The sequence below is a fragment of the Nitrospiria bacterium genome, assembly GCA_035517655.1.
Taxonomy (GTDB): Bacteria; Nitrospirota; Nitrospiria; order JACQBZ01; family JACQBZ01; genus JACQBZ01.
The window spans coordinates 1-56,239 of record DATIYJ010000045.1 but is presented as its reverse complement, the minus strand read 5'-3'; the positions used below and the strand labels follow the sequence as shown (position 1 = coordinate 56,239).

At 58.8% G+C, this 56,239-nt stretch carries 58 protein-coding genes and 1 other RNA gene (1 of these 59 cut by a window edge); 42 read left to right on the top strand and 17 right to left on the bottom strand.

Annotation, left to right across the window (positions count from 1 at the left end; all coding sequences use genetic code 11):
* The 5 genes from VLY20_09100 to VLY20_09080 all read right to left on the bottom strand — a co-directional run.
* Window positions 1-3,980, bottom strand: the 5' portion of a protein-coding gene (locus VLY20_09100; protein HUK56798.1) for an FG-GAP-like repeat-containing protein. It extends 2,641 nt beyond the left edge of the window; only the first 3,980 of its 6,621 coding nucleotides appear in the window; it begins with the start codon at window positions 3,978-3,980; its stop codon lies beyond the left edge, outside the window.
* 412 nt (window positions 3,981-4,392) lie between these two features.
* On the bottom strand, window positions 4,393-4,923 hold the full coding sequence (locus VLY20_09095) for a PilZ domain-containing protein (protein HUK56797.1): 531 nt from the start codon (window positions 4,921-4,923) through the stop codon (window positions 4,393-4,395).
* 314 nt (window positions 4,924-5,237) lie between these two features.
* On the bottom strand, window positions 5,238-7,370 hold the full coding sequence (locus VLY20_09090) for a DUF3488 and transglutaminase-like domain-containing protein (protein ID HUK56796.1): 2,133 nt from the start codon (window positions 7,368-7,370) through the stop codon (window positions 5,238-5,240).
* Window positions 7,367-8,641: a DUF58 domain-containing protein gene (locus VLY20_09085; protein ID HUK56795.1), complete on the bottom strand. Its 1,275-nt coding sequence runs from the start codon at window positions 8,639-8,641 to the stop codon at window positions 7,367-7,369. Before VLY20_09085 ends, VLY20_09090 begins: the two co-directional genes overlap by 4 nt.
* Before the next feature lie 18 nt (window positions 8,642-8,659).
* Window positions 8,660-9,604, bottom strand: a complete 945-nt coding sequence (locus VLY20_09080; protein ID HUK56794.1) for a MoxR family ATPase — start codon at window positions 9,602-9,604, stop codon at window positions 8,660-8,662.
* A 157-nt stretch (window positions 9,605-9,761) separates the two neighbouring features.
* Here VLY20_09080 and coaE point away from each other — a divergent pair, with 157 nt between their 5' ends.
* The 13 genes from coaE to VLY20_09015 all read left to right on the top strand — a co-directional run bounded on the left by coaE (window position 9,762) and on the right by VLY20_09015 (window position 20,167).
* Window positions 9,762-10,364, top strand: a complete 603-nt coding sequence (gene coaE / locus VLY20_09075; GenBank protein HUK56793.1) for a dephospho-CoA kinase — start codon at window positions 9,762-9,764, stop codon at window positions 10,362-10,364.
* Between the two features lie 79 nt (window positions 10,365-10,443).
* Window positions 10,444-11,322 (top strand): UTP--glucose-1-phosphate uridylyltransferase GalU, encoded by an 879-nt coding sequence (galU, locus tag VLY20_09070; GenBank protein HUK56792.1) that lies wholly within the window; start codon window positions 10,444-10,446, stop codon window positions 11,320-11,322.
* Between the two features lie 17 nt (window positions 11,323-11,339).
* On the top strand, window positions 11,340-11,780 hold the full coding sequence (locus VLY20_09065) for an Hsp20/alpha crystallin family protein (protein HUK56791.1): 441 nt from the start codon (window positions 11,340-11,342) through the stop codon (window positions 11,778-11,780).
* Window positions 11,781-11,822: 42 nt separating this feature from the next.
* Entirely contained in the window at window positions 11,823-14,306 is a 2,484-nt protein-coding gene (lon, locus tag VLY20_09060; GenBank protein ID HUK56790.1) for an endopeptidase La, read from the top strand.
* A complete protein-coding gene (thiL, locus tag VLY20_09055; GenBank protein ID HUK56789.1) occupies window positions 14,303-15,316 on the top strand; it encodes a thiamine-phosphate kinase in 1,014 nt (337 codons plus the stop codon). Before lon ends, thiL begins: the two co-directional genes overlap by 4 nt.
* Window positions 15,313-15,786 carry a DUF2062 domain-containing protein gene (locus VLY20_09050; protein ID HUK56788.1) on the top strand — a complete coding sequence of 158 codons (474 nt, stop codon included), beginning with the start codon at window positions 15,313-15,315 and terminating at the stop codon, window positions 15,784-15,786. Before thiL ends, VLY20_09050 begins: the two co-directional genes overlap by 4 nt.
* Window positions 15,779-17,185, top strand: a complete 1,407-nt coding sequence (locus tag VLY20_09045; GenBank protein HUK56787.1) for an HD domain-containing protein — start codon at window positions 15,779-15,781, stop codon at window positions 17,183-17,185. The genes VLY20_09050 and VLY20_09045 overlap by 8 nt, the downstream gene beginning before the upstream one ends.
* 19 nt (window positions 17,186-17,204) lie before the next feature.
* The gene (locus VLY20_09040; protein ID HUK56786.1) at window positions 17,205-17,816 is read left to right on the top strand and encodes a hypothetical protein; all 612 of its coding nucleotides are present in this window, start codon (window positions 17,205-17,207) and stop codon (window positions 17,814-17,816) included.
* 23 nt (window positions 17,817-17,839) lie between these two features.
* On the top strand, window positions 17,840-18,010 hold the full coding sequence (locus tag VLY20_09035) for a hypothetical protein (GenBank protein ID HUK56785.1): 171 nt from the start codon (window positions 17,840-17,842) through the stop codon (window positions 18,008-18,010).
* Window positions 18,011-18,064: 54 nt separating this feature from the next.
* Window positions 18,065-18,507, top strand: an RNA gene (gene rnpB, locus VLY20_09030) — RNase P RNA component class A.
* A gap of 37 nt (window positions 18,508-18,544) precedes the next feature.
* The gene (locus VLY20_09025) at window positions 18,545-19,141 is read left to right on the top strand and encodes a DUF4202 domain-containing protein (GenBank protein ID HUK56784.1); all 597 of its coding nucleotides are present in this window, start codon (window positions 18,545-18,547) and stop codon (window positions 19,139-19,141) included.
* A gap of 20 nt (window positions 19,142-19,161) precedes the next feature.
* On the top strand, window positions 19,162-19,788 hold the full coding sequence (locus VLY20_09020; protein ID HUK56783.1) for an O-methyltransferase: 627 nt from the start codon (window positions 19,162-19,164) through the stop codon (window positions 19,786-19,788).
* Window positions 19,789-19,855: 67 nt separating this feature from the next.
* Complete coding sequence (locus tag VLY20_09015) at window positions 19,856-20,167, top strand: hypothetical protein (GenBank protein HUK56782.1); 312 nt, start codon at window positions 19,856-19,858, stop codon at window positions 20,165-20,167.
* A gap of 69 nt (window positions 20,168-20,236) precedes the next feature.
* Here VLY20_09015 and VLY20_09010 read toward each other — a convergent pair whose 3' ends face one another.
* Entirely contained in the window at window positions 20,237-20,596 is a 360-nt protein-coding gene (locus VLY20_09010; GenBank protein ID HUK56781.1) for a hypothetical protein, read from the bottom strand.
* A 164-nt stretch (window positions 20,597-20,760) separates the two neighbouring features.
* Here VLY20_09010 and VLY20_09005 point away from each other — a divergent pair, with 164 nt between their 5' ends.
* Window positions 20,761-21,780 carry a hypothetical protein gene (locus VLY20_09005; protein ID HUK56780.1) on the top strand — a complete coding sequence of 340 codons (1,020 nt, stop codon included), beginning with the start codon at window positions 20,761-20,763 and terminating at the stop codon, window positions 21,778-21,780.
* Between the two features lie 11 nt (window positions 21,781-21,791).
* Here the strand turns inward: VLY20_09005 and VLY20_09000 are convergent, their stop codons facing one another.
* From VLY20_09000 to VLY20_08970, 7 genes are all read right to left on the bottom strand, one after another.
* Entirely contained in the window at window positions 21,792-22,973 is a 1,182-nt protein-coding gene (locus VLY20_09000) for a class I SAM-dependent rRNA methyltransferase (protein ID HUK56779.1), read from the bottom strand.
* A 5-nt stretch (window positions 22,974-22,978) separates the two neighbouring features.
* A complete protein-coding gene (locus VLY20_08995) occupies window positions 22,979-23,749 on the bottom strand; it encodes a hypothetical protein (protein ID HUK56778.1) in 771 nt (256 codons plus the stop codon).
* 12 nt (window positions 23,750-23,761) lie between these two features.
* A complete protein-coding gene (locus VLY20_08990) occupies window positions 23,762-24,205 on the bottom strand; it encodes a cupredoxin domain-containing protein (GenBank protein ID HUK56777.1) in 444 nt (147 codons plus the stop codon).
* Window positions 24,202-25,023 carry an FTR1 family protein gene (locus VLY20_08985; GenBank protein ID HUK56776.1) on the bottom strand — a complete coding sequence of 274 codons (822 nt, stop codon included), beginning with the start codon at window positions 25,021-25,023 and terminating at the stop codon, window positions 24,202-24,204. Before VLY20_08985 ends, VLY20_08990 begins: the two co-directional genes overlap by 4 nt.
* Before the next feature lie 18 nt (window positions 25,024-25,041).
* Window positions 25,042-25,380 carry a cupredoxin domain-containing protein gene (locus VLY20_08980; GenBank protein HUK56775.1) on the bottom strand — a complete coding sequence of 113 codons (339 nt, stop codon included), beginning with the start codon at window positions 25,378-25,380 and terminating at the stop codon, window positions 25,042-25,044.
* Between the two features lie 64 nt (window positions 25,381-25,444).
* Window positions 25,445-25,921: a Fur family transcriptional regulator gene (locus VLY20_08975; protein ID HUK56774.1), complete on the bottom strand. Its 477-nt coding sequence runs from the start codon at window positions 25,919-25,921 to the stop codon at window positions 25,445-25,447.
* 104 nt (window positions 25,922-26,025) lie between these two features.
* Complete coding sequence (locus VLY20_08970; GenBank protein HUK56773.1) at window positions 26,026-27,069, bottom strand: hypothetical protein; 1,044 nt, start codon at window positions 27,067-27,069, stop codon at window positions 26,026-26,028.
* Between the two features lie 102 nt (window positions 27,070-27,171).
* Between VLY20_08970 and VLY20_08965 the strand changes: the two genes are divergently transcribed.
* The 8 genes from VLY20_08965 to VLY20_08930 all read left to right on the top strand — a co-directional run bounded on the left by VLY20_08965 (window position 27,172) and on the right by VLY20_08930 (window position 33,371).
* A complete protein-coding gene (locus VLY20_08965) occupies window positions 27,172-28,176 on the top strand; it encodes a polyprenyl synthetase family protein (protein HUK56772.1) in 1,005 nt (334 codons plus the stop codon).
* Between the two features lie 17 nt (window positions 28,177-28,193).
* A complete protein-coding gene (gene amrA, locus VLY20_08960) occupies window positions 28,194-28,712 on the top strand; it encodes an AmmeMemoRadiSam system protein A (GenBank protein HUK56771.1) in 519 nt (172 codons plus the stop codon).
* Window positions 28,713-28,848: 136 nt separating this feature from the next.
* Window positions 28,849-30,162: a DUF1015 domain-containing protein gene (locus tag VLY20_08955; protein HUK56770.1), complete on the top strand. Its 1,314-nt coding sequence runs from the start codon at window positions 28,849-28,851 to the stop codon at window positions 30,160-30,162.
* Between the two features lie 249 nt (window positions 30,163-30,411).
* Window positions 30,412-30,561, top strand: coding sequence for a YHS domain-containing protein (locus VLY20_08950; GenBank protein ID HUK56769.1), 150 nt, complete (start codon window positions 30,412-30,414; stop codon window positions 30,559-30,561).
* Window positions 30,562-30,582: 21 nt separating this feature from the next.
* Window positions 30,583-31,266, top strand: coding sequence for a TIGR04283 family arsenosugar biosynthesis glycosyltransferase (locus VLY20_08945; protein HUK56768.1), 684 nt, complete (start codon window positions 30,583-30,585; stop codon window positions 31,264-31,266).
* Window positions 31,253-31,846 (top strand): gamma carbonic anhydrase family protein, encoded by a 594-nt coding sequence (locus VLY20_08940; GenBank protein HUK56767.1) that lies wholly within the window; start codon window positions 31,253-31,255, stop codon window positions 31,844-31,846. The genes VLY20_08945 and VLY20_08940 overlap by 14 nt, the downstream gene beginning before the upstream one ends.
* A complete protein-coding gene (locus VLY20_08935) occupies window positions 31,843-32,241 on the top strand; it encodes a DUF302 domain-containing protein (protein ID HUK56766.1) in 399 nt (132 codons plus the stop codon). The genes VLY20_08940 and VLY20_08935 overlap by 4 nt, the downstream gene beginning before the upstream one ends.
* A gap of 167 nt (window positions 32,242-32,408) precedes the next feature.
* Window positions 32,409-33,371, top strand: a complete 963-nt coding sequence (locus VLY20_08930) for a diguanylate cyclase (GenBank protein HUK56765.1) — start codon at window positions 32,409-32,411, stop codon at window positions 33,369-33,371.
* Here the strand turns inward: VLY20_08930 and VLY20_08925 are convergent.
* The gene (locus VLY20_08925) at window positions 33,368-34,105 is read right to left on the bottom strand and encodes an NDP-sugar synthase (GenBank protein HUK56764.1); all 738 of its coding nucleotides are present in this window, start codon (window positions 34,103-34,105) and stop codon (window positions 33,368-33,370) included. The two genes, VLY20_08930 and VLY20_08925, sit on opposite strands and share 4 nt — an antisense overlap.
* Entirely contained in the window at window positions 34,106-35,182 is a 1,077-nt protein-coding gene (locus VLY20_08920) for a phosphotransferase (protein HUK56763.1), read from the bottom strand.
* 75 nt (window positions 35,183-35,257) lie between these two features.
* Between VLY20_08920 and VLY20_08915 the strand changes: the two genes are divergently transcribed.
* The 5 genes from VLY20_08915 (at window position 35,258) to VLY20_08895 (ending at window position 38,463) form a co-directional block, all read left to right on the top strand.
* Window positions 35,258-35,479 carry a MoaD/ThiS family protein gene (locus VLY20_08915; GenBank protein ID HUK56762.1) on the top strand — a complete coding sequence of 74 codons (222 nt, stop codon included), beginning with the start codon at window positions 35,258-35,260 and terminating at the stop codon, window positions 35,477-35,479.
* Window positions 35,457-36,359 carry a TIGR00269 family protein gene (locus tag VLY20_08910; GenBank protein ID HUK56761.1) on the top strand — a complete coding sequence of 301 codons (903 nt, stop codon included), beginning with the start codon at window positions 35,457-35,459 and terminating at the stop codon, window positions 36,357-36,359. Before VLY20_08915 ends, VLY20_08910 begins: the two co-directional genes overlap by 23 nt.
* Window positions 36,356-37,144 carry a tRNA (adenine-N1)-methyltransferase gene (locus VLY20_08905; protein ID HUK56760.1) on the top strand — a complete coding sequence of 263 codons (789 nt, stop codon included), beginning with the start codon at window positions 36,356-36,358 and terminating at the stop codon, window positions 37,142-37,144. Before VLY20_08910 ends, VLY20_08905 begins: the two co-directional genes overlap by 4 nt.
* A 92-nt stretch (window positions 37,145-37,236) precedes the next feature.
* Complete coding sequence (gene mscL, locus VLY20_08900; protein ID HUK56759.1) at window positions 37,237-37,689, top strand: large conductance mechanosensitive channel protein MscL; 453 nt, start codon at window positions 37,237-37,239, stop codon at window positions 37,687-37,689.
* Window positions 37,690-37,731: 42 nt separating this feature from the next.
* Window positions 37,732-38,463 (top strand): DUF481 domain-containing protein, encoded by a 732-nt coding sequence (locus VLY20_08895; GenBank protein HUK56758.1) that lies wholly within the window; start codon window positions 37,732-37,734, stop codon window positions 38,461-38,463.
* On the opposite strand, the gene VLY20_08890 is transcribed toward VLY20_08895, so the two are convergent.
* Window positions 38,460-40,001, bottom strand: coding sequence for an MFS transporter (locus VLY20_08890; GenBank protein HUK56757.1), 1,542 nt, complete (start codon window positions 39,999-40,001; stop codon window positions 38,460-38,462). The genes VLY20_08895 and VLY20_08890 overlap by 4 nt on opposite strands.
* A 220-nt stretch (window positions 40,002-40,221) precedes the next feature.
* Between VLY20_08890 and VLY20_08885 the strand changes: the two genes are divergently transcribed.
* Window positions 40,222-40,896: a methyltransferase domain-containing protein gene (locus tag VLY20_08885; protein ID HUK56756.1), complete on the top strand. Its 675-nt coding sequence runs from the start codon at window positions 40,222-40,224 to the stop codon at window positions 40,894-40,896.
* A 12-nt stretch (window positions 40,897-40,908) separates the two neighbouring features.
* Complete coding sequence (locus tag VLY20_08880) at window positions 40,909-41,256, top strand: hypothetical protein (protein HUK56755.1); 348 nt, start codon at window positions 40,909-40,911, stop codon at window positions 41,254-41,256.
* Window positions 41,257-41,351: 95 nt separating this feature from the next.
* Here the strand turns inward: VLY20_08880 and VLY20_08875 are convergent, their stop codons facing one another.
* The gene (locus VLY20_08875; GenBank protein ID HUK56754.1) at window positions 41,352-41,663 is read right to left on the bottom strand and encodes an ATP-dependent Clp protease adaptor ClpS; all 312 of its coding nucleotides are present in this window, start codon (window positions 41,661-41,663) and stop codon (window positions 41,352-41,354) included.
* A 180-nt stretch (window positions 41,664-41,843) separates the two neighbouring features.
* Here VLY20_08875 and VLY20_08870 point away from each other — a divergent pair, with 180 nt between their 5' ends.
* The 13 genes from VLY20_08870 to VLY20_08810 all read left to right on the top strand — a co-directional run.
* Window positions 41,844-42,431, top strand: coding sequence for a peptidylprolyl isomerase (locus VLY20_08870; GenBank protein ID HUK56753.1), 588 nt, complete (start codon window positions 41,844-41,846; stop codon window positions 42,429-42,431).
* Between the two features lie 151 nt (window positions 42,432-42,582).
* Window positions 42,583-42,960 (top strand): NADH-quinone oxidoreductase subunit A, encoded by a 378-nt coding sequence (gene ndhC / locus VLY20_08865; GenBank protein ID HUK56752.1) that lies wholly within the window; start codon window positions 42,583-42,585, stop codon window positions 42,958-42,960.
* Window positions 42,951-43,457, top strand: coding sequence for an NADH-quinone oxidoreductase subunit B family protein (locus VLY20_08860; protein ID HUK56751.1), 507 nt, complete (start codon window positions 42,951-42,953; stop codon window positions 43,455-43,457). The genes ndhC and VLY20_08860 overlap by 10 nt, the downstream gene beginning before the upstream one ends.
* A 5-nt stretch (window positions 43,458-43,462) precedes the next feature.
* Complete coding sequence (locus VLY20_08855; protein ID HUK56750.1) at window positions 43,463-43,972, top strand: NADH-quinone oxidoreductase subunit C; 510 nt, start codon at window positions 43,463-43,465, stop codon at window positions 43,970-43,972.
* A 116-nt stretch (window positions 43,973-44,088) separates the two neighbouring features.
* A complete protein-coding gene (gene nuoD / locus VLY20_08850; GenBank protein ID HUK56749.1) occupies window positions 44,089-45,240 on the top strand; it encodes an NADH dehydrogenase (quinone) subunit D in 1,152 nt (383 codons plus the stop codon).
* 3 nt (window positions 45,241-45,243) lie between these two features.
* Window positions 45,244-48,000 (top strand): molybdopterin-dependent oxidoreductase, encoded by a 2,757-nt coding sequence (locus VLY20_08845; protein ID HUK56748.1) that lies wholly within the window; start codon window positions 45,244-45,246, stop codon window positions 47,998-48,000.
* The gene (gene nuoI / locus VLY20_08840; protein HUK56747.1) at window positions 47,997-48,557 is read left to right on the top strand and encodes an NADH-quinone oxidoreductase subunit NuoI; all 561 of its coding nucleotides are present in this window, start codon (window positions 47,997-47,999) and stop codon (window positions 48,555-48,557) included. The genes VLY20_08845 and nuoI overlap by 4 nt, the downstream gene beginning before the upstream one ends.
* 10 nt (window positions 48,558-48,567) lie before the next feature.
* Window positions 48,568-49,101: an NADH-quinone oxidoreductase subunit J gene (locus VLY20_08835; GenBank protein HUK56746.1), complete on the top strand. Its 534-nt coding sequence runs from the start codon at window positions 48,568-48,570 to the stop codon at window positions 49,099-49,101.
* Window positions 49,098-49,400, top strand: coding sequence for an NADH-quinone oxidoreductase subunit NuoK (gene nuoK / locus VLY20_08830; GenBank protein ID HUK56745.1), 303 nt, complete (start codon window positions 49,098-49,100; stop codon window positions 49,398-49,400). The genes VLY20_08835 and nuoK overlap by 4 nt, the downstream gene beginning before the upstream one ends.
* A gap of 165 nt (window positions 49,401-49,565) precedes the next feature.
* Window positions 49,566-51,572, top strand: a complete 2,007-nt coding sequence (gene nuoL, locus VLY20_08825; GenBank protein ID HUK56744.1) for an NADH-quinone oxidoreductase subunit L — start codon at window positions 49,566-49,568, stop codon at window positions 51,570-51,572.
* A 5-nt stretch (window positions 51,573-51,577) separates the two neighbouring features.
* Window positions 51,578-53,230 (top strand): NADH-quinone oxidoreductase subunit M, encoded by a 1,653-nt coding sequence (locus VLY20_08820; GenBank protein HUK56743.1) that lies wholly within the window; start codon window positions 51,578-51,580, stop codon window positions 53,228-53,230.
* On the top strand, window positions 53,227-54,804 hold the full coding sequence (locus VLY20_08815; GenBank protein HUK56742.1) for an NADH-quinone oxidoreductase subunit M: 1,578 nt from the start codon (window positions 53,227-53,229) through the stop codon (window positions 54,802-54,804). Before VLY20_08820 ends, VLY20_08815 begins: the two co-directional genes overlap by 4 nt.
* A gap of 2 nt (window positions 54,805-54,806) precedes the next feature.
* On the top strand, window positions 54,807-56,239 hold a 1,433-nt coding region (locus tag VLY20_08810; GenBank protein HUK56741.1), incomplete at its 3' end, for an NADH-quinone oxidoreductase subunit N.

Sequence of the window (56,239 nt, the reverse complement as noted above, 5' to 3'; positions counted from 1 at the left end):
GGATCCAACAGGATGGTCCCGTTAGGCTGAAATGTTCCATCCCCGTTTCCGGTATGAATCGAGAGGCTCGATGAAAACTCTCCGGGATGGCCGCTGATCGGTGTCGAATCCAGACTGACAATATCGAGACGGTTATCCTGATTGATGTCGGCAACCCGTATGCCGACCGACCTTGTACTGATGGTATAAGAGATGGGTGCTCTGAACGTCTCATCCCCGTTGTTGATATAGACCATCACGCCCGGGTCCTGAGCCAGCACGATATCGACAAGGCCGTCCTGATTTATATCGGCTGCGACAATGCCCCGATTGGGCAGAGTTGAGGTCTGCAGTGTCGGACCCCGTCTGAATGTATTATCTCCCGTCCCCCAGTAGAGCTCGATCCTCGGATAGCCGTGTGTGCCGCCCGTCGGATTGTAGAAAGCGTCACTCAGAACGATATCCTGATTGCGGTCGCCGTTAAAGTCCGCCGAGGCCATGCCTGAAATCTCAGAAACGCCCGCCTCCTGATTGATGATAGCCTGTCCGGCGAAGGTTCCATTCCCCTTTCCGGGAATTAACGACAGGTTGTTATGATCCACGAGTGCGATGTCCGGGACACCGTCCCCGTTCAAATCCGCCATTTCCACCGACGCCACATCTTCCCATCCACCGATGGATGAGCTTCTTGCAAAAGTCCCGTCCCCCTGCCCCAGCCAGACCTGCAGAGAACTCCCGCCTCCCACAAGCAAATCAAGATGGCCGTCATGGTTTAAATCATCGAGGGTTGCCGAGAGACCTCCGTATAATAAGAGGCCCTCCAAGCCCCCGACGGGTATCATCTCATCCAACTGGCCGTATCCGTCATTTAAGAACACCCACGCGGAGGAAGCCGCGTAATCAAAAACAATGAAATCCTGTTTGCCATCCCCGTTCAGGTCCTCGCTTAAAATGGCATCGAAGACAAAGACATTGCTTGATTGATAGGCGATTTTTTCGTCGAACGAGCCGTCTCCTTTTCCAAGTAAAAGGGTGACCATGCTGGCTTGAAACCCGTACGATGAATAATATAAGTAATTGACCACGGCGAAATCCGCAAGGCCGTCTCTGTTGAAGTCGCCCGTTTGAATCGCGATAGGGAAGCGGCCGATGGTGTTCCATGGATAGTAAGGCTGAAATGTCCCATCGCCGTTGCCCAAAAGAATCGAAACGTAATTGACGGATGGATCGTAATCCGTCGCCACGATATCCGGATGACCATCGCCGTTGACATCCGCAATCGCCAGGCTCTTGGGATTCGGTCCGGCGGTAAAAATCTTCTGGGCTTGAAAGCTGCCGTCCCCGTTGCCCAGGAGGATGGAGACATCATTTGAACCGCTATTGACCGTGACGATATCCGGGTTGCCGTCCCCGTTGAGATCCTCCAGGGCGATAAAGGCGGGGGCCGACCCGACCGGATATGAAACGGGCGCGTTGAGGTCGCCATTCCCGCTGTTTAACAAGACGGAGACGTCATTCGATAAGTCATTCGCAACCACAAGATCCGGATGTCCGTCTTTGTTCAAGTCCCCCCTCTTTACGGCCACGGGATCGATTCCCGTGCGATAGGTGCGATCCACTTGAAAAGGAGGGCTGATGTCATTTCCGATCCAGGTATTTCCTCTGTTCAGCACCGTAGAAAATAAAGAGACAAAACCGTTTCCCGAGAGAACAAGATCCGGGGTATGATCTCCGTCAAGATCCGCCGACACAATGCCAAAGATCGCTTCAGTCGTTGGAATTTCTACTCGATCAATAAAACCCCCGTCGCCACGACCAAAGAGCATAAAAATATCGAAACTTCCTACTGTAATGATGTCCTGGGCTCCATCCTGATCAAAATCCCCGATATTCATCGAACCGCCGTCGGTGCTAAATTCCGAAGGGGGCTGAAAGGTCCCGTCGCCGTTTCCTAAAAATGTGAATGCCGTGCCAAGATATGCGATCAGAAGGTCCAACTTCCGATCGCCATTCAAATCGGTGAACTCGACCGTTCGACCGCCCAGGAGTGAATAGTTGTTTGAAGGGATCACCAGCCCGGGGCTATCAACTCGAGGCTCTTGAAAATTCCCGCTTCCGTCATTTATGAAGACGATCAAATCCGGCCGGAGGGAATAAGGGTTGTCTTTCATCATGAAAATATCGGGGAAACCATCTCCATTGAGATCTCCGACGGTTAGGTTTGATAGGTAGACGCTGTCGTCCCACGGAAGGACGGTGGAAGACTGGAATGCGCCGTTGTCTTTATTCAGCAACACCAAAAGTTCGTGACCGCCCGAACCGTCTCCTAAAATCAACCCGATATCGGCCAGACCGTCGTGATTGAAATCGGAAGCGACCGCCTCCGTAAGCCCCGAGCCCGCGTCGGCGCTCCAGACCATCACGGGGTTGCTAAAAGAGCCGTCACCCATCCCGTAGAAGAGACGGACGGCGCCGTTTTGATCCGCAATGGCGGTATCGACATACGAATCGGCATCGAACATTCCCGTTAAAATCCTTCCCGGGGCGTTGAGGGTATAACTCGGTCCCGTTGTAAACGTCCCGTCGCCGTTACCGGTGAACAGGAGAAGTTCATGCCGGTTATTTGAGAGAGAAACCGTCAAGGCCAGGTCCGGGATTGCGTCGCTGTTAAAGTCCTCTGCCACGATATCGTCATATCCGGTGTCGGGGGCTCCGCTCAGCTCGCCGAAGGAGACGGGGTTTTGAAAACCGCCGTCTCCCTTGCCCAAGATCACGGAGATCTTGCTGCTGTGACCAAATCCGGAACCACCGTTGTTGACCAAGACCACGTCCGGGATGCCGTCCTTGTTAATGTCTGAAACCTTCATAGGTCCGTTATAAGCACTGTTGCTATCTTTATAACTTCCGGCATCAAATCCCGGTTCGGGGAATATAAAAGGTCTTGTCCTTGTCTTTGTGGTAAATGTGGCCGACGAGCTTCCCGTATTATTTGCTTTGTCCGTAGCGGACACAAGGACTGAATGGGAGCCGTCCGCAAGGGTTGTTTTAGGGGTGTAAGTCAGGCCGGATGCCGTGATCAACGCGTCGGAAGTGACATCCAAACCGTCAAGAGAAAGATGAACCGTCGACGCATCCATATCGGAGATTTCATCTGAAAATAGAACCGAGATCCCGGGTTTGGAGACGTTGAGGACCGCCTCATTCTGAGGGGATGTGATAGTGATAAGCGGCTGGGTCTTATCAATATTGACAGCCATATGGGCGGTGGCCGTATTTCCTGCAAGGTCGCTCGCCGTACCGCTTGCGAGCTGATTCGTTCCTTGAGTAACGACAGTGATGGACGCCGGGCAGTTCGCCACGCCGCTGCCGGAATCAGAGCAGGTGAAACTCACCGTCACATCGGCGTTATTCCAGCCATTCGCGTTCGGCGTAGGCGCGGCGGTCGGAGTAATCGTCGGCGGGGTTGTATCGGCGGTCACGGTCACTGTAACCGTCGCCGTACCGGTGGCTCCGCCAGCGTCACGCGCCGTATAGCTGAACGTGTCCGTCCCGCTGAAGGTGGAGACCGGATAATAGGCGACGGTGTTGTCTGCGTTGATGACTGTGGAACCGTGGCCAGGGGTACCGACCGCGGCCACGGTCAGCGCGGTTCCCTCCGGATCGGAGTCGTTTGCCAGTACCTGGACCGTGACCGATACACCTTGAACCGTGCCGGCGGTATCATTCGCGGCATGAGGCGCTTGATTGGCGCAGCGGGTCGATTTTGAAGAAGCCGTGGCGGTGCGGCGGTCGTCATCCGGTCCTTCCAACGTCCAAACCAGATTGGAACCGTTGAACGAAACCCGAAACGCCCCGACGATCCGGCCCGGTTTGAAGGCTGTCGTCTGCCCGCGATTGACGGGCGACGGCGAAAACTTGTTGTTCGATCCAACTGGAATCTTAACGGTGAAGGCGTTCTCATTCTTAAACCCGAACAACGCCGAATAGCTTCCGTCGGCCATGGGGGTCACGCATTCAAGGATCGGACGGACGGCCCCGTCGTGATCTTCGTCGTGGGCCCTGGAAAGGCCGGGGCTGATCAAAACAGCTAGGAGGATAAAGCCGAACGCAGGGATGGGGAGGACACGGTTCCGCCGATGCGATCGATGAGGAAGCGTTTGGGTGGGGCGGGATAAAATTGACAGCGGTGCGTTTGGAAGCCGGGGCACGATCACTCCTTCGACCGTTCGGATCGGGCAGTGGCATGCCCGCCTAAGTCGACGCGGTGCGCAGCGTTACGGTGGATTTATAGATGCAGATCTTACTTCTTCTGACGGCGCGATGCTATCAAAGGGATCGGCCCGTGTCAAGGGGTTTTTGGCGTACGCCCGAGAGCGGCGACAATGGCGCGTCGCCCGTTTACGACGAAGGTTTTCAAAACGGCATGCCCTCCGGTTGGGGCTCATGAAGCCCCCTTTGCCGGTTGAACTTGTGAATGAACTGGAGGATCTCCGCGCGGTTTTTATCGGAAATCGAGGTGAACTGAAGTCCCATGCCGGGATAGAAGAACTTTTCCAGAATATTTTTGCGGACCCAGACCACTTTGCCCTCGGCCGGAATGACCTTGCTCGAGGCCGGCAGGTGAATCTCAAGCCGCATCTGCGTCCCCGCGGGCTGCGGGCTGAACTGTTCGATGAAAAGGCCGCCGCCGCCGAGGGTGCTGGCGATCGCTTCGCAGAGGCGGCCGTCCGCGTCGTGATAATTGACGTGGGTCCCAAGATCAAGGCGGGGATACTGCCGCTTGAAGTCGTGCGTCACGCCCCCCAGCCGTTCCAGAAAATCCTCCAGGACCAGGCTGGCCACCGGCTTTCCTTCCGGATTTTCGACCGTGAGCGACTCCTTCTCCGCGTCGATGCCGACCTGAAATCCCCGGTAGCGGCCGGCTTTTTTTAATCGGATCTTCATCGAACTCTCCTTGGAATGGTTGACGGCCTTTTAATTATAGCAGGGGTTTTTTCCGATTCCATGCGCAAAGGGAACGGGGCGACGGGGAGGACGGGTTGCGAATAAACGAGACGGGCTTCAAACCGGGGCACGGAAACTCCCTCGACCGTCCGGACCGGGCAGCGGCATGCCCGTCCAGGTCAATGCGGTGCGCAGCAATGGAAAACAATGAACGTCGGTTCCATTCATCCGACGGCGTGATGCTAGCAAACGGAGGGGAGGGAGTCAAGGGGTATTTGCATGTCCACGAAGCGACTTTCTTGAAACAAGTATCATTAAGTCACCGCGGGCGTCGGGGCTTTCATGGCTTCAAGCAGTTCGCTCACGCGCCGCCGCTCGTGATCGGAGAGCGCGTCGCCGGCGAAGCGGACGCGGTAATAGAGGTCGGTCAGCTCGTCCGCGGCCGGGCGGAGCGGCAGGGGCGCCGCCGGGATTTTTCGGACGAATTCCCTGGGCGTGAGGGCGGGCGGCTTGGGGAAGCCCTTGGCGCGGAGCAGGTCGAGCATCTGGTAGTAGAAGGCGTGCGCCTGGGTCTTTCGCTGCCGTTTTCGCCAGGAAGCGACGGCCCGGCCGCTCGATCGCTTGAGCCGGCGCATGCCCTTGTACAGGGCGATGCCGGCCGCGATCAAGATCAGCGCCGCCGTGACCGGATGGAGGAGCAACGAGGAGAAGGCGGTCCAGACGGTGTCGAACATGTTCTTTAGAATGGCCGGAAGCAGGACGGGGATCTTCATCGTGTTGTCCTTCACCTCGGCGGCTATGCGGATCTGGTCGTGGAGGCTGAAGTAGACCACGTAGCGGTTCCACCACCACTGGAGCGTGTCCGTCGAGCGGCGGAGGAACCCGAAGAGACCGCCGGCGTCCTCCGAGGTGTCCGGCGGAGTCGGATCGAACGGGATCCATCCGGAGTGCTCGAACCAAACCTCGACCCAGGCGTGCGCGTTGCTCTGGCGGACGGTGTAGTACCGGCCGAAATCGTTCCATTCGCCGGGCAGGAAGCCGGTAACATACCTTGCAGGGATCCCCAGGCTTCTCAGGAGAAGCGTCATGGCCGTGGCATAGTGCTCGCAGAAGCCGGCCTTCGTGCTGAAAAGAAAATCTTCGATCGGCATGCCGGATGTCGTCGGTTTGACGTCCAGGGTGTAGCGGTAGTTGGTCCGGAGGTAGGTTTCGATCGTCGAGACCTTTTGAAAGACGGTGTCGGCCGCCGGTCTCGCCCGGAGGATGTCCTGGGCCAGCCGTCCGATCCGGTCGGATCCCTCCGGCATCTGGAGATAGGGCCGGAGCGGGGGGCCGGGGGCCGGAATCGTCCGGGTTTCGGCGTCCGACCGCGTCAGGGCCGGCAGGACGGAGGTGAGAATGTATTCGATCCGCGTCGCCGGAACCGCCGGAAGGGAGATGGAATTCGTCGCGTTCGCCCGGATGGTGGAGAACTGACCGCCCACCTGAACCACGTCCGGCGCGCCGAAGAGAACGGCGGTGTCCAGGGGCTCCAGGATGGTCTCCTGGGTGATCGCCCGTTCGGGGTGTTGTCGATAGGCCAGATTGAAGACGCCGTTGCCGTCGGAGGACACGAAGCGGCCGCTGCCGAAACTGTTGCGCCAGGCCCGGCCGTTGTAAAAATCGTATGCCATACCGCGCCAGTAAATTCCCTCGACGTCCGGAAGCGGACGGGAGGGATGGACCCGCATGATCACGGTCGGGTCCTTTTTAACCGAACCGATCTCGCCCAGGTCCTCTTCCTCGGAAAAACCCGACGTCCGGATCAGGCTGGATTGCGTTCGGTGGAAAAAGCCCAGGCCGACCCGCGGGATGAACATGAACAGAAGAAGGGCGCATCCCAGCGCGGCGACCGCGATGCCGTTCGTGCTCATGAAAAAAGCCCAGGTCAATCCGGACGCCCAGCCGGACGGCTGGCCGGCCGGTCCCCGGCCGGTGAGTCTCGCTTTTTCCATCGTCAGGTGATGAAGCAGCAGGGCCCAGGTGGCGGTCAGGAGATACAGCACGAAGGAAACCAGGAAAGTGACGTCGATCGTATAGGTGGAGGCGGCCAGGAGCTGCAGGAAGCTGATCAGGTAAAGCTGGAAATGATCCTGGGGCGTCCGGAGGTTGAACAGTTTATTGATCATCAGAAAAACGATGAAATGGGTGCTGGCGGTCAAAAGGGATTGGGAAAAGACCGAGAGGTCGATGATGAAAAAAGCCAGCACGGCCAAGTTGACCGAGGTCCAGATCTGGCGGTTCAGATTAAAGGTCATCCCGCGCAGGACGAGGATAAAACTGGCCGCCACCGCCGCGACGGCCGTGAACGCGAATAACAAGGAGAATTCGTTCGTCAAGATCAGGGACAGCAAACCGATCAAGGCCAGGAGGCGCGAGGTGATCTGAAACGTGAGGTCCAGCGTCATGGGCGTTTTCCTCCCGTCCGGGACCAGGCCTCGAACCGGGGTTCGCCGGCGCCCAGGACGTTCGAGTAGCGTCCCCGCAGAGTGTCCCACATCGGGTCGGGCGATGGAAGAATCAGGATCCGGCGCCCTCCGAACGCGGCGGACCGGGCGAGGGCCGCGATTCTCCGGTTGATCCGATCCCGCTCGCTTTGTTCCGTGGAATCATAGACCGGTTGGATCAGCGCCAGCGTTTTGAGAACGTCGTCGAGATCCATGGGCGTTTCCGGCCCGTCGGCGTTTTCAGAAAGCGTCTGCAGGTCGACCGCATAGCCGTGACGGTTGAACTCATAGGCCAGCGAGGCCGTCAACTCGACGGCCCGTTCGAAATTCTGAAGCGCCGCTTCCGGCGCATCGGAGCGGCCCCCCGATCCAGAAAATAAGCGAGGATCGGGCTTGGCCCGTCCGAGCGCGGGGGTGCGGGGGGCATGTGAGGACCCTTGTTCCTCTCCGCCGGAGCGGTCCCCCGATACAAAAGGCAGGTGATTGCTGAACACCAGATGGACGTGGTCGTCCTCCTCGCGCTCGTATTCTTTCAGGAGGAGCTTGGACTCGCGGGCGGAGGCTTTCCAGTGAATTCCGCGGGCGTCGTCCCGCGGCGTGTAATCCCGCAGGTTGTGGAGAGTCGCGCCGCTTCCCCGCACCGGGTATTCGTGGTCCCGGCCGAGCCGCGAAGTCATCCGGTCGATGCCCGGAGGTCGGGGAAGGACCCGGGGATAGACCAGCACCGTGCGGGTCTGGGGACGGATCAGGGTCTTTTGAAAAAAACCGAACGGGAAGGCCGTGTGGAACCGCAACGGCGGCAACGCCTGGAATCCTCGTTTTTCAAACCGGGTCGTCTTCCGGAAAACGGTGGTCTGCCCGGCGGACAGTTGAAAGGTGTAGACGGACTGGGACGCGTCCTCTCCCTCGTCCACGCGGAACGAATAGGAAGGAAGAAACCGTTTGCCGTTGGTGATCCGGATCTCGACCGGAACGGGCTCCTGCGCGAAGATTCGGACGGGGAAGCGCCATTCGAAGGAAATTTTGCGGAGGGACTGTTCGGACAGAATCCCGGAGACGATGATCAGGCTCAGCATCATCCCGAGGATGAGATAGAGGAGGTTGTTCCCGGTGTTCACCGCCGCCACGCCGACGGCCAAGGTGAGAAGCACGAAACGGGTGCCGGTCGGCGTGAAGGTGATCGAGCGGTTCCGGTAGATCAGCCGCTGAAGTCTGGTGAGGAAGGAGGACATAAAAAGATGGATTCCCGCTCAAAGCGGAACGGCGACCTGGTTCACCAATTCTTGAACGATGCGCTCGGCGTCCTCGCTGCGGCGGCCGTCGGTTTCGAACTGGGTGTTGAGAATCACGCGGTGGGCGAAGACCAGCGGGGCCAGCCGTTTGATATCGTCGGGGACGCAGTAATTCCGTCCGTCGACCAGGGCGTAAGCCTGCGCGGTCTTGTGCAACGCCATGGCGCCGCGCGGACTGACCCCCAACGCAAACCGTTCGTTGCTCCGCGTCGCCAGGGTCAGGGACAGAAGATAGTCCACCAGATTTTCATCCACGCGGACGCGGTCGACGGCGTTTTGAAGCTCCAGGACCTCGTGCGTGCTCAGGACCGGTTTGAGGTCGCCGGCCGGTTGAAAAAGTCGCTGGGTGGTCAGGATGACCTTCTCGTTTTCGGGGTCGGGATAGCCGATTCCGATCCGCATCAGGAAGCGGTCCAGCTGCGACTCGGGCAAGGGATAGGTTCCGTGGTGTTCGAGAGGATTCTGCGTGGCCATGACCATGAACGGGCTGGGAAGCGGGTAGGTGTGGCTGTCCACGGAGACCTGGGCATCGTTCATGGCTTCCAGAAGACTGGACTGGGTCTTGGGCGTGGTCCGGTTGATCTCGTCCGCCAAAATAATGTTCGCGAAGATCGGCCCGAGTTTGAATTCAAAGGTCTGGGTCTGCTGATTATAAATGGTGACCCCCAGGATGTCGGAGGGAAGCAGGTCGCTGGTGAACTGAATGCGTCGGAAGCTGCAGTCCAGGGACCGGGCCAGACTGTGGGCCAGGGTGGTTTTGCCGATGCCGGGAACATCCTCGATCAAGAGGTGCCCGCGGGCCAACAACGCCGTGATCGTCAGCCGGACCACCTCCGGTTTTCCCTTGATCACCTGTTCGATGTTGTCCTGAAGGGCCCGGATTTTCTTCGCGGCATCGTTCATAGGGAAAGTTTAGCAGAGGGTATGCGTCTAGTCAACGCGACTGGAGACGGCGCCCCGATTTATGGTAGAATCATTGCCTTTAAATTCGGCCGTGAAGATTCGGGGCGCGAACGAGAATGCGCCGGCAACAAACACGAATGAGAAAGGACGGAGGGCGATGCTCCTTGTCGGGCTGACGGGCGGGATCGGAAGCGGGAAGTCGCTGGTGGCGCAGATGTTCAAACAGTTGGGCGCTTATCTGATCGATGCGGATGAGCTGGCCCACAAAGCGGTCGAGCCCGGCCGGGGGGCTTTAAGCCGGATCGTGGAGTCCTTCGGACCGGAAATCCTAAATCCGGACCGGACGCTCAACCGGGCCGAACTGGGCCGCATCGTGTTCGACCATCCCGAAAAAAGGGAACGGCTGAACTCGATCGTTCATCCCTACGTGTTTATGGAGGAAGAGCGCCTGCGGAAGGAAATCGAGAAAAAGGATCCCAAAGCGGTCGTTTTGTTCGACGCCGCCTTGCTCATCGAGACCGGATCGTATCAGCTGATGGACAAGGTGATCCTTGTGACGATCGACCGCCGGAAACAGATCGGCCGTATTATGAGACGGGACGGACTCAGCCGGGAGGAAGCGGTCAAGCGGATCGAGGCGCAGATGCCCCAGACCCGGAAGAAAAGCAAGGCCGACTACATCATCGACGGGGGACAGGCTCTGGAAACGATCGAAGGCCAGGTACGAAAGATTTATGAAGAGCTGCAATCCCTGGCCTGAACTATTTGCAGGGGCTCACGTCGCCCCCTCCGCCGGGTGAAGTTGACTTTTCGTCGATCCTCTCAGTAGAATGGAGCTCATGACCTCGTCCAACGTGATCAAGGCCATCATCCCGGCGGCGGGGTTGGGAACCCGGTTTCTACCGGCCACGAAAGCCTCTCCAAAGGAGATGCTTCCGCTGGTGGACAAGCCGTTGATTCAGTACGTCGTGGAAGAGGCGGTCGCGGCCGGCATTCAGGAGATCATCATCATCACCGGCCGGGGAAAGCGGGCCATCGAAGATCACTTCGACGTTTCGTTTGAACTGGAGGAAAACCTTCGCGAGAACGGGAAAAAAGGCCTCTTAAAGGAAATCCAGGAAATCGCGGACCTGGCCGATTTTTGTTACGTGCGCCAGAGGCATGCGCGCGGTCTGGGTCATGCCATACTGTGCGCCCGGCATTTGATCGGGAATGAACCTTTCGCGGTGATTTTGGGGGACGACATTCTGGACGCTCCGGTCCCGGCCATCCAGCAGATGATCCAGGTTTATGGACGGCTTCAAGCTCCGATTGTGGGCATCCAGCCCGTGCCCAAGTCCGAGGTTTATCAGTACGGGGTCATCAAGGCCGAGCCGATCGAGCCGGATCTTTTCCGGATCGAAGACCTGATCGAAAAGCCCCTGCCCCTGAAGGCCCCGTCCAATTTGGCCGTGATCGGTCGTTACATCCTGACGCCGGAAATCTTTAAGGCGTTGGAAAAAACGCCCCCCGGGAAAAACGGGGAGATCCAGCTGACCGACGCCCTTCGGATCCTGGCTCGGCAAAGGGTGATGTACGGCAAGAAACTCCAGGGGGTGCGCTACGACGCCGGAGACAAGTTGGGTTTTTTAAAAGCGACGGTCGAGTTCGGGTTGAAACGTCCGGATTTGGGAAAGCCGTTCCTTAAGTATCTCAAGAGTCTGAAGTTGCAGGCCTAATCCGGGAGATCCTCCTTGTGCCGAACGATCCGTTCTTTCATATGAAGATCATCCAAAATCCCTTGGGATTGCTTCCGAAGGCCTTGCGCGCGGGAGGGAAAGAAGGCCGGGACATGGTGGGCGAGACGGATTCCCCGTTGGTGGACATCTACGAGCAATCGGATGCGATTGTGATCGAAGCCGATCTTCCGGGGATCGAACCCGGCGAGGTCGCGGTCCGTCTGGCGGACGATCAGGTGACGATCGAAGGCCGGAGAGGCCAGCGGGGCGAAGGGCAGGAAGCCGGACATTATTTGCGGATGGAGCGCTGTTTTGAAGATTTCCGCCGCATCATCCATCTTCCGTTTGCCGTGGATCCGAAGAAAGCCGAGGCCATCTATCGGCAGGGCGTTTTGGTCCTTCGCTTCCCGAAGATCGAGGACCGGCGCAAGCGGGCGATCAAGATCGAGATCAAATAAATCACCGTCGAAATCACTTAACTCCTCAAGGGGGTCATTCACGTGGCAGAACAAGACAAAGAAACGATGCAGCAACCGATCGAGATTCCCGAGACGCTTCCGCTCCTTCCGGTGCGGGATATCGTCGTCTTCCCCTACATGGTTCTTCCCCTGTTCGTCGGGCGGGAGATGTCGATCCGCGCCATCAACGAGGCCCTGGCCGGCAACCGGATGATTCTGATGGCCGCCCAGAAGGTTTTGGATGTTGAAAATCCGGACCCGAAGGACATCCATACCGTGGGCACCGTCGGGATGATCATGCGGATGCTGAAGCTTCCGGACGGCCGGATCAAGATCCTGGTACAAGGCCTCACGCGGGCCCGCATCCTGAGTTTTGTCGAATCGGAACCGTATTATCGGGTCCGGATCCAAAAAATCGTCGAGCCCAAGATCGAGGAGCGGCCGCTCGAGTTGGAGGCGCTGATCCGGACCGTCAAAGAACAGCTCGAAAAGATCAGCACGTTCGGAAAACTCGTGCTGCCGGAGGTCCTGGTGGTGATCGAGAATCTGGACGACCCGGGCCGCCTGAGCGACATGATCATTTCGAATCTGGGTTTGAAGGTGGAGGAGGCCCAGGAGGTGTTGGAGATCCTCGATCCCACCGAGCGCCTCAAGAAGGTGAGCGAGATTCTGGCCAAGGAGCTGGGCGTTCTGAACATGCAGCAGAAGATCCAGGCCGAGGCCAAGGGCGAAATGGACAAGACCCAGCGGGAATATTTCCTTCGGGAGCAGCTGAAGGCGATTCAAAAGGAGCTGGGCGACGTCGATGAGCGCGCCGAGGAGGTGACGGAATTCCGGAAGCGGATCAAAGAGGCCAAGATGCCCGAGAAGGTATCCAAGGAGGCCGACAAGCAGCTCAAGCGGTTGGAACATATGCATCCCGACTCCGCGGAGGCCTCCACGGTCCGGAGCTATCTGGAATGGCTGGTGGAGTTGCCGTGGAGCAAAAAGACCAAGGACAATCTGGACATCAAAGCGGCTTCCAAGGTGCTGGACACGGATCATTACGACCTCGAAAAGGTCAAGGAGCGGATCCTCGAGTATCTGGCCGTCCGGAAGATGAAAGACAAGATGAAGGGCCCGATCCTTTGTTTCGTCGGTCCGCCGGGGGTGGGGAAGACCTCGCTCGGGAAATCGATCGCCCGGGCGCTGGGACGGGAGTTCGTGCGCATTTCCCTGGGCGGTATCCGCGACGAGGCCGAGATCCGGGGGCATCGCCGGACGTACGTCGGGGCCCTGCCCGGTCGATTGATTCAAGGCATCAAGCAGGCCGGAACCAACAATCCGGTCTTCATGATGGACGAGATCGATAAAGTCGGGGCCGATTTCCGGGGCGACCCCTCCGCCGCGCTGTTGGAGGTGTTGGACCCGGAGCAGAACAACGCCTTCAGCGATCATTATCTGGGCGTGCCGTTCGACCTGTCCAACGTGATGTTCATCACCACGGCCAACATCACCGATACGATCCTGCCGCCGCTGCGGGACCGGATGGAGGTGATCGAACTCTCCGGATATACCGAGGAGGAGAAGCTCGGCATCGCGCGCAATTTTCTCATCCCCCGGCAGTTGACGGAGCACGGCATTACGGAAAAGAACGTGACCCTTACCGACCCGGCCGTTCGGTCGATCATTCAGCAATACACCCGGGAGGCCGGCGTCCGGAACCTGGAGCGGGAGCTGGCGACCGTTCTTCGAAAAATCGCGCGGCAGATCGCGGAGGGCAAGGAGAAGCATTTCACCGTCACGCCGGCCAACGTCCACAAGCTCCTCGGGGTTCCGAAACATCTTCCGGAGGCCGAGCAGGAAAAAGACGAGATCGGCGTGGCGACCGGCCTGGCCTGGACCGAGACCGGCGGAGACATCATCTATATCGAGGCCACCTTCATGAAGGGAAAAGGGGGCGTGATGTTGACCGGCCACCTCGGGGATGTCATGAAAGAGTCGGCGCAGGCGGCCTTGAGCTACATCCGGTCCCGGGAAAAGACGTTGGGCATCAAACCGGATCTATTTTCCAAGAACGACATCCATATCCACGTGCCGGCCGGCGCGATTCCGAAGGACGGGCCCTCGGCAGGGATCACGATGGCGACGGCCCTCGCCTCCGTGTTTACCAACGTGCCGGTCCGCCGGGACGTGGCCATGACGGGGGAGGTTACCCTCCGGGGACGCGTGCTGCCCATCGGCGGGTTGAAGGAAAAAATTCTGGCGGCGCGGCGGGCCGGGATCAAGACCGTGATCCTGCCGAAGCGCAACGAAAAGGACCTGGAGGAAGTGCCCAAACACGTCCGTCGCGGGATGGAGTTTGTCTTTGCCGAAACCATGGACGATGTTCTTCCGGCGGCCCTTCGGCGGGCGGCCGGCTCCAAAGTTCAGCGTCCCGTGGCGCAGAAGGTCCGCCGGGAAAAGGTGTTGGCGCCGGCCATTTCGGCGCGCGGACGCGACCGGTCCGGGAAGAGCGAACGCGTGAGACCTCGATCCATCGCATGACGCTGAACCAACTCGGGGAGTTCGGTCTCCTCCGTCGCCTGTTTCGGCGGATCCCATCGCCGCCCCGCTTTGTTTCCATCGGACCGGGCGATGACGCGGCGGTTTTCCGGACCTCCTCCGACCGGGATTGGATCGTCACGACGGATACGTTGGTGGAGGCGGTCGATTTCGATCGGGCCTACAGTTCCTTCCGCCAGATCGGGTACAAGGCGTTGGCCGTCAATCTCAGCGACATCGCCGCGATGGGCGGCCGGCCCGTCGCTTTCCTGGTCAGTCTCGCCGCGCCGGGCCGAACGCCGGTGAAGGCCGTGGACGAAATCTATCACGGGATGCTGGCCTTGGCCCGCCGCTATCGGGTCGCGTTGATCGGCGGGGACGTTTCCGGCTCCCCGAAAGGGATCTCGATCACGGTGATGATGCTGGGAGTGATCGGACGTGGCGCCGCCGTTCCCCGTTCCGGCGCACGATCCGGCGACCGGATCTATGTGACCGGCACGTTGGGGGATTCCCGGGCGGGGCTGGAAATTTTAAAAATGAAAAAACGCCCGAACTCCCCGGCCCTGGAGTCGCGCCTGGTCCGTCGTCATTTCTTTCCCGTTCCCCGGGTGGAATTCGGCCGTCTGCTGAGCCGGCGGGGATGGGCCACGGCGATGATCGACCTCTCGGACGGTTTGGCCTCCGACCTGCGGCATCTTTGCGAGGCCAGTCGGGCGGGGGCCCGGATCGACTGGGACCGCCTGCCGGTTTCGACCGCGTTGGCCTCCTATGCCCGCCGCTTGAACCGGTCCGCGGCGGACTATGCCCTTCGGGGCGGGGAGGATTTCGAATTGCTTTTTACGGTGAACCGGAAACGAGTTGCGGCGGTCGAAGCCGCGGCGAAACGGATGGCCTTGGCCGTAACCCCGATCGGCACCGTTGTTTCCAAAAGCCGCGGAATCACGCTGATCGGAAAGGAGAGCCGCGCGGTTCCTTTGAGCGTGAGGGGCTACGAGCACTTTGGCCGTTTATGATCACGATTTCCTACTGGCGGAACAAGGTCAAGGACATTCTGCATCTGGATGACAACCCTCACCGGATCGCCGCGGCTTTTTCCCTGGGGGTTTTTATTTCCTGTTCGCCGTTTATCGGCCTCCATTTCATCAGCGCCTTCTTTCTCGCGTGGGTGCTTCGGCTGAATCCCGTGGCGGTCATTCTCGGAACGTTGTTCAACAACCCCTGGACCTTTGCCCCGATTTTCGGGACCAGTCTCTGGATCGGGATCAAGATCTACGGCCGGCACGAGCTTCTGCATCCGATCCATTGGCAGGATCTCACGATTGTAAACGCCATCCCCCAGTTGGAGCCCTACCTCAAGCCGTTTCTTCTCGGGACGACCCTGCTGGGGATCGCCGCGAGCATCGTCGTGTATCCCTGCGCCTATTACTTCATCAAGGAGTACCGCTATCTCCGCCACCGGGCGCAGGAGACGTCGCATGTATAAAGGCTCTCTGTACGAAGGCCACGCGCTGATCGCCGATCCCATCCATGAATACATCACCTTCACGGTTCCCTATCCGGACCCGCAGCCGGAAATCACGGAGAAACAGTTGATCGACTCGCCGTGGGTTCAACGGCTCCGGTATATCTACCAGCTCCAGAGCGCCCGCTGGGTCTTCCCCTCGGCCGAGCACAGCCGCTTCCAGCATTCGATCGGCGCGATGCACGTCGCGGGGCGGTTCGCGCGGCATCTCTACGCCTCGTTGACCGAGATCGTTCCGGACTGCCCGTCCGAGAATTTCATCGAGGAGCTGCTCCGCGTCACGGCCCTGGTCCACGACATCGGCCACGGCCCGTTCGGCCATTTCTTCGACGATAATTTCCTGGCCCAGTACGGGATCACGCATGAGATTCTGGGCCAGTATATCATCCGGGACGAACTGGGAAGCCTGATCCGGCGGATCCGCCGCAGTCCTTCCGGCCCGTTCGGGCGCGGAGAGGAGATCAACCCGGACCATGTCGCTTTTTTGATCCTCAAGGATCCGCAAAAGAACAGCGCGAAATACCCACCCTGGCTGGTTTTCCTCCAGCCGATCCTGGGCGGAATCTACACCGCCGACAACATGGACTACGTGCTCCGCGATTCCTACATGTGCGGCGTGGCGGTCGGTCCCGTCGATATCCGGCGGCTGATCCATTACACGTTTTTCACGGACAAGGGTCTCACGCTTCACAAGACAGGGCTCTCGGCCCTGCAGATGTTTTTAAACACCCGCCTTTACCTCTATTCGAATGTGTATTACCATCGGACAACGCGGGCGATCGACCTGCATCTGCGCGACATCTTCCACGACACGATCCGGAGGATCTTCCCTTATCATCCGATCAAGCGCCGTTCGGAATATCTCCAATTGACCGAATGGTCTTTGCTGGAAGAGATCCGTCGGTGGAAGCGGTCTTCGGACGCCAAAAAACGGAAGCTGTACGACGAGTGGCAGTTGATCTTCCACCGGGACGTGAAATGGAAGATGGCCTACGACATTACCCTTCCCACCCGCGGCGGCGAGCGCGGCCGAACGTTCCTCGAGCAGGAAACGGTGGAGCGGCGAATCCGCGAGCAGCTTCCGGCATCCTTGAAGAAACTCCCGTTCAAAGTCGACATGGCCAACCAGGATCCGAGGCCGCTGAATCCCCTGAGCATGGGGGAGTTCCAGATCTACGTCTACGATCCTTCCACGAAGGTTGTTTCGAAGGAGATCTTGCGGGAGTACTTCGATTTCATCCCGGCCAAGATCGTTCAGTGCCGGATCTTTACCCTGAATCACGAGCACGACGCCGAAATGGCCCGGGCCGCCGAACGCGTCCTGGGGACCGAGGCACCGAGCAGTCCGACGAATCTATAATCCCGTTGCGGATGGCGAATTGAGACGCGTCCTCCTCATCCTGTTTGTCCTGTTTGCCGTCGCGTTTTCGGCGTCGGGGAGATCGATCGCCGGCGCGAATGGTTCCGGAAAGGGGTCCCCTCCGCCGATTTACCGATACGTGGATCGAAACGGCGTCGAGGTATTTACGGATGATCTTTCCCGCGTCCCGGCCGAATACCGCTCGTCCGCGAAGGCCGTCGAACTGCCGCCGGAGATCAAAATGCCGGAGCCGCTTTCGGCTTCGCAACCCGCGGCGTCGTTTTCGGCCCGGGTTCGGGAATGGGTCGGTCGCCAGCCTCCGGGATACCGGTTGATCCTCGTGGGGGTTCTGCCCGTTCTGGTCGTGAGTCTGTGGGGCTTGAGCTTTTTGCGGAAACGATCCGAGAGCGCATTCGTGAAAATCTCGCTCCGGCTGGGGATGATGGCGATTGTGATCCTCTCGGCCTATCTCTGTTATTTTATTTTTATCCGCGTCCAGGCCGAGTCATTGAACGGCGACGTTTCGGAAGGGAGCGAGTCGATTTCCTCCACCCGGCAAAAGGCGGAGGAATTGAAAAAGGAAGAAGCCGGCCGCCTCAAGGCGATCGAGGATATCACCAATCAAAAGTAGCCGATGCCGAAGGAAACGAACCCGTGATCGTGCTCATTCATAAAACCTGCAGCGGCCCGGCCGTGGAGACCGACACCCTGACGGCCGAGGCCTGCGCCCTGCCGGTCGATGCCTTCCCGTTCACCTGCTTCACCTGCCTGGAAGAAATCACGGACGAGTCGGAATTGAGGTTCTCGGAAGAGATCCGGATGTGAGTGCGTTGCACTTGCAGGAGGGCCTCCAAACCCTGTATAGTAGAGTTGCGCACTGAAGTGGTTCAGGCGATCGCGCCCCGCACGAGCACGCGGGGTGAGGAAAGTCCGAGCTCCAGAGGGCAGGATGCTGGGTAACGCCCAGGCCTCGCGAGGGGACGGAAAGTGCCACAGAGAACAGACCGCCGACGGTGCGGAAGAGATGGCAGGGGAGCTCCAGTCATCTCGGACGCATTCGGGCAAGGGTGAAACGGCGAGGTAAGAGCTCACCGCCCCGCCAGTGATGGCGGGGGCACGGCAAACCCCATTCGGAGCAAGACCAAATAGGTTCCGCCTGGTCCTCCAAGGACCCTAGGACGGCCCGTCTGAAGCGAATTCATTCCGGGCGGAACGGGTTGGTTGCTTGAGGTCCCGAGTAATCGGGATCCCAGAGAAATGATCGCCGCCCCGGCGGAGCGATCCCAAGGGGCACAGAACTCGGCTTACGAACCGCTTCAGTGCGCATTTTTTTCTCACCGGTATTGTTGACGCGCTCCGATGAAGACGCAGACTCTTCTTGAGAAAGCCCTGAACGAATTCGACCGCGTCAACCGTCGGGATCCACGGCGGCAGAGGGTCGGCGGGAAGCCGTACGCCCGCGAATTCATCTTTGCGCAAACGGTTTATGCCTGGATCGAACGGCTCGATGCCTCCGCGTCCGAAGCGGTCCGGCTGGCGGCGCGTTCGCATACCTTGAGGCGTTGGGAGGTTCCCCGAAACCGGTATCGCATGGATGCCGGCGGCTATCGTCAATGGCGCGCGGCGACGGCGGCCCATTCCGCCGACGCCGCGTCCGAGATTTTAAGACGGATCGGTTATCCGGAGACGACGATCCGCGAGGTCCATCGCATCATTACGGGGCTCCGCCTTCCCAAAGATCCCGATACGCAACTCGTGGAGGATGCCGATGCCCTGGCCTTCCTCGAAATCAAGCTGGAGGATTATATCACCCAATGGGATGAGGCGAAGATCGGACGGATCCTGGAGGGCACGTGGTCCAAAATGAGCCCCCGCGCCCGGGCCATGGCGGCGGACCTGCCGCTGGACCCGCGGGTCAGAACATTATTGGTGAAGCGATCGGAACCGGTTTGGTAGAAAGGGGTGTTGGACGTTCCATGGATATCATCCATCCGGACATTGAAGATTACCTGACGCGGATCCTTCCCCCCCGGGACGGGATTCTGACCGAGATGGAGCGGCTGGCCGAAAAGCAGCGGTTCCCCATCGTCGGGCCGCTGGTGGGGCGGCTGCTGAGCCAGATGGCCCGCATGATCGGCGCGCGCCGGGTGTTCGAGTTCGGCTCGGGGTTCGGGTACTCGGCCTACTGGTTCTTAAAGGGGATGGACGGCCTGGGGCGGGTCGTCTACACGGACGACGAAGAGGACAACGCCCGCTTGGCCCGCGACTTTTTTCAAAGAGCGGGTCTGCTTTCCGGACTCCAGATCGAGGTGGGGGACGCCTTGGAGATCGTCGATCGTCAGCAGGACGCGTTCGATATCATCCTGATCGATTGCGAAAAGGCCCGTTACCCGATGGCTTTCGAAAAAGCCGTTCCCCGAATCCGAAAAGGCGGGTTGCTGATCGCCGATAACGTGCTCTGGTCCGGCTCCGTCGTCAAAGAGTCGGACGATCCGTCGGTCCGTGGGATTCGGGAGTTTAACCGGCGAATTTTTTCGGATCCTCAACTTTCGGCCACAATCCTGCCGTTGCGCGACGGTGTTTCGATCGGCTTGAAACTCTGATGCCGTTGTTTCTGTCTGAAGGGGCGGCCTTCAAGGCCCGCCAGGAATAACCCAGGGGAGGGGATGAGTGAAAAAGAGCGAGCAGATTGCCGGGGAGTGCGCCTGGTGCGGAGGGGCGTTGAACGAGACCGTTTACGGTGTCGGAGCGAGCTATTCGGAACCGTATAAGACGGGGGAGGTTTTTGTGCAGGTCCCGTTGTCGCACTCCAACCGGTCTCTTTTCGCCGCCCCCCTTCGACTGAACTCCCGGGCCTACAACGAAGGTTATCGCTTGATTTTTGCCTCCTGTTCCGATGCCTGTGCCCAACAACTTTACAAGGCCCTGGCTCATGAAGAAGGTCGCTTCGTCAAACGCACGATGCTGAGTCCCACGCAATAGTCCGAGCGGTTTTTTCTGCGAACGACGGTCCGGCCCGGAAGTCGGCGTAGGCCAAGCGTCCTTTGATCCCTAATTCTCCTGGGTTTCGATGTATTTCAACAGGGCTCGGTAAGCGACGGATCTAATTTCCGCCTTGGTGGGGCGATTCGCGCCGATGTTGGCCGCCAGCCAGGATGTTTCCTTTACGTGATTTAAAGAGCGCTTGCAGACCTCCCACATTCGGTGCCGAAACTCCTCCGAGAGCCCGACCTGGAGGCCTTCGGACTCCAGACGGTCGTCCAGGATGGCCAGCAAATCCATCAAGGCCTCATCCGGAGTATAGGGTGGTTCCCGGTACCCGGATGTGCTGTAGGTTATCGATTCCTGCCGGGCCTGTTCAACGAGGTCCAGCATGTAACCCTTCAATAGTCCGATTTCATGCCCGGTCATTTTGTCCGCACCGGTTTATTCCGACCTGAAAGAGGATGCGAATCAAGCTTCGCATTTCGGGGCTCCATTCATCAATTTACACCCATTAATTCAAGGTATTGGAATATAGACAAGTCCGCGCCCCACTGCTATATTTTTGGGAGCTTCGTCCGGGGGTTTGTGAAATGCCGAAGCAGGTCTGGGTTCTCGAAGATCCGATTAAAAAAAACCTTTCCAGAGATGGTACATCCAAGGACGCGCCTGATCCATCCTTGAAAGGCAAAAGCCCCGCGGTGGCCGCCACGCTATCGTTGCTGATCTGGGGAGTGGGCCAGTTTTATGTCCTGGAAATAAAGTCGGGATTCCTTTTTGTTCTTCTGATGGCGAATTTCTACTCGATCCCGGCCCTGCTCATCATCTACTGGAATTTTCTCGCGCCTTTCTTGGAAACATTCCATATCGCAGGTTCGGTCGCCTTCATGGTGATCGCGGCTTTTGGCCTGTCCGGATTGATTTTTTGGATTTTCAACATCCTCCATGCCTATTACGCCGCCGATAAAAACCGGACCAAGCCCTTTGAAGGGATCGGTCATCCGTTGCCGGTGATGTTCTGCTCCCTTCTGGTCCCCGGTTGGGGGCAGCTTCTCAACGGTCAACCGAAAAAGGCTTTTTTCTTTTTGATCTTCGCCGTTTTGGGCTTCACCGCCGTCACGGTCCCGCTTTCAATCTCCTTCATCTGGCCGATGCTGGTTACCGTGGAGGACCGGATCGCCGTCGAGTGGATGATCGTCGCCGCCGTGGTCGTGGCCCCCTTCGTTCCGTTGATCTGGATGATCGGGCTGTACGATGCGGTGAAGGTCGTTCTGGATCCGGTCAAGAAGGAACCCTTGCGCAGCCGCTTTGGGTATGCCGTCAATCGCATCCGGCTTAAAGGACTGGCCCGAGGAATCCTGCCCCCGATTAAAGTTTTTCTGATGCTGGTGTTGTTCCTGGCCTTCACGCTGATCCTTGTCTATTTCTATTTTCCGTTAAAAAACTACGCCCCCATCCTGCGAAGCCTCGAAAAAGCATCGGCGGAGCGGCGCATGATTCTGACCCCCTATCTCCTCGATCATCTCCGTCGGGCCGTTTCTCCGGAAGCATCCTTCCGTTCGGCCGACCCGCTGCCGGGATCGCCCAGGACCCCGCCGCCGGCGCCTCGATAAAGGGACGGGCGCTATTTGGCCTGGAGAATCGTGCATTTCAGATATTCCGTTTCGGGAATCGCAAGTGCGATGGGATGATCCCGGCCCTGGGTGCGCCACGCCGTGATGTAAAAGGATCGTTGGGCGTCCGCCGCGGCCGAGACCAGGATCTCGCGAAACAACGCTTGGCTGACCAAATGCGAACACGAACAGGTCACAAGAGCGCCCCCCGGCGAGAGCAACCTCATGGCCATCCGGTTGATCTCCTTGTATCCTCGCGTCGCTTCCTTGATCTTCTGCCGGCTCTTGGCAAACGCCGGCGGGTCGAGAACGATGAAATCGAATCGCTCCTTCGCATCGTGAAGCCGACGGAGGGCGTCAAAAACGTCTTCTTGAAGAAACGTGCAAACCGAAGCCAGGCCGTTTCGCTCGGCGTTGTCCCGCGCCCGGCGAATCGCCTTTGCCGAGCTGTCCAGGCCGATCACCTCTCTCGCGCCGTACCGGGCGGCGTGGAGCCCCCAAGCCCCGGTGTAGCAGAAGGCGTCCAGGACGCGCGCGCCCCGGACCCTCCCGTCAAGGCATCGGTAGTTTTCCGATTGATCCAGAAAGAAACCGGTCTTTTGCCCTTCCCAGACATCGACCTCGAACGAAAGGTTGTTCTTCCGGATGACAAGGGGGGACTGAATTTCGCCATAAAGAAGTCGTTTTTCTTGTGAAAGCCCTTCGAGCTCCCGGGCGGCGGTGTCGTTGCGAGCGACCACGGCGGAGGGCTGAAACCGTTTGATGAAGACTCGGAGCAGTAAATCGGTGAGACGGTCCATCCCGGCGGTCAAAATTTGGGCCACCAGGACGGAGCCGTATCGGTCGACGATCAAACCCGGAAGGCCGTCGGCCTCTCCGAACACCACCCGATAGGCTTCTTCGTCCCCAAGCCATCGTTCGCGAAGCGCCTGCGCCCCGGAGATTTTCCGATCCAGAAAATCCTCGTCGATCTCCAAGCGCTCTCGCCGCAGCAAGCGGACCGCGATGAGCGATCGCGGGTTTACATATCCGCGGCCGATCCATTCTCCCCGATGGTTTTGGATGTCCACCAATTGGCCGGGTTCCAGCCCCTTCGGCCGCCGGCTCAGTTCATTTGAAAAGATCCACGGATGGCCGCTCTTCAGTCGTTGGGCGGCATGGGATTTGATTCCAAGAACGGGAAGCGGGGGCATCGTTTTTATAGGAACTCAAACTCCAGGATGGCTTTGATCACCTGATCATCGCTGGCCTTGGTCAGTCCGAAGCCGTATCCGACATCCAGGCTGACGCCGTGGTAGAAGTTGACCCCCAGGCGCGGGAAGATATAATGCTCCTGCTGCCCCTTTGGCGTTGGATCGCCCAGTTCCCCCGTCTTGCCGTAAAATTCCAATCCGGGCGTCCACCGGGGGGTCGCCCGATAGTACAGGCCCGCCGCGTACTCGAATTCCATCCCTTCGTTGACATCCGGTCCGCTGACGTCCTTTTCAAAAATCGGGTTGAGCCGGATGGAAAGTCGGCCGATGTCTTTTTCGAAGATGACACGGGTTTCGATCTCTTCGCTGTCGCTGAATTTGTCTCGAGGAAGATAGTATTCAATCTCGATCGCCCCATCGAGGAACCGCTCGCCCTGTTCGAAGAAGCGGTATCGCGACACGACCGCTCGGGCCTGAACGTATCTGAAATCGCCGTCGTTCGGCTTTTCAAAATCGGTGTAGGCCGAAACCGTCCAGTGATCCGTCATGCCGTATTCGACCTCGATGGTATGCTGCTGAAGCCCCTGTTTGTCCAGGCGACGCCCGAAATAGTCGTAGCTGTTATCGGACTTCACGGTGTAGATCCACCAGTAAGCCAACTCCGTCTCTCCTTGACTCGGTGTTTCATACGGGTAGACCTCGAACTCGAGCGCATAGGTGGGGGACGCGAAGCCAAGCAACGCGGCCAGGATCAGCCAAGTTTTCATTTTGAACATTCCGTCGCTCCTTTAGGGGGTCGGTGATGGATCGGCATCGATCTGAATGATCCCGTCCATTCCATGATGGCTGGGAATGCGGCACTGAAAATCAAACTGTCCCGCCGGCGGCGAGAGAAGTTTGATGCGGGCCGTCTTGCCGGCCGCAATATCGACCACGTCGATATTCCGGCCCCGAACGGCGCTTTCGTCGATTTCGACCTCGATCGTCTGGTCCCGGAAGAGTTCCGACCGGAACTGATGAGGTTCGTGCCCTTCGTTTTCGATCACCAATTCGAGCGGACGATTCGCCTTTACCTGAATCCTCCGGGGAGTGAAGCTATACTCCTCCGCCTTGATCTCGATCGTCTGCCAATCCGCCTGGGCATAGACCGGACGGGATTCGAAAGCGCCTCCGATCATCAAGCCCAGAAAGGCCGTCAGGCCGCTCGCCATCATGAAGCGCAGGGGGGTCATTGTGCAAGATCATGGCGTTGCCGCCGGAGCCAAATCAGGGTGACGGGAAAGTAAAAGAGATAGAAGAGGGCCTGCACCAATGACGGGCTGGAGCGGTAGCCGAAAATGCCCGCGACCAGCGAGCCGAAGAAGGACCGTTCGTTTAAAAACCAGGAGGTATTCCAGATCGGTTCCATCAGAGGAGGAACCCATCCCACCGCCACCAGTTTTCCGATTCCGGAGGAAAGCATGCCGGCGGCCATGAAAAGAAGGATGAACCCGCTCACCCGGAAGAAGGGCCGCAGGTCGAGATGGCCAAACCCCTTGAAAAAAAGCCAGGTCATCAGAATGCCGAGGCCGATGCCCAGCAACCCGCCCGTCACCGCCGGCGCCGCGGATGTCCCCCCTCCCCCTTGCAAAAATAATCCCCAGAGGAATAACACCGTCTCGACGCCCTCCCGGAATACGCCCACGAAGGCCAGCGTGGCCAGGGCCCACAGTCGGTTGCCCGAGATCGCCAGTTCCGCTTCGTGTTGAAGCGCCCCTTTGATCTCGCGAGCATTGTGATGCATCCAGATCACCATGTGAGTCAAGACGATCGTCGCCAGAAACAAGATGACCGTCTCAAAAATGTCTTCTCCGATGTCCTGGAGGAAAACGGAGAGATAATCGGACAGGCCGGCAAAGGCCAGGCTGGTCAGGATTCCCCCCAGTGCGCCCCAATACACAAAACGGAATTGATTCGATTGTCCGATCTTCTTCAGGTAGGTTAAAAGAATCCCCACGATGAGGGCCGCCTCAAGAGTTTCTCTCCACGTGATGATAAACGTTCCTAACATCCGAATTTTCTCCTCTTCCTATTCGGCGATGATCTTTCCGGTGGCCGTATCCGGATGAAATTCTCCGTAGAAATCATAAATGCCTGGTTTGAGGGGGGGAAGGAGCACGGTGATGGATTGTCCGGGGCGGACGACCTTTTCCCGATTGAGACTGGAGCTCTCGAATTCCTCGGCGGTTGGGTCTTCGTTGGTGACGATCAATTTGATCTTCGTATCCGCCTTGACCCGAACCTCGGATGGCGAGAACCGATGATCTTTAATGACGAGACGGATCTCATCGTCCGCGGCGGCCGTTCCAAAGAGCCATAGCCCCAGGCCGAGAATAAGACCGATGGAGAAGCCCGTCGTCCTTTTCATCGAAGCCGGTCGATCGATTATTCTGAGAATAGTTCTCAATTTCATAATAAGCGTTTTTTAAAAATCAGCGGCCGGCCGTTTTTTGCCAATCCCGACATTTTTCCCAATCGATGCAGTGTCCGTAAAGCTCCAGCCGGTGATGGCTCAGCGTAAAGCCGTGCCGGGCGGCCATTTCGTCCTGAAGCCGTTCGATGGCGGGGGATTCAAATTCGATGATCTTATCGCATTTATCACAGATCAGGTGATCGTGGTGCCTCTTGTTGATCACGTTGTCGTAAATCGTCCGGGTATCGTCAAAATGCCGTTGCTGCCCGATGCCGATTTCACATAAAAGGTTCAAGGTTCGATAAATGGTGGCCAGACCCATGCGGTGGGGCTTCTTCTGGGAGATTTGACGATGCAGTTCCTCGGCGGTGATGTGATCCACTTTGAGAAAGGCCTCCAGGATCCTTTCTCGCTGTTGAGTCAGTTTGAGGCGCTTTTGGGCCAGATAGTTCTTCAATCGAACGACTTCTTTGGCCATCGTCGGTCCCTTCGCCATCGCTTCCCGCCCGGTGATTCGATGAAATTGATTTTGATTCTCAAAATACAGTACCGGCTCCCGGCTTGTCAAGCTTTTTTTGAAGGGAAGGAGAAGACCCGGGTCTATTTCGCAAGGTAGAGTTCCATGAACAGCAGCGCAAACCACCCGATTTGGAGGATAAACCAGCCGCCGATGAGGATGAACTCCAGCGTGGTGTTGAAGGATATCGAGAAGTTTTCGGCGGCCATGGTATAGACGTCTTCGAGGATGTCGAGCTTCTCGTTGATGTTTTGCCGCCACTCATCGAGGTGGAACTTTTTAGCAATGAGCGCGTAGAGCCGGGCCGTGTACCAATCCCCGATCAGTTTGATGCTGTGCTCGATCGCCTGGGATTCGAGGATGGATGTGGTCCGGGTCTGGATGATCTCCCGCAGCACCGACCGGACCTGCTTGGACCGGAGCCACGATTGTTCCGGGCGCCGTCGGAGCAGCTGGAGGGTCGTTTTCAACCGCTCGTCCAGTTCTTCATCGAGCATTCGTGATTTCAGGAGTTGAAGGTTGCTGATTTCAAAAAGTTCGATGTTCGCATCGAAGTCTCCCTGGGGGTCAAAGATGAAGGCCCCGTCCCAGTCCACCACGGTCAGGTCGTCTTTCCCGTATTTCAGGTTCGACCGCAGGGTCGCCTTGATTTCTTCCTCATCCAAAGGAATCCGCTCCGTTTTAAGCAACGCGGCGATTTTTTCGCCGTGGAGCGCCAGAAACATCTCGGGATCTCCCTGATAATCCGAGATGCAGTAGACGCTGTACTCTTCATCGAACTCGGGATTGCACTGAAACTCGTTTAAGATGCGGCGGCTCTCCAGCAGCAGATCGCTGTTAAGCTCGAGCAGAGGTTCCGTGGCGAGATCGTAAAATTCGAAGGTGGCCTCCACGATGACGGTATCGGGAACGTAGGCCTTGACGACAAAGGTGGCCTCCCGGCCCCGGATCTCGCCTTTTTGCGTTCGGATGATCGCCTGTTTCGGAATCACGTCGGGATAGTTCGGAGAACTCTTGAGCACGCGATTTTCAACCCGGGCCGAAGTTTCCAGATTGAGCCCGGTCTGGCCCACCAAAAAAGTGACGCAGCGGCCTTTCAAAGCGATTTCTTGTCGCCATATTTCCATGAGTCCATGATACGCAGCTGTCGGATGGGTGTCAAGGAAAGGCGGGCGGATGTTCCCATATTTTGTCTTGACAAATCCTTACCCCTGGCCTACTATCTGCGTATGTTTCCTTCCGCGAAAACCTCGTCTTTTCCAACCATTCAAGATATCTGGGAGCGGTACCGTCCGGACCTTCTGAAGGTGGAAGCGCAGATCCAAAAAAACCTTTCATCGGAGGTGCCGCTCATCAATCAAGTGGCGCAGTATATCCTTAACAGCGGCGGCAAACGCATTCGGCCGCTCCTGATGATCCTGTCGTCCAAGCTTTGTCCATCGCCGGGCGAAGATCATATTTTGTTGGCGGCCGTCGTGGAATTTATTCATACCGCGACGCTGCTCCACGATGACGTCATCGATGAAGGCAACCTTCGACGGGGGAAAAAAACGGTGCGGACGCTCTGGGGCAACCACGCCAGTATTCTGGTCGGCGATTATCTTTACGCCACGGCGGTGGCCCACGGCCTGAGTCTGAACAACCAAGAAGTCAACCTTGTTCTCCAACGAGCCTGCTCGCAGATGATCGAGGGAGAAATGGTCCAGCATGCCTACAACAGCGACCTGGAGATTGCGGAGTCGGACTACCTTCGCATCATCCAACATAAAACGGCCAGCCTCATCGCCGCCTCCTGTCACCTGGGAGGGATCGTGAGCGGCGGATCCTCCGATCAGAAAAAGTCCCTGTATCAATACGGACAGAACCTCGGCATTGCCTTCCAAGTCGCGGATGACACGCTGGATTATATCGCCCAGACCCAGCGCTTGGGCAAGACGCTCGGGGCGGACCTGAGAGAAGGAAAGGTTACGCTTCCCTTGATTCATTTGTTGCGCAACTGTTCGTATGAGGAAAAGAAACAAGTGACGCAAACCTTCGGCGCGGGCGACTCGTCGGAAAAACAGTTTGATGGAATCTTGGACCTGATGCACCGTCATGGATCGATCGAGTATGCGTTTTCCGTGGCCCGGGGATATATCCAGAAGTCCGCCGGTTACCTTGAATCGTTCGACCCTTCCGTCCACAAGGCCGCGATGGAGGTGGTCGCCGATTATGTCGTCTCCCGGGATCATTGATTCCGCAATCGGCTTCTATGCCTTTACCGAGAGCCCACCCGCTGGTTGAATTGGCCCGTGACGCCATCCTGGAATATCTGAGCACGCAGATCGTGATACCGGTTCCCGCGTTCCTGAATGAGATGTTCCCACAGCCGGCGGGCGTGTTTGTTTGCCTGAAGAAAAACGGTCAACTGCGCGGTTGTGTCGGTACGTATCAGCCGGCCCGTCCAACGGCGGCGGAAGAGGTGGTCCATAACGCGATCGCCTCGGCTACCCGAGACCCTCGTTTCAGTCCCGTGACCTTGGAAGAGTTCAAGGAGATCGACAGTTCTGTGGATGTCCTCTCGGTCCCGGTTCCGGCCGCCGCCCGGGATTTGGACCCGAAACGATTCGGCGTCCTCGTTGTTCGGGGTTCGAAGCGGGGCGTGTTGCTGCCGGACCTCGATGGGATCGAAACCGCGGAGCAACAGATTCGGGAGGCGAGGCAGAAGGCGGGCATCTTAACCGAGGATGCGGTCGAGCTTTACCGTTTCACGGTGCAGCGTTATCGCTGAAGCCGCATCGGTCTCACCCGGCCCGAAGGGGCGGGTTGAGCCAAAATATCATCTCAGGGTTTTCCGCTGATCGCATCAAAAATGCCCCGCCGTTCCGCTGCGGGAGAGCTTTCATCATCGTTCCGGAGGAGTTTCGATGGCCGTTCTCTTGCCGTTTCAGGGCGTTCGATACAACACCAATAAGGTCAAGGACCTTCGCAAAGTGGTCTGTCCGCCCTACGATGTCATCAATGCCCAGGCGCAGGATCGTTATTATCACAACCATGAGTACAACATCATTCGCGTGGAATTGGGCAAGGAGAACCCCGAGGACAGCCCCACCAACAACCGCTACACCCGCGCCGCATCCTTTCTGAAAGACTGGGTCAAACAGGGGGTGCTTCAAAGGGACAGGGACCCGTCCATGTATCTGTACAAACTCGATTACGTTCTGCCGAGCAAGGAAAAGAAAACGCTGAGGGGGTTCTTCTCGTTGGTCCAACTGGAGGAGATCGGAAAGGGCCGGATTTTTCCGCACGAGTTCACGTTTCCGAAGGCCAAGCAGGATCGGCTGCGACTGATGCGGACCTGCCACGCCAACCCCAGTCCCATCTTCATGCTCTATTCCGATCCGGCCGGCGATGTGATCGCCGCGTTGGAGCGCTCGGTCGATGAGGCCCGTCCCCTCGTCGATTTCATCGGAGAAGAAGAGATCCGTCACCGACTCTGGAAGATATCGACCCCGTCCGTGCTGAACGCCGTGAGCGACTCCATCAAGGATCATCCCCTGTTCATTGCGGACGGCCATCATCGTTACGAGACGGCCCTGAACTTCATGAAAGAGATGCGGGAAAAGGATCCTTCCCCGGGTCCGAAACCGTATGAGGCGGTTTTTATTTTCTGCTCCAACATGGATGACGCCGGTATCTCGCTGCTGCCGATTCACCGCGTCATCATGAACCCGCTGCCCTGCGATCTCAGAACCCTGAAGCAGCGGCTGGCCCGGTCGTTTGACGTGACCCATTTGGACTTCAATAACGCCACGGAATCCCAGGTTCGGAAAAAACTCTTGGATGAGATGTCCGCGGCGGGACGATCCGCCGTCGTTTTCGGGATGTACGCCAAGAGCGAGAATGCGTTCCACCTTCTGAAACTCAAGCCGGAACTTGCGCCCAAGACCTCCAAAGCTCTGGAGGCGTTGGACGTCTCGATTTTTCAAAAAGACATTCTGGAAGGCGCGCTGGGGATTACGGACCCCGCCGCCAAGAAAGAAAATCAGATTCAGTTCGTCAAGGACGAAGAAGCGGCCGTGAAGACGGTTCAAAGCGGTTCGGCCGGCCTGGCCTTCTTTCTCAACCCCACCAAGATCGGTCAGGTCCGGGACGTGGTCTTGGTCGGCGACCGCATGCCGCAGAAGTCCACTTACTTTTATCCAAAACCGCTGACGGGTCTGGTGCTGAACAAGTTCTAGACCGCGCCTTGATTGAGATCGAGACTGAAGCGCAATACGGTTTTCCAAAGATGACCGGGCGCCTCTCTCGCCGATCCCGTCTTGTCGGTCGCAATATTAACCCGGATAAAAACAACCCCGCCCTATGGAATTCGTCGTGGGAAATCAAGCGGGGCGACGTTCTTTCCGCACGGGCTTGACGCAAGGCGGTGCAAAAGACGAAAATGGGTTTGTGACCGATGCTGGAATAGGGACGATGGGAGGTGGCCGATGACGAAGGATCCGGTCTGCGGGATGACGATCGATGAAAAAAAAGCGGCGGGAAATTCCGTATACAAAGGAGCGACGTACTATTTCTGCGCGAAGAGTTGCAAGGAAAAGTTCGACAGGAATCCGGAACAGTACATTGCGAGGAAATAGGTCCGGCCCGCCCCCAACGCCATGGTGCCGCGCATCTCCGTGATCATCCCGACCCTTAATGAAGCCGCGGTCATTGAAAAGACGCTGGCCGCCTTGCCAGAACACGATCGCGTGGAGCGAATCGTGGTGGATGGGCGAAGTTCCGACGGCACGGCCGCGTTGGCCAAGGCGTTTGCGGACAAGGTTCTGGTGACCGAGGCCGGCCGGGCCCGACAGATGAACGCGGGGGCCCGGGCCGCGGGAGGCGAGGTCTTTTTGTTTTTTCATGCGGATTCCCGTCTTGACGATCATGCTTTTCGTGATCTGATCGAGGCGCTTGAAGACCCGACCGTTGTGGGCGGCGCCTTCCGACTGACGATCGATTCTTCACGACCGAGCTTGCGCGTCGTGGCCGCGGCGGCCAACTGGCGCACCCGGCTGACCGGTATACCGTACGGCGACCAGGGGATCTTTGTCCGCCGGTCCGTCTTTGAACGTTTGGGCGGATTTCCGGAACTTCCGATCATGGAAGATCTCGAATTCGCCCGACGGCTCAAGAGAACGGGGACCATCGCGTTGCTGTCCCGTCCGATCCTGACCTCTTCACGCCGGTGGGACAAAGAGGGCGTGGGATATACCACGGTGCGGAACCAGCTCCTTGTATTGCTCTTCTTCTTGGGCGTCTCGGCAACGCGACTGGCGCGGTGGTATCGTGCCGTCCGCTAAAAAAGGGCAGAAGCTATTTCCATCCGGCCCGGCCCGGTCTAAAATCGATCCCTCGGTCTTCATCGCGGAAACGGCCACGGTGATCGGCGACGTCTCGATCGGGAAGTCCTCCAGCGTTTGGTTTTCGGCCGTGGTTCGCGGTGACATCGCTCCGATCGTTGTCGGAGAGGAGACCAATATCCAGGACGGGGCGGTTCTTCATGTCGGACACGGATTTCCGTGTGTCATCGGAAGCCGTGTCACGATCGGTCACGGGGCGATGGTGCACGGGGCCACCGTCAAGGACGGGGCGCTGATCGGCATCGGCGCGATCGTCTTGAACGGTGCGGTCGTCGGCGAGAAAGCGCTGATCGGCGCCGGGGCGGTCGTGACCGAAAATACGGTGATTCCACCGGGCATGATGGTCACCGGAGTTCCCGGCCGGCCGGTCAAGCCCGTGCGTCCTGAACAACGCAATTACATTCGGCGCGCCGCGTACAACTATGTTCGGTATGCACAAGACTATAAGCGGTTCCCTCAAAAAGCCGCCGGAAGGGCGAAACGGAAGACGGCGCGTAATATTATAAGGAGAAAATCATGAAGACGAAACCTCGATACGGCTATTCAAAAACATTGAACGATTCCTACGAAGACGCCCTCGTGAAGGTTACGGAGGAGCTTAAAAAAGAAGGTTTTGGAGTGATTACGGAAATTGATGTGAAGGAAACCCTCAAAAAAAAGTTGGGCGTAGATTTTAAAAAGTACAAGATTTTGGGAGCCTGCAATCCGAGCATGGCGTATCGGGCTCTGAGCCAAGAAACCGAACTCGGACTGTTTTTGCCCTGCAACGTGATTGTTTACGAAAACACTCAGGGGAAGACGGTTGTATCGGCGATCGATCCAATCGTCGCGCTCAGCCGGATCGATAATCCTCAATTGGAGCCGATCGCCAAGGAAATTTCGGCGCGCCTTCAGCAAGTGATCGCGTCGATTTAAGTTGTCTCCTTTTATTTCAAGTAGTTACGATATTTTTCGCGTTTGACAGGAGGTGGGGTTCTGTTATACTGAAAATAAGCTTAGGATAAAACTATCCATGAAAAACCTCCAAGATCCGTCAACCCATCTTACTGATTTATTTTTCCTGGAAAACGTCGAGGCACCGGATGTCCAAGGCAAAAATACTTGTAATCGAGGATAATCCACTCCAGGCCAAACAGACCCAAGCCGTTGTGGAGTCGGCAGGCTACGAAGTCATCCTGGCCGAGAACGGAGGCACCGGTTTCCGGTTGGCCAAGACACAGCCCATTGATCTTGTATTGTTGGACGTCGTCCTCCCCGATTTTTCCGGAGCCCAGATCTGCCAGTGGTTGAAACGGGACGAAGCCACCCGCTCGATTCCCGTCATCATGCTGACCTCCAAAAATTCGGTGGAAGACAAAGTGGCCGGTTTGCAAATCGGCGCGGATGATTACGTTCCCAAGCCGTTCAGCGATAAAGAATTGTTGGCCCGCGTTCAGGTCTGTCTTCGAACCAAGATGCGGGAGGACGAGCTTCGAGGGGTGAAAGATCAGCTCGAAAATCAATTGAAGGACGTTGAACTGAAGGCCATTACGGACGCCGGCACCGGTCTTTTCAATCGGCGTCATTTTTATGAGCTGCTGGATAAGGAGTTCTCACGCGCCAAGCGGTTTAACGAACCCCTGAGTTGTCTCATGCTGGATATCGACCATTTTAAAGAGATCAACGATACCTACGGCCATCCGATCGGGGACAAAGTCTTGTCCGAAATCGGGGGTATTTTAAAACAGAGTGTTCGATTGATCGAGGTGGCGGCCCGGTACGGGGGCGAGGAGTTCGTCCTCCTGCTTCCCAAGACCAGTTCGCGTGAGGCGGTGAAACCGGCCACGCGGATCCTTGAAAGCATCTCCTCTCTCCGTTTCCAGGGATTTCCACCGGACCGGATCATCACGGTCAGCATCGGGATCTCCGGTCTTCCCGATCCCCTGATCGCCATCAAAGATGATATTGTCCGATGCGCCGATTTTGCTCTCTATAAGGCCAAACGGGGCGGAAGAAACCGAATCGAATTGAGCAACGGAGAAGAGTTGAACAAGGGGAAGATTTAACCCTCCTGCATGTAAGACAATCGCAACCTACCCGCTTTTAGATCATCCTGCGCATGACGATACCGTTCCGGGGTCCCGATATCCATCCAATAATCCTCAAACACGTGGCCCAGAAGCGGCTCCCCCTTTTCGAGCATTTTCCCATACGCATCGATGATGGTGGAGAAACCTTGATCGGGGATGTAGGAAAGCACGCGGGGATCCATGATATGGATCCCGGCAAACATCCTTTTTGAGAGGGTCTTTCCCGTCCATTCCGGTTTGCCCAGCAACTGACGGATCCGGTTATGGGGGTCGATCCCGACCGCTCCCCATGAATCGACTTCCGGATCTTCCCGCAGGACCAGTGTGGCCGCGGCGTTCTCGCGTCGATGAAATTCGATCACCCGATCCAGTCGGATCTCCACCAGGATGTCGCTGTTAATCACAAGAAACGGTTCGTTGGATAAGAAACGGGCCATCTTTTTGATTCCGCCGCCGGTTCCCAGGATCTGCGGTTCTTCGGAATAACGGATCTTCATCCCCCACCGGGAACCGTTTCCGAGCGCGCGCATGATCTTATCCCCGTGGTAATGCAGGTTGATGATGACATCCGTCAATCCATATTGCCGGAGCAGGTGCAACGTGTACTCGATCAAGGGTTTTTCATCGAGCGGCAGGAGCGGTTTCGGAAGATGGTTTGTTAACGGCCTGAGACGGGTGCCCAGGCCGGCGGCCAGGATCATTGCTTGCATTTATTGAAATTCCACCACGTAAGGTTGAAGGACATCCTTCAGCGTTTTTAACTCCTCGTATCGATTCAGGTTGTGTCGGACATAGGCCAGCGTCTGCGGAATGTAAGGAAGAAGATGCGCCTTTTTTTTCACGACATCGATGTAGACAAACCGTCCGGCCGCTTTCAGGTTCCGCTGAATGCTCATGAGATCGAAGCGCTTCCGAAAAAGCTTCCAATCCTGTTTTTCCGGACCCTCGCCGATCCACTTCGGCCGCTGCTCAAGGTAATAGTCGATCAGGTCGTCCAGCATCCGTTCCGGAAGAACGGCGTAAGAATCCCTTAACAGAGAGGCCAGGTCATAGACAGACGGGCCCATCAGGGCGTCCTGAAAATCCAGCAACCGGATGCGATCCCGGTGAACCATCAGATTGCGGCTATGGTAGTCCCGGTGCGTGATGAATCGGGGCTCCTTGGCCAATGTTTCGCTGATCTTTAAAAACTCCCCGCGCATCGTTTCCCGGTCCCCCGGGTGGATCGAGGTCCCGGTTCGGGCCTCGATTCCATACTCCAGGAAATGATCGAATTCCCACATGAGGAGAGGCACGTCAAAGGCGCGGGCAAAGGCCATGCAGTTTCGGTCATGATCCCGAGTCGCCGGGCCCTGAATCTTCAACAGTTCATCAATCGCGAGGCGGTAGTATTGTTGAATTTCCTCCGCCGTGCGGGCGTTCAGCTCCTTCTCCAGTGTTTGGTCGCCCAGGTCTTCCAGAAAAAGAAGGCCGGCCTTCGAGTCGTAATAAAAGAGTTTCGGGACGGCGATGTCCGAGCGGGCCAGATGACGGAGAATGTTGATATACGGGATTTCATCGATCCGGATCGTTGATGCCGAAACGGCTTCTTCCGATTTTTTAAACGCCTCCGGTTCGGCCAGTTCCATGAGGATCATCGTGTCCGGCCGGCCCCGATTCGTGTACCGAAGGCGGTAGTAGGACCGGTTCGAGGCGTCCCCTGGGAGCGCGTTGATCGCAAAGTTCGAAGCGGTGTCATGGCCCAGTTTTGTTTTTAGGATGGTCAGAACGGTCTCACGGTCCGGCATCGTCCAAATTGTGCCATTAACCCTTTTTTCTGTCAACCGTTGAAAAGCGTCCCGGCTTGGTAGTATGATGCCTCCATGCGTGTTGTTCTGCAACATCCGAGACGCGAAACCGAGGTCCGGGGAGCCAAGACCGTCGGCCAGCTCTTGAAAAAATTGGATCTTCTCCCGGAAGCCGTGTTGGTCATCCGGAGGGACGAGCTGATGACGGAGGATGAGGCGCTGGGGGAAGACGATACGATCGAGATACGGCCGGTGATTTCGGGAGGAGACCTGGATGCGTTGTCGGCGGTGCGGTGACAAAGCGGTATTGAAGATACCCCGGCACAACACGGCGGTTTGCGTCGCCTGCCTGAACCATTATGTCCTCGAGCAAGTCAAGCGGGCGATCCATGACCACAAGATGTTCGACCCGGGCGACCGGATTCTCGTCGCCGTCTCGGGCGGCAAGGACAGCTTGTCGCTTTGGGACGTCCTGATGCGGCTGGGTTATGAGACGGCCGGGCTGCATATCCAGCAGGGGATCGGGCATTATTCCGAGGAGTCCCACCGAAAAACGGCCGCCTTCGCCCGGTCCCGCGCCGTTGAATTGATCGTTCATTCCCTCCAAGAAGAAGAGGGCGCCGGCGTGTTGGAACTCGCCGAGTTGACGAACCGGAGCGCCTGCTCCGCCTGCGGGGTCATGAAGCGGTACAATTTCAACCGCATCGCGCATGACCGCGGGTTTGACGTTCTTGCGACGGGCCATAATTTGGATGACGAGGCTTCCCGTCTCTTGGGGAACATCCTTCGCTGGCAGGAGGATTACCTCGCCAAACAAGCTCCGGCGCTTTCAGCCACGCACGAAAAACTGGTCAAGAAGGTCAAGCCGCTCTACCGTCTCGCCGAGCGCGAGATCACGGCCTATGCCGTCGTGAACAGGATCGACTACGTCATCGAGGAATGCCCGATGAGCGTCGGCTCCAAGATGCTCGTGAACAAGGAGGTTTTAAACCGGCTCGAGGCGGACGCGCCCGGGACGAAGCACGCCTTCTATTTCGGTTTTCTGGAGCGACAAAAAGCCGAAGATCTTTCCGGCGCCGATGAAAAGATTCAATCCTGCGCGCGCTGCGGCCAACCCACCACGGCGGCGGTCTGCTCCTACTGCCGGATTCTTGAAAAGGTCAAGACCGCGCCATGAGCGATTTTCTTCCCGGTAACCGCATTCACCTCGTCAGCCGTAAAGGCCGGCGGTACAGCATCGTTTTGCAAAAGGGCGGCGTCTTCCAGTTCAGCGGCGAGCGGCTTTCACATGACGATCTCATCGGTCAGCCCGAGGGCGTTTCGGTCCGAACCTCCCGCGGAACGCAGTTCATCGCCCTTCGGCCCACGCTGGCGGAATACGTCCTTAAAATGACGCGCGGCGCGCAGGTGATCTACCCCAAAGACCTCGGTCTGATCTTGATGTGGGCCGACATCTATCCCGGCGCGAAGGTGCTCGAGGCCGGAATCGGCTCCGGGGCGCTGACGATGGCGCTGCTCCGCTCGGTGGGAGAAAAGGGCAGCGTGGTCTCGTACGAAGTCCGGGAGGATTTCGCGAGGCGGGCCGAAGAAAATGTCAACCAGTTCTTGGGGCCGGTCTCGAACCTGGTCGTGCGACTGAAAAATATTTACGAAGGCATCGAGGACGGGCCGGTGGACCGTTTGGTGCTGGATTTGCCGGAACCCTGGCAGGTCGTCCCGCATGCCGTCACGGCGCTTCGGCCCGGAGGGGTTTTTCTCTGTTTGCTCCCGACCGTTCCCCAAGTTCAGCAGGTCGTCGCGGCCCTTCGGGCCGAGAAGGCCTTCGGTTTCATCGAAACCTTCGAGACACTCCTTCGCACCTGGAACATCGAGGGACGCAGCGTCCGTCCCGACCATCGGATGGTGGCGCATTCGGCCTTCCTCACCGTCGCGCGTCGGATCATCCCGCAGGAAACAAACTGAAGCCATCGATTTCGTTTCGTTCAGCCCCTTTTTCATGACGATTCCATCAATGGGCGGTCGATTATATATTTATATATAAGGAGGAGCCAGCCATGCTGAAAGAGTTTAAGGAATTCGCGATGCGCGGGAACGTTATGGACATGGCCGTCGGGATCATCATCGGCGGAGCCTTCGGAAAGATCATCAGCTCGCTGGTCAATGATATCTTAATGCCGCCGATCGGGCTCCTGCTCGGCAATGTGGATTTTTCCGGATTGTTTCTGAATTTATCCCAACGATCGTATACGACGCTGGCCGAGGCGAAGGCGGCCGGCGGCGCAACCATCAATTACGGGGTGTTCATCAATACCGTGATCGATTTTCTCATCGTCGCGTTTGTCATCTTTATGTTGATCCGCCAGATGAACCGATTGAAGCGAGAGCCGGCCGCGCAACCTGCCGGGCCGACTACGCGGGATTGCCCCCATTGTTTCTCGGTTATTTCGATCAAGGCGACCCGTTGTCCCCATTGCACGGCTCAAGTGGAAAGAGTGAAGTCGTCCTAAGGTGCTCCATCTTCTTGAACTCTTGACCGGGAGGACTACGGCATGAAACGGATCGTCTCTTCTATTTTGATGCTTCACCTCGTGGCAGTATTCGCCGCCCAGGCCCGGGCGGACGAACCCCCGCCGCCGTGGAAAGGCAGCATGGAGCTGTCCTATTTGCAAACCTCCGGCAATACCTCGTCTCAGACGTTTTCGGGCGGGCTGAAGATTGAACGGAACCTCTCCTTCGCCAAGCTGACCTTGGAAGGCGGCGCCCTGTACGGAAAGAAGGAAGATGTCACGTCGGATGAAAGCTGGTTCGGATCGCTCAAATACGATCAGAACCTCACCGATCGGTTTTATCTGTTTCTCCTGGACAAGACCGAACGAGACACGCTCAAGGGGATCGAGTTTAGGTATACGCATCAGGGCGGTCTTGGATACTATCTCATTAAAACGGAGGGGGACAGCCTGAAGCTGGAGGCTGGCGGCGGGTATATCCACGAAGACCAGGTCGATCCGTTCCCGGATCGGGGTTTCCCGAACGCGCGCGCTTTTGCCGGGTATACCCACAATTTCTCCAAGACGAGCCGCTTCGATGAATGGGTGGAATATCTGCCCGACCTGAATAAGACTAAAGATTATGTGATCAACGAAGAAACGGCGTTGATTACAAATCTGAAGGGTAATTTGGCCCTGAAAGTTTCATTCGATGTGGCCTTCGACAATCTTCCGCCGCCCGGTTTTCAGAAAAGCGACCGGCTGTTTAAGACGGCGTTGCTGTATACGTTTTAAGTCGATGCGTCCTTGTCCGTTGCATGGAATCTGCCGATGGCCAGCAGCAAGCCCGCCGAGAGGAGATAGGCCGCGGCGAGCGTCATGGGGACGCTGGATCCGATGGCCCACGGCCAGTAGAGGCGGCCGTCCGGAAACGGGGAGTGGATCACGCCGAACAGCGTCGCGATTGCGCCCGCGGAGAGAAACCCGGCCGCGGATGCAAACCGGCGGTCGATGATTTTGCTCAAGGCCGCGGCCCAGATCAGGGAGGAAATGATAAAGCCGTTGGCCAGAAGCGTGACGGCTTGAAAGGTCGCGGCCGCGTCGCCGGTAAGCCGATCCATCGAGCTTCCGGCGCCGGTCAGGGCGGAGTTGACCTGGATCAGGACGAGGTAGGCGACGGCCGGGAGAAAGGCGATCGCCACGGCCTTGTGATGAGCCGTCGGCGTGGCGGAGAAGGCCTGCGCCAGGATTTCAAGACCGATGAAAACCAGAATCGGCGCGACGGCCGCCTCCGGAATGAGGTTCACGATCCAGGCCAGGTAGCCCAGCATCCCGCCCAGTCCGACAAACACAGCGGTGGCCGTCGTGTAGCCCGCGCCCGCGCCCATGTCCTTGTAAGCCGGCTGCCCGATGTACGGCGTGGTCTGAAGCACGCCGCCGCACAGTCCGCCGATCAACGTGGAAATGCCGTCCGTCAGCACGATGTCCCGCGCGTTGTATTCATCCCCGCCGGCCGCGGCGCTCTCGGTGACGTCGACGCCGCCGATCACGATGGTCAACGCGAAGGGAAGCACGAGGGCCAGATACGGTCCCAGCCCGGCCAATCCCCGGATGAATCCGGCCGTCGGCCACGGCAGCGCGACGTGCCACTCGGCGCCCGTGCCGGTCCGGACATCCGGAACGATCAGGCCCGCCGCCGAGAGCGAATAATAGACCGCCATGCCGACCGCGACGCCCGCAAACGCCGCGGGGATGCCGAAGGGCAGCCGCACCCGTCCGATCAAACCGGTCAGGATGATCACCAGGGACAGAAAACCGACGATCGGTTGGTGAAACACCTTGAGCAGCGGGAAAAAACCGATCATAAGGATGGCGATGCCCGCGATCGGGCCCAGGAGGCCGGCCCGGGGAACCAGCCGTCGGAGATGGGGGGTCAGAAAGGCCAGCGGTATTTTGACCGCTCCCGCGACGACGATCGCCGCCGTGGCGATCCGCCAGGCCGCATCGGGGTCCTTGGTGGCCGCAAAGGCCGGCCCGATGATCCCGAACGAGAAGGCGAAGAGCGAGATGGTGTCGATCCCGAGCGGCATCGCGGTGACGTCCGAACGTCCGGTCTTCCGGGCCAGGCGAAGCGCCATGTACGAATAGACCAGATCGCCGATCAGAACGCCGACCACCGATCCCGGAACGATCCTGTACAGGACCAGCTCCTTCGGAAAACCGAACACGCCGATCAGGATGCCGCTCAGGATGACCAGCTGGGTGACGTTGTCCAGCATCAGGCCGAAAAAGGCGTTTAAGTCGCCCGGCCGGATCAACAGGGAACGCTTCATGCCGCTGTCTCCAACCCCCCGTGGTGAAAACCTGCGGAAGTATATACCACGCCCCGGACCGTGGCAAGCGGCGTTTGACTTTTCGAGCTTAAATCGGGTAGAGTACGGACGGCCGTTGTCGTGCCGGGGGAGCGGCGCGCCGGCCGATCCTAGACGGGTCGGCGAATGTTCGTTTCTCCCTAAACTTGTGGGCTGTGGCCGGGACGACCGAGGAGACCACATGGATACGGAGAAAGTCACAAAAGTTTATTCCGTTTATTCCGGCTTCTACGATCTTCTTTTCGGCAAGATTTTTCATCATTCCCGCGCCGCCGCGATCGATCTGCTGGGATTAAAATCGGGCGACCGCGTGCTGGAAGTCGGCGTGGGCACCGGCCTTTCCCTTCCTCTCTATCCCCGGAATTGTTCCGTCATCGGGATTGATCTGACCGGGCCGATGCTTTCGCAGGGAGCCAAGAAGATCAAGCGGCTCGGGCTGGAACATATTTATCTGCAACAGATGGATGCGACCCACATGGCCTTCCGGGACAACCTTTTTGACGCCGTCGTGGCGGCGTATGTGATGAGCACCGTCCCGCGTCCGCAGGCCGTGCTGGGCGAGATGATCCGCGTCTGCCGCCCCGGCGGTCGGATCGTGCTGCTGAACCACTTTTCCAATGGAAACCCGCTCGTCTCCCGCGTCGAGAGAACGATCTCGCCGCTGTGCACCTGGATCGGCTTCCGGTCGGACCTCTCCCTTGAATCGCTCCTGGATCAAACCTGTCTTGACGTGGAACATAATCTCAAAGTCAATCCGTTCAACTACTGGCATATCGTTCAGTGCGTCAACCGTAAACCGGCCAACGGCGCTTCCTACAAGGCATGGGCCCACTTGAAATCCATGAAATCCAATTGAGTCGACGGCGCCATGCACCGGGGCTTAGCGTTTAATTCGCATATTTTTTTCCTCGCCCACGTCTTCTTTCTGGTCGTCTTTGTCGCGTTGATCTGGGCTTTGGCGGTCGTGATCCGGAAACGACCCGAGCCCAAGGCGCTCGCCCTTTCCGTCCTCCCGCTGGTGTTGATTTTTGCGACCACCTACTTTGCGACCCGGATTCCGGCCGCCCACCAGGTGATCAACGTCTTCTATAACGCGCTGCTGATCTTCAATGCCGTCTATTTCTGGAAGACAGGCCCGAGCCCGACCGGGTCCCTCTACATCGCCTCCGTCATCGGCACCCTTCTCGACTTTGCGATGCATTTCGTCGTCATGTAACGGGCTTCGCCGGTTCCGGACGAGTTTCCCGTAACGATGCAGGGCGTGGGGCCGTCCCCTAATGAACGAACTATCCTTGGGCGACCGGGGGAATGTTAGGCCGGTTCGATGACGCAACGGAGGGGAAAACCGGCCGAGCGGGCGGCTTCGAGGGTCTGGTGCTGTCGCAGCTCGGCTTCCTCGAGCGGCAGCACGTCCACGACGGCCGCTCCGGTGTTGTGGGTCTCGAGCATCAGCTCGACGGCCGTGGAGGGATCCTTTTTGAAGATCGTGATCAGGACATAAATGACAAAATCCATCGTCGTTACGTCGTCGTTCAGAAAGATCACTTTATAAGGGGGTATCGTCTGATCACGGACGGCTTCGTCCGTTTCCTGAAGGGTGCCGGGTGCGGTGATCGTAGACATAGGAATTCCGTCAATGGAATGCAACTGCATTATAACATAGACATAAGCGCCTGCCCAATTCAACAATTTCTTGCTTTCGCGGCCGATCCTAGGTAGAGTGACCGAACCATGGCCGTCCTCGGCGGCGAGCGACGGCTTGGCAAAGAAGAGGGGCCAAATTTCACGAAGAGGGGTTTGAAAATGAGATGGATTTTAGGTTCGTTATTGATCGTTTCCCCGTTCTTTCTTGGTGTCGCCTGGAGCGCGTCCGGGGAGGAAGCCAAACCCACGACGGTTTCGGCCGGGAAAGTGGTCTCGATCGAATATACGCTGAAACTGGAAGATCAATCCACGGTCGATTCCAATGTGGGGGGCGAGCCGCTCCGATTTATTCAAGGGGAACACCAGATTATTCCCGGTCTCGAGACGGCTCTGGAAGGGCTCAAAGTGGGCGACACAAAGTCGGTCAGGGTCAAGCCGGCGGACGGCTACGGAGAGGTGGATCCCAAGGCCATGGAGGAAATTGAAAAGTCCCGGATCCCGCCGGAGGCCTTGGTGATCGGAACCCCGCTTGAAGGAAACGACCCTTCGGGCCGCCCGATCCATGCGACGGTGCGCGAGATCAAGGAGAAAACGGTGGTGCTCGATCTGAATCATCCGCTGGCCGGCAAAACGCTTCTGTTCGATGTTAAAATTCTGGCCATCGAGGCTCAGGTCAAACCGGAAGCTCCCGAACATCCCAATAACGAAAGCGGGTCGGGGCAAGACCCTTCAAAGTCTTCCCGTTGAACCACAGCCGATTTAGCGTGATTATGGGTCTTTTGGCCCATTCCCATGGGCCTTATAGTCCCTTGACCAAGCTTTAAAAGCATGATATTGTTGAAAACCTGGTAAAAGTAAAGATCGGGCGAAGCGCTTTGATCGATTCATGAGGAGTGCGATGGTTTCCCAAACGGCGGCCTACCTATCCCAGTACTTTTCGATTTTTCTTTTTATCGTTCTGGCGATCGGGTTCGGGGTGGTCACCCTTCTCCTGAGCAATTTCGTCCAGCCCCGTTTGGATCTCGATGAAAAGCTGTCGCCCTACGAATGCGGAAGCGACCCGATTTCCGACGCGCGGAATCCCTTCCCGGTTCGGTATTACATCATCGCGATGCTGTTCGTGATCTTCGACGTCGAGATGATTTTCATCTATCCCTGGGCGATCGTCTTCGACAAAATCGGGTTTTGGGGGCTCTTTGAAATGGTGGTCTTCATCGGTCTGTTTGTCTTCGGCTATATCTACGCCTGGAAGAAGGGGGCCTTGCAATGGGAGTAGGAACCTTGGACGGCGAGGGAGGCCTCGTCACCACGACGATCGAGCAGGCGGTCAACTGGGCCCGCAAGGGATCCCTCTGGCCCTTGACGTTCGGGCTGGCCTGCTGCGCGATCGAGATGATGGCCGCGGTTTCCGCGCGCTACGACATCGATCGCTACGGGGCCGGCGTCTTCCGCGCTTCGCCGCGGCAGTCCGACCTGATGATCGTGGCCGGCACGGTCTGCCGGCGGATGGCGCCCGTGATCCGGAAAATTTACGACCAGATGCCGGAGCCCAAGTACGTCATCGCGATGGGCTCCTGCGCCACCTCCGGGAATATTTATAACAGCTACGCCGTGGTGCAGGGCGTGGACCGCTTCGTGCCGGTGGACATCTACGTGCCGGGCTGTCCCCCCACCCCGGAGGCGCTCTTTGACGGGATATTGAAACTTCAGCAGAAGATCATGAAGCAAAAGGTCTTCATCAAAAGCCCGATCCTGGGGGCGACGAAGGTTTAGGGGCCATGCATCCGAACGCGGAAAAGATCCGGGCCGAATTTCCCGATGCCTTCGTCACGGAGAAGGTATGGCGGGGCGACCTGGCCGTGACGGTCAAAAAGGAGGCGATCGTTCCGGTCTGCCGTTACCTCCATGACGATCCCGGCATGGATTTCGATTACATCGTCCACATCTCCTCGGTCGATTATCCGGAAGATCCGGAGCGCTTCGAGGTGGTGTACGAGTTCTACTCGATCCGCCGCCGGGAGCGGATCCGGATCAAGGCCCGCGTGACGGAAGAGGACGCCGCCGTCGATTCCGTGACCGGGATCTGGAAGGGGGCCGATTTCATGGAACGGGAGGTGTTCGACATGATGGGGATCCGCTTCAACCATCATCCCGATCACCGCCGCATACTTATGCCGGACGAGTACGACGAGGGTTATCCGCTCCGGAAGGATTTCCCTCTGGCCGGAAAAGGGTGGCGCGACACGTTTGAGTTCATCACCGAGGGGACGCACAAGAAGACGACATGACGACCGAAGCCAATCCCGAGACGAATCTGAAGACGGTCGAACCCGCGGCCGAGCATCCCGGCTCGGGTGTTTCCGTGCCCAACAAGGCGCTTCCGCTTCTCCGGACCGAGAAGCTGATGCTCAACATGGGTCCCCAGCATCCCAGCACCCACGGCGTGCTGAAGGTCGTCCTCGAGCTGGAGGGGGAGCGGATCGTCAAGGCGACGCCGGTTCTGGGCTTCCTCCATCGCGGCGTGGAAAAACTGGCCGAGGACGGGACCTACCACCAGTTCATCCCCCACACCGACCGCCTGGATTACGTCTGCGCGATGTACAACAACTTCGCGTACGTCCGGGCCGTCGAGAAACTGTTGGACATGAAGGTGCCGGAGCGGGCCGAATATCTCCGGACGATCGTGGCCGAGGTCCAGCGGATCATCGGCCATCTCTTCTGGCTCGGGACGCAGGCGCTGGACATCGGCGCGATGACCGTTTTCTTTTACACCTTCCGGGAGCGGGAGGTGCTCCTGGACTTTTTCGACGACCTGTGCGGGGCCCGGCTCACGACGAGCTGGTACCGGATCGGCGGGGTCGAAAACGACATCAGCCCCGAGTTGATCGGTCATCTTCACAAATTTCTGGAGAACTTCAGCGAAAAGCTTGATGAGTACAACGCCCTGCTTGAGACCAACCGCATCTGGCTCGCGCGGACCAAGGGCATCGCCGTGATCTCGGCCGAGGACGCGATCAGCTTCGGACTGTCCGGCCCGACGCTTCGCGGCTCCGGCGTGGATTACGACCTTCGAAAATACGAACCCTACGGCGCCTATGACAAGGTTCAGTGGGAGGTGCCGGTCGGGAAGAACGGCGACACCTACGACCGCTATTGGATCCGAATCCTGGAAATGAAGGAGAGCGCCAAGATCGTCAAGCAATGCCTCGATCAATTGCCCCAGGGCCCCTACATGGTCGAAGACCCCCGCGTGACGCTTCCGCCGAAGGACAAAGTGTTCACGAACCTGGAACATATGATCCGGCAGTTCAAATTGTTCACGCAGGGTTTCCGGACGCCGCCCGGGGAAATCTACTGCGGCACCGAGGCGCACAAGGGCGAACTGGGATTTTATATCGTGAGCGACGGGAGCGGAAAGCCCTACCGCCTGAAGATCCGGGCGCCCTCCTTCATCCACATGGGCGCGTTCGATTACATGGCGCGCGGCTACATGATCGCCGACATCGTCACGATCTTCGGAACCTACGACATTGTCATGGGCGAGTGCGATAGATAATTCATGGGTACACGAGACGCAAAAGAAGCCAGATTGTTGGGGGCCGGGGAGGAGATCGAGCTCACCATCGACGGCCAGACCGTCAAGGCCACCTCGGGCCGGTCTCTGTACGACGTGCTGAGCGGCATGGGGAAAATCATCCCCGCGATGTGCTATCACTACACCTTCACGCCCTTCGGCTCCTGCGGGATGTGCCTGGTCTCGGTGGAGGGGAAGAAGGCCCCCGTCCGTTCCTGCACCGCGTCGGCCCAGTCCGGCATGGTCGTCCAGACCGAAACGCCGGATTTGAAGGAAGCCCAGAAGAAGGCCCTGATCAAGCATCTCTCGACCCATCCGCTCGACTGCCCGGTCTGCGACGCCGACGGCCATTGCGAGCTCCAGGATTTCACCTTCCAGTTCGGCATCGGCGAGGTGCCCAACGTGAAGCAGAAGGGGATTCCGGAAGACACCCGATCCATCGTGCTGGACTTCAACATGAACCGCTGCATCGTCTGCGGCGAATGCATCAATATCTGCAAAGAGGTCCAGCTGGTGGACGCGCTGACCTTCATGAAGAAGGACGGCAACACGATCGTGACGGCGAAGGAGGACAAGCCGCTGTACTGCGAGTTCTGCGGCGACTGCCTCGCGGTCTGCCCGGTCGGCGCCATCACGAACAAGTTTTCCAAATACCTCTACAAGCCCTGGCAGATGAAGAAGACGCAGACCACCTGCCCCTACTGCGGCGACGGCTGCCAGATCGCGGTCGAAACCAAGGACAACCGGATCGTCCGGGTCACCTCCAAGCTGTCCTGGAAGGCCAAGTGGGGCGACCGGGCCGATACCGCCAAGGGGCACGGGGGCATCTGCGGCCGGGGCCGCTTCGGGTTCCAGATGGTCAACAGCCCCGACCGGCTCAAGCTGCCCCTCGTCCGCAAGGACGGGCGCCTGGCCGAGACGCCCTGGCTGGACGCCCAGGATTTCATCGCCGCGGGCCTGTCGAAGATCAAGATGGATCACGGCGGGCAGGCGATCGCCGGCCTGATCTCGGCCCGCTGCACCAACGAGGACATCTATCTTTTCCAAAAATTCATGCGGATCGGTTTGGGAACGAACCAGATCGACAGCACCGCCCGCTACGGGCATATGAACGTCGTGGCGGCGCTGCGCAAGGCCTTCGGGACCCCCCGCATCCGGATGATGAACAGCTCGGAGCAGGTGACCCGGGCCGACGCGATCTTCATCATCGGATCCGACATCACCGAGACGCATCCCGTTTTCAACATCCGGGTGAAGGAAGCTTTGAGAAAATACAAGGCGAAGGTGATCGTGGCCGATCCGGTCACGACGCCCATGGCCAAGCTGGCCACCCATCATCTCGCGATCAGCCCCGGCTCCGAGCGGGCCCTGATCCAGGGGCTGGTCGGGATCATCCTTGCGCGCGGCTTGTGCGACGAGACGGTTTTGCAGAAGTACCCGCAGGCCGTCGAGGCCTTGAAGCTTGCCGCAGCGGCCGTCCCGATCGAAGCGGTGGTCGAAGAGACCGGGATCGCGCCGGAGCGCCTGGCCGAGGCGGCCGAGATCCTGGCCAAGGCCGAACGCGGGGTGATTCTTTTTGAAGACGGGATCACGAAGCGGCGGAACGGCTATCAAAACGTTTTGAACCTGGTGGACCTGGCGCTTGTGGCCGGCTGCTTTGAGAAGGAGGGGGCCGGACTGAACGCGCTGTGCGAGGAGAACAATGAAATCGGCGTGATCGACATGGGCGGCGCGGCGGAGTTTCTTCCGGGGGCGTTGGATGCCCAGGACGCCGAGGCCCGCGCGAAATTTTCGAAGGAGTGGCGGGAAGACCTTCCCGCCACTCCTTCCGCCGATCTGGCCCGGATCCTGGAGCGCGCACGACGGGGCGAGATCAAGGCGCTCTACATCGTGGGGGAAAACCCGGTCGGCACGCTTCCGGCCTCGATGGGCGCGGCCGAGGCGCTTTCCAAAATCGATCTCGTGATCGTCCAGGATCCCTTCCTGACCGAGACCGGACGGCTGGCCCATGTCGTCCTGCCGGCGACGACCTACGCCGAAAAAGAAGGAAGCTTCACCAGCATGGAGGGAAAGGTCAATCCCGTCCGCATGGCCCTGGAGCCGATCGGGGAAAGCAAGGCGGACTGGGAGATTTTTTCGGAACTGGCTTGGCGGATGAACGTTCCGCTGGAATACGGGAGCGCGAAGGAGATCCATCGCGAGATCGCCAAGACGATTCCGGGTTATTTCACGACCAAGCCGGAGCCCTTGCCGATCCGCTTGTCCGGCTACCTGAACAACGGCTATGCCCAGGAAGCCCATGCGCGCTACGCCGTGACGCGTTCCGGCGAGCCGCCGGCCGTTTCGGCCGACTATCCCTTCACGCTGGTCCTGGGACAGATTCTGTATCATTCCGGAAAATATTCGACCCGTGCCGAGGGCCTGATGAAGATCTACGACAAGGCGCATCTTCAGATCGGCCCGGCGGACGCCGAGCGGCTCCAGGTGTCTTCGGGCGATCGGGTGCTTCTCAAATCGCCGGCGGGCGAGGCGGAAGTCGGGGTCGAGGTCCAGCCCCGTCTTCCGGCCGGGCTGGTCTTCTTCCCCGAGCATTTCAACACGCCGCCGGTGAAGGACCTGATCGCGGCCGAGGTCGATCCGGTTACCCGCGTGATTTACCACAAGCAGGGTCCGGTTGCGATCCAACTCAAGTCGAAGGGCGCGCCGGCCGCGGGCGGCAACGGAGAGGGAGGCCCGGCGTGAAAAAAGGCCGCAGTCTGATCCAAAAGATCCTGATGCTGGAAATCGTCAATGCGTTGTGGGTGGTCTTCCGGCACATGTTCGGCAAAGGGGTGACCTTTCAATACCCGCACGTGAAACGGGCCCTGCCCGACACGCACCGCGGCGCGCTGGCGCTGCTGCGCTACGACGACGGGGTGGAGCGCTGCGTGGGCTGCGACCTGTGCGAGGCGGCCTGCCCGTCGCGCTGCATCAAGGTCGTCAGCGAGCAGATCCCGGACCAGCCCTTGGTCCGCTACGCCAGCGAATTTTACATCGACATGACGAAATGCGTCTTCTGCGGATTCTGCGTGGAGGCCTGCCCGGTCAACGCCCTCGGGATGACGAAGCTTTACGAGTATTCCACTGAGAACAAGCGCGACCTCTATTTCGACAAGAAAAAACTGTACGAGATCGGCGACAAATACTTCGCCGACGCGAAGGCGTACCTGGTGGCCCACCGTCAGGAACAGGCCGATGAAACCGCCAAAGCGTACCGGTATAAGTTCCCGTTCCCCGTCCTGACCGAGAAGAAGGAGTAGCCGGCCCTCCATGGTCCAGCAGGTTTTCTTCTACTACCTGGCCTTCGCCAGCATCACGAGCGCCGTGCTGACCGTCGGATTGAGAAACCCGGTCCATTGCGGCCTGGCCCTCCTGTCCCTGCTGTTCCACATCGCAGGGTTTTTTGTTTTGTTGAACGCCGAGTTCATCGCGGCCGTCCAGATCATCATCTACGCCGGCGCGATCCTGGTGCTCTACCTCTTCGTCCTGATGCTCCTGAACCTCAAGAGCGAGGAGCGCTTCCTCCATCGCCGCTACGCCTTCTGGCTTTTTTTCGCGCTTCTTTCCGCCGGGCAGGTCTTCTGGCTCCTGCTCCGTTCGCCCTTTGCCGGAAAACCGGGCGACGTCACGCCCGACAAGGTGACGGCCTTCGGCCACAGCCACACCATCGGCATCGTCCTCTTCAACGACTATTTTCTGCCCTTTGAAATCGTCGGGGTCTTCCTGCTGGGCGCGATCATCGGCGCCATCGTGCTGGCCAAGGACCGCCCGCCGGAAGCCGGAAGCGGGAGGACGTCCGGATGATCCCGTTGTCGTCTTACCTCGTGGTGAGCACCGTTCTGTTCGTGACCGGCTTGATCGGCGTCCTGATCCGGCGGAATTTCATCATCATCCTGATGGCGGTCGAGATCATGCTCAACGCGGCCAACCTCAACTTGGTCGCGTTCTCGTCCTATCTCGATTCGATGGCCGGACAGATCGTGGCCCTGTTCATCATCGCCGTGGCCGCCGGCGAGGCGGCCGTCGGCCTGGCGATCATCATCGTGGTCTTCCGCGGCCGGATCGCGACGAACGTGGATCAGATTAATTTGTTGAAATGGTGACAGAGTGTCGGCGGGTGTCCGCAGGCCGGGCGCCCCATCCGACCGCAACGGAAAGGCCGAGGAGATTTTCGTGTGGTTTCCCGGCAACCCTTTGGAAGATGCTGAGTGAGGACGGATGGGGCTGCCGAAGGACAGGACCCGCCGATTTGAGTAAAAAATAATCCAATGGACATCATCTGGCTCATACCGGCTTTTCCGCTGCTGGCCGTCCTGATCAACGGGCTGGCCGGCCACCGGCTGTCCGAGCGCGCGGTGAGCGCGACGGCCGTCGGCTCGGTCGGGCTGTCGTTCCTGGTCGCCTCGGCGACGCTGGCCCGGGTGATCGCCGATCCCGCGCCCGCGGTCGCCGCCCTGTTCACTTGGATCCCGGGCGGGGATCTCGCGGTCGAGTTCAACGCCCTGATCGATCCGCTGACGGCCGTCATGCTGATGGTGATCACCGGGGTCGGCTTCCTGATCCACGCCTACTCGATCGGCTACATGCGCGGCGATTCCGGCTACGCCCGCTACTTCACCTACCTGAACCTGTTCACCGTATCGATGCTGATCCTGGTGATGGGCGGCAACTACCTCGTGATGTTCGTCGGCTGGGAGGGCGTCGGCCTCTGCTCCTATCTGCTGATCGGCTTCTGGTACGAGCGGAGCTCGGCCATCAAGGCCGGCACGAAGGCCTTCGTCGTGAACCGGATCGGCGACGCCGGCTTCCTCGTCGGCCTCTTTTTGATCTTCGACCATTTCGGCACGCTCAATTACGCCGACGTTTTCTCGCGCGCGGGGGAGCTCTCGGCCGCGACGGCGACCGCGATCACGCTCTGCCTCTTCGTCGGCGCGATCGGCAAGTCGGCCCAGCTGCCGCTTTACACCTGGCTTCCGGACGCGATGGAAGGCCCGACGCCGGTTTCGGCCCTGATCCACGCCGCCACGATGGTGACGGCCGGCGTCTACATGGTCGTCCGCAACCATGTCCTGTTTAATATGGCGCCCGTCTCGCTCGAGACGGTGGCCGTGATCGGGGCGGCGACGGCGCTTTTCGCGGCCACCATCGGCCTCGTTCAGTACGACATCAAGCGGGTGCTGGCCTACTCGACCGTCAGCCAGCTCGGCTACATGTTCCTGGCCTGCGGCGTGGGGGCCTACGCCTCGGCCATTTTCCATCTGGTGACCCACGCCTTCTTCAAGGCGCTCCTGTTCATGTCGGCCGGCAGCGTGATCCACGCGATGGGCGGGGAGCAGGACATGCGGAAGATGGGCGGCCTGGCGAAGCGTCTGCCCAAGACCGCGACGGTCTTCATCATCGGCGCGATCGCCATCGCCGGCATACCGCCGCTGGCCGGATTCTGGAGCAAGGACGAGATCCTGGGCGCGGCCTTCAAGCAGGGCTATCCCCTTCTGTGGTTCATGGGACTCGCGGCCGCCGCGATGACCTCCTTTTATATGTTTCGCCAGGTCTACATGACCTTTTTCGGTTCTTCCCGGATGGATCACGACGTGGAGCAACATCTTCACGAGTCGCCCAACGTGATGATCTATCCCCTGATCGCGCTGGCGGCGCTTTCGCTTCTGGGCGGGCTGCTGCTCGGCTTTCCGCCGGAGGAGGGCTGGATCCATCAGTTCCTCGGGACGGCGGCCGGCGCGCAGGCCGCGCACGGCTTCGGCGCGATCGACATGATTTTGATGGCGCTCTCCGTGACGGTGGCCCTGGCCGGGTGGCTCGCGGCCCGAGGGATTTATCTGAAGGCGCCGGAGACGGCCGGGCGGCTTGCGGCCCGCTTTGCGACGGCCCATTCGGTCCTCTACAACAAGTACTGGGTGGACGAGCTCTACGACGCGACGGTGGTGGAGCCGTCCAAGGATCTCGGTCGGATCGCGAAGCGCTTCGACGACCGCGTGATCGACGGGATCGTCAACGCCGTGGGAAGTCTCGCCCAGCGGGGGGCGGCCTTGAGCACGTGGATCGAGAAGTACGTGATCTACGGTCTCCTGAACATCGTCGGCTACGCGAACCACATCGCCGCCTCGATGCTCCGGAGAATCCAGTCGGGGATGGTGCATCATTACGCCGCGCTCCTGGTGGTCGGCATCGTGATCCTGGTCAATTTGTATCTGTGGTTCATCGACGACACGGCGGTTTCCGTTCTGCTGACCCGCCTGTCGCTCGGCGCGGGGCATTAGCGTTCATGAATCTCCAAATCTTCTGGAATCAACAGCTCGGTTTTCCCGTACTGACGCTCCTGATCTTTCTTCCGGTCGCGGGCGCGCTGAGTCTCTGGATGCGCAAGGACGCCAGGGGCGCCCGGGTCGAGGCGCTGATCGTCAGCCTCGTCGTGCTGGCTCTCTCCCTCCTTCTTTTCTTTAAATTTGCGTCGGGCGTTCCGGCGATGCAGTTCGTCGAGTCGATCCCCTGGATCGCCCCGCTGGGCATCGGCTACCACATCGGGATCGACGGGGTCAGCCTGTTTCTCGTCATCCTCACGGCGCTCCTGACGGTTCTGACCCTGATTTATTCCTGGGACCGGGTGCGGGAGCATCTCCGGGAATATTTGATCTGCCTTCTCATCCTGGAGGCGACGATGATCGGGGTGTTTGTGTCGCTGGATCTGGTCCTCTTCTTCGTCTTCTGGGAGGTGATGCTGATCCCGATGTACTTCCTGATCAAGACCTGGGGGAACGGGCCCCGGCGGGAGTATGCCGCGCTGAAATACGTCGTCTACAACCTGACCGGCAGCGTCCTGATGCTGGTCGGCTTTATTATTCTGTACCTCAATTATCACGACTGGGCGGTCCAGATCCACGGCCTCGAACCCTATTCCTTCGATTACCAGAAACTTCTGAGCGCGCCGGTCGCCTTCGATAAACAGCTCTGGGTCTTCGGGCTGGTCTTTCTCGGTTTTGCCGTCAAGGGCCCGATCTTTCCCTTCCACACCTGGCTGCCCGAGGCGATGCTGGAGGGGCCGATCGCGGTGAGCGTCATGCTCTCCGGGGTGAAGCTGGGCAGCTACGGCCTGCTGCGCTTCAACCTTCCGCTGACCCCCGACGCCGCGCAGGCCGCCGTGCCCTTGATGATGGCGCTGGCGCTGATCGGCCTGCTCTACGGAGCCTTCATCGCGCTGTCCCAGCCGAACCTGATGACGATGATGGCCTACGCCGGCATCAGCCATCTCGGTTTCGTGACGGTGGGCTTGTTCGCCTTGAACCAGATCGGCATCGAGGGCGCGCTGCTCCAGATGGTGAATCTGGGCGTCGCCGGCGCCGGCCTGATCTTTGTCGTGGGCTTCCTCCTCGACCGGCGGGGCTCGCTCAACATGGACGATTACGGGGGCCTCGCGAAGAAGGCGCCCCTCCTGGCGGCGCTCTTCCTGATCATCGTCCTGGCCTCCCTGGCGCTGCCGGGGACGAATGTCTTCGTCGGGGAATTCATGATCCTGGTTGGCGCGTTCAAGTCCGGTCCGCTGTACGCCGTTATCGGCGTGATCGCGGTGATCCTGGGGGCGGCCTACCTGCTCTGGATGTACGAGCGGATCATGCTGGGGAAGATTGAAAAGGCGGAGATCGCCGTCCTGCCGGATTTGAATGTTCGGGAAGCGATGATCGCCGGCACGATGGTCGTCCTGATTCTCTGGATCGGGCTGTATCCCGCGCCGCTGCTGTCCCGCATGGAGCCCTCGGTCCGCGCCGTCGTCGATCGAGTGGAGAAGCGGGAACTGCCCTTGAATCCCTTCGTCCAATACGACCCGAACAATCCGCACGCCTATCTCTTAAAAATGCTGGCCGATCCGGGGGCCGCTGCGGGCCTTCCGGAAATGAACGCGGCCCAAGGATCGGTGAAATGACGGAACACATTCTTTCGATCATACTGTTCGCGCCGTTTGTCGGGGTGGTGATCCTGCTCTTCATTCCGAACGAAAAACCCCTGCTCGTCCGGACGGTCGCCGCGATCGCCGGGCTCATCCCGACGCTGGCCTCCTTCTATCTACTCTATCACTACGACTCGACCGCGGGCGGCTACCAGTTCACGGAGCAGTACGTCTGGTCCAAGGACCTCGGCATCTCCTTCTTCCTCGGGGTGGACGGCATCAGCATCCCGCTGGTCCTGGCCTCCTCGATCCTTCTGTTCACCGGCGTCTTCATCTCCTGGCACATCAAGGACCGGGCGAAGGAGTTCTACGCCTTTCTGTTGATTCTCGCCGCCGCCACGATCGGGGTCTACGTTTCGCTCGATCTGTTCTTTTTATACTTTTTCTACGAGATGTCCGTGCTGCCGATGTACGTCCTGCTCGGCATCTGGGGCAGCCACACCAAGGGCTACCTCGAGATGTCCGACAGGCAGAAACGGGATTCGGTCGGCTTCATTTTCAATTTCGGCTCGAACAGCAAGGAATACGCCGCGATGAAGCTGACGCTGTTCCTGTCCGCCGGCGCCGTCGTGGCGCTCGTGGCGATCCTGATCATCTACGCCACGTCCGGGCTGAACACCTTCAACCTCGTCGAGCTCCAGGCCCACGGCCATATACCGCAATCGCTGCACGGCCTCCTCTTCCTGCTGATCTTCTTCGGCTTCGCGACGATCGCCCCGCTCTGGCCGCTTCATTCCTGGTCGCCCGTCGGCCATGCCGCCGCGCCGGCCGCCGTGAGCATGCTCCACGCCGGCGTTCTGATGAAGCTGGGCCATTTTTCGATCATCCGGGTCGGGTATACACTGTTTCCGGAAGCGACGCGCGAATGGATGCCGCTGGCCGCGGTTCTCTGCGTCTTCAGCATCGTCTACGGCGGCCTCGTGGCCTACTTTCAAAGAGACACCAAGTACGTGATCGGCTATTCCTCCTCAAGCCACATGGGCTACGTCTTTCTCGGCATGGCGGCCTTGAACGTCATCAGCATGACCGGGGCGGTGCTCTACATGTTCGCCCATGCGCTTGCGACCGGGATGCTCTTTGCCATCGCCGGCTTTGTCTATGATCAGACCCACACGCGGGACATCCCGTCCCTGGGTGGGCTTTCGTCCAGGATGCCGTTTATCGCCGGGATCTTCATCGTGGCGGTCGCGGCCTCGTTCGGGCTGCCGCTCACGGTGAATTTCATCGGCGAGCTGATGATCCTGGTCGGGAGCTGGAGCCTCTATCCGGTCCAGACGATCATCGCGGTGCTGGGGATCGGTCTGACGCTGGCCTATCTCTTCCGGATGATGCGGGGCGTCTTCTACGGTCCGATGGACCCGCACTACGCCCACGTCCACGACGCGAGCCCCGTCGTCGACCGCCTGCCGCTTCTGGTGATGGCCGCGACCAGCATCTACTTCGGACTCTTCCCCTCGCAATTCATCCGCGTGATCCGGGCCGGCGTCGTGCCGCTGATCGCGGCGATCCAGGGCGACGCGTCCCACACGCAGATCGGGGGACTCTTCTGACCATGCCCTTTACCTTTACCATGACGCCGGCCGATGTCTGGCTACTGATGCCCGAAATTTTAATGACCGGGCTACTGAGCGTGATCCTCTTTCTTGATTTTCTGTTTCCCCGGATCGGGAAGACTCAGCTCGCCTGGCTTTCGATCGCCGGGATGGGCGGGATCTTCGCTCTGCTCGCGGACTATTTCATCGAGGACCGTCACGGGACGCTCTTCCATGACATGTACGTCGTCGATCCCCTGGCGATCTTCTTTAAAGCGTTCATTCTGGGCGCGACCATACTGGTCTTCCTGGCCTCGATGGACTATCTTAAAAAAGTCCCGCACTTCAAGGGCGAGTATTATTTCCTCGGGCTGCTCGCGGCGCTGGGCATGATGCTGATGGCCTCGGTGAACGACCTCCTGAGCATGTTCATCACGCTCGAGTTCTCGACCTTTTCATTTTATATTCTGGTCGCCTACCTCCGGGACGACGCGCAGTCGAACGAGGCCGGGCTCAAGTATTTCATCCTGGGTGTCTTCGCGGCGGGGCTGCTCGCCTTCGGCATCAGCCTGATCTACGGCGAGACGGGCAGCATTATGTTCACGGACTTCGCCAAGATGCACGCCCATCTGACGCCCGGGATGATCATCGGCTTCCTGCTCATCTTCGTGGCGCTGGGCTTCAAGGTCGGCGCGGTGCCCTTCCACGCCTGGGTGCCCGACATCTACCAGGGCGCGCCGACGCCGGTGACGGCCTTCCTCTCGATCGCGCCCAAGGCCGCCACCTTCGCCATCCTGCTGCGCATTTTCATGGCGACGGTGGGCGACATCAAGGAAGACTGGATCTGGTTGATCGTGGCGGTCTCGGCGATCTCGATGACCTACGGGAACATCGTGGCGATCGCGCAGAAGAACATCAAGCGGCTTTTGGCTTATTCCGGGATCGCGCAGATCGGGAACGTGCTGATCGGCCTTGCGGCCGCGAGCAAGATGGGGGGCGACTCGGTCCTGTTCTACTTCCTGACCTACCTCTTCGCGAACGTCGGGGCCTTCGCAGTCGTGATCATCTTTTCCAACTTGACCAACAGCGATCAGCTCGAGGACTACGACGGCCTCTCGCGGCGCTCGCCGCTGCTCGCCTTCGCGCTCTTGATCTTCTTCCTGTCGCTCGCCGGCGTGCCGCCGCTCGCGGGCTTCATCGGCAAGCTCTACGTTTTCGCGGCCGCGATGAAGGAGGGGCTGGTGGCGCTGGTCGTGATCGGCGGGATCAACATCGTCATTTCGATGTACTACTACCTCATCGTCATCAAGCGCGTCTACATCAACATGCCGAAGGACGCCTCTCCGATTCCGATTACGTTCCCGATGCGCCTGGTCCTGTTCACCGCCGTCGGCGGCGTCCTTCTGCTCGGCATCTACCCCAAGGCCTTCATCGAGATCTCCGTCGCCGCGAC

Excerpts from the sequence above, each read along its gene's own strand:
- VLY20_09095 (HUK56797.1), bottom strand. The coding sequence starts at position 4,923 with ATGAAGATCCGATTAAAAAAAGCCGGCCGCTACCGGGGATTTCAGGTC.
- VLY20_09090 (HUK56796.1), bottom strand. The coding sequence starts at position 7,370 with ATGACGCTGGACCTCACGTTTCAGATCACCTCGCGCCTCCTGGCCTTG.
- VLY20_09085 (HUK56795.1), bottom strand. The coding sequence starts at position 8,641 with ATGTCCTCCTTCCTCACCAGACTTCAGCGGCTGATCTACCGGAACCGC.
- VLY20_09080 (HUK56794.1), bottom strand. The coding sequence starts at position 9,604 with ATGAACGATGCCGCGAAGAAAATCCGGGCCCTTCAGGACAACATCGAA.
- coaE (HUK56793.1), top strand. The coding sequence starts at position 9,762 with ATGCTCCTTGTCGGGCTGACGGGCGGGATCGGAAGCGGGAAGTCGCTG.
- galU (HUK56792.1), top strand. The coding sequence starts at position 10,444 with ATGACCTCGTCCAACGTGATCAAGGCCATCATCCCGGCGGCGGGGTTG.
- thiL (HUK56789.1), top strand. The coding sequence starts at position 14,303 with ATGACGCTGAACCAACTCGGGGAGTTCGGTCTCCTCCGTCGCCTGTTT.
- VLY20_09050 (HUK56788.1), top strand. The coding sequence starts at position 15,313 with ATGATCACGATTTCCTACTGGCGGAACAAGGTCAAGGACATTCTGCAT.
- VLY20_09045 (HUK56787.1), top strand. The coding sequence starts at position 15,779 with ATGTATAAAGGCTCTCTGTACGAAGGCCACGCGCTGATCGCCGATCCC.
- VLY20_09025 (HUK56784.1), top strand. The coding sequence starts at position 18,545 with ATGAAGACGCAGACTCTTCTTGAGAAAGCCCTGAACGAATTCGACCGC.
- VLY20_09020 (HUK56783.1), top strand. The coding sequence starts at position 19,162 with ATGGATATCATCCATCCGGACATTGAAGATTACCTGACGCGGATCCTT.
- VLY20_09010 (HUK56781.1), bottom strand. The coding sequence starts at position 20,596 with ATGACCGGGCATGAAATCGGACTATTGAAGGGTTACATGCTGGACCTC.
- VLY20_09005 (HUK56780.1), top strand. The coding sequence starts at position 20,761 with ATGCCGAAGCAGGTCTGGGTTCTCGAAGATCCGATTAAAAAAAACCTT.
- VLY20_09000 (HUK56779.1), bottom strand. The coding sequence starts at position 22,973 with ATGCCCCCGCTTCCCGTTCTTGGAATCAAATCCCATGCCGCCCAACGA.
- VLY20_08995 (HUK56778.1), bottom strand. The coding sequence starts at position 23,749 with ATGTTCAAAATGAAAACTTGGCTGATCCTGGCCGCGTTGCTTGGCTTC.
- VLY20_08990 (HUK56777.1), bottom strand. The coding sequence starts at position 24,205 with ATGACCCCCCTGCGCTTCATGATGGCGAGCGGCCTGACGGCCTTTCTG.
- VLY20_08985 (HUK56776.1), bottom strand. The coding sequence starts at position 25,023 with ATGTTAGGAACGTTTATCATCACGTGGAGAGAAACTCTTGAGGCGGCC.
- VLY20_08980 (HUK56775.1), bottom strand. The coding sequence starts at position 25,380 with ATGAAAAGGACGACGGGCTTCTCCATCGGTCTTATTCTCGGCCTGGGG.
- VLY20_08975 (HUK56774.1), bottom strand. The coding sequence starts at position 25,921 with ATGGCGAAGGGACCGACGATGGCCAAAGAAGTCGTTCGATTGAAGAAC.
- VLY20_08970 (HUK56773.1), bottom strand. The coding sequence starts at position 27,069 with ATGGAAATATGGCGACAAGAAATCGCTTTGAAAGGCCGCTGCGTCACT.
- VLY20_08965 (HUK56772.1), top strand. The coding sequence starts at position 27,172 with ATGTTTCCTTCCGCGAAAACCTCGTCTTTTCCAACCATTCAAGATATC.
- amrA (HUK56771.1), top strand. The coding sequence starts at position 28,194 with ATGCCTTTACCGAGAGCCCACCCGCTGGTTGAATTGGCCCGTGACGCC.
- VLY20_08955 (HUK56770.1), top strand. The coding sequence starts at position 28,849 with ATGGCCGTTCTCTTGCCGTTTCAGGGCGTTCGATACAACACCAATAAG.
- VLY20_08950 (HUK56769.1), top strand. The coding sequence starts at position 30,412 with ATGACGAAGGATCCGGTCTGCGGGATGACGATCGATGAAAAAAAAGCG.
- VLY20_08945 (HUK56768.1), top strand. The coding sequence starts at position 30,583 with ATGGTGCCGCGCATCTCCGTGATCATCCCGACCCTTAATGAAGCCGCG.
- VLY20_08935 (HUK56766.1), top strand. The coding sequence starts at position 31,843 with ATGAAGACGAAACCTCGATACGGCTATTCAAAAACATTGAACGATTCC.
- VLY20_08930 (HUK56765.1), top strand. The coding sequence starts at position 32,409 with ATGTCCAAGGCAAAAATACTTGTAATCGAGGATAATCCACTCCAGGCC.
- VLY20_08925 (HUK56764.1), bottom strand. The coding sequence starts at position 34,105 with ATGCAAGCAATGATCCTGGCCGCCGGCCTGGGCACCCGTCTCAGGCCG.
- VLY20_08920 (HUK56763.1), bottom strand. The coding sequence starts at position 35,182 with ATGCCGGACCGTGAGACCGTTCTGACCATCCTAAAAACAAAACTGGGC.
- VLY20_08915 (HUK56762.1), top strand. The coding sequence starts at position 35,258 with ATGCGTGTTGTTCTGCAACATCCGAGACGCGAAACCGAGGTCCGGGGA.
- VLY20_08910 (HUK56761.1), top strand. The coding sequence starts at position 35,457 with ATGCGTTGTCGGCGGTGCGGTGACAAAGCGGTATTGAAGATACCCCGG.
- VLY20_08905 (HUK56760.1), top strand. The coding sequence starts at position 36,356 with ATGAGCGATTTTCTTCCCGGTAACCGCATTCACCTCGTCAGCCGTAAA.
- mscL (HUK56759.1), top strand. The coding sequence starts at position 37,237 with ATGCTGAAAGAGTTTAAGGAATTCGCGATGCGCGGGAACGTTATGGAC.
- VLY20_08895 (HUK56758.1), top strand. The coding sequence starts at position 37,732 with ATGAAACGGATCGTCTCTTCTATTTTGATGCTTCACCTCGTGGCAGTA.
- VLY20_08890 (HUK56757.1), bottom strand. The coding sequence starts at position 40,001 with ATGAAGCGTTCCCTGTTGATCCGGCCGGGCGACTTAAACGCCTTTTTC.
- VLY20_08885 (HUK56756.1), top strand. The coding sequence starts at position 40,222 with ATGGATACGGAGAAAGTCACAAAAGTTTATTCCGTTTATTCCGGCTTC.
- VLY20_08880 (HUK56755.1), top strand. The coding sequence starts at position 40,909 with ATGCACCGGGGCTTAGCGTTTAATTCGCATATTTTTTTCCTCGCCCAC.
- VLY20_08875 (HUK56754.1), bottom strand. The coding sequence starts at position 41,663 with ATGTCTACGATCACCGCACCCGGCACCCTTCAGGAAACGGACGAAGCC.
- VLY20_08870 (HUK56753.1), top strand. The coding sequence starts at position 41,844 with ATGAGATGGATTTTAGGTTCGTTATTGATCGTTTCCCCGTTCTTTCTT.
- ndhC (HUK56752.1), top strand. The coding sequence starts at position 42,583 with ATGGTTTCCCAAACGGCGGCCTACCTATCCCAGTACTTTTCGATTTTT.
- VLY20_08860 (HUK56751.1), top strand. The coding sequence starts at position 42,951 with ATGGGAGTAGGAACCTTGGACGGCGAGGGAGGCCTCGTCACCACGACG.
- VLY20_08855 (HUK56750.1), top strand. The coding sequence starts at position 43,463 with ATGCATCCGAACGCGGAAAAGATCCGGGCCGAATTTCCCGATGCCTTC.
- nuoD (HUK56749.1), top strand. The coding sequence starts at position 44,089 with ATGCTCAACATGGGTCCCCAGCATCCCAGCACCCACGGCGTGCTGAAG.
- VLY20_08845 (HUK56748.1), top strand. The coding sequence starts at position 45,244 with ATGGGTACACGAGACGCAAAAGAAGCCAGATTGTTGGGGGCCGGGGAG.
- VLY20_08835 (HUK56746.1), top strand. The coding sequence starts at position 48,568 with ATGGTCCAGCAGGTTTTCTTCTACTACCTGGCCTTCGCCAGCATCACG.
- nuoK (HUK56745.1), top strand. The coding sequence starts at position 49,098 with ATGATCCCGTTGTCGTCTTACCTCGTGGTGAGCACCGTTCTGTTCGTG.
- nuoL (HUK56744.1), top strand. The coding sequence starts at position 49,566 with ATGGACATCATCTGGCTCATACCGGCTTTTCCGCTGCTGGCCGTCCTG.
- VLY20_08820 (HUK56743.1), top strand. The coding sequence starts at position 51,578 with ATGAATCTCCAAATCTTCTGGAATCAACAGCTCGGTTTTCCCGTACTG.
- VLY20_08815 (HUK56742.1), top strand. The coding sequence starts at position 53,227 with ATGACGGAACACATTCTTTCGATCATACTGTTCGCGCCGTTTGTCGGG.